This window comes from Mesorhizobium sp. M4B.F.Ca.ET.203.01.1.1, from assembly GCF_004791025.1.
GTDB lineage: Bacteria > Pseudomonadota > Alphaproteobacteria > Rhizobiales > Rhizobiaceae > Mesorhizobium > Mesorhizobium abyssinicae.
Window position 1 is genome coordinate 55,359 of the sequence record NZ_SRUO01000004.1, and the last position, 54,232, is coordinate 109,590.

General features: G+C 65.1%; 57 protein-coding genes and 1 pseudogene (2 of these 58 only partly in view). 26 read left to right on the forward strand and 32 right to left on the reverse strand.

Annotated elements, in window-relative coordinates; translation table 11 throughout:
- From EN846_RS09995 to EN846_RS10010, 4 genes are all read right to left on the reverse strand, one after another.
- Positions 1-915: the 5' portion of a substrate-binding domain-containing protein gene (locus EN846_RS09995; RefSeq protein ID WP_127286341.1), read on the reverse strand. Its footprint begins 33 nt before the window's first position; only the first 915 of its 948 coding nucleotides appear in the window; it begins with the start codon at positions 913-915; its stop codon lies beyond the left edge, outside the window.
- A gap of 78 nt (positions 916-993) precedes the next feature.
- Positions 994-2,001 (reverse strand): sterol desaturase family protein, encoded by a 1,008-nt coding sequence (locus EN846_RS10000; protein ID WP_127391390.1) that lies wholly within the window; start codon positions 1,999-2,001, stop codon positions 994-996.
- Between the two features lie 24 nt (positions 2,002-2,025).
- Positions 2,026-2,817: a 3-methyl-2-oxobutanoate hydroxymethyltransferase gene (locus EN846_RS10005; protein ID WP_127391391.1), complete on the reverse strand. Its 792-nt coding sequence runs from the start codon at positions 2,815-2,817 to the stop codon at positions 2,026-2,028.
- A 283-nt stretch (positions 2,818-3,100) separates the two neighbouring features.
- Positions 3,101-4,105, reverse strand: a complete 1,005-nt coding sequence (locus tag EN846_RS10010; protein WP_127391395.1) for a LacI family DNA-binding transcriptional regulator — start codon at positions 4,103-4,105, stop codon at positions 3,101-3,103.
- Between the two features lie 180 nt (positions 4,106-4,285).
- Between EN846_RS10010 and EN846_RS10015 the strand changes: the two genes are divergently transcribed.
- Both EN846_RS10015 and EN846_RS10020 read left to right on the forward strand, forming a co-directional pair.
- Entirely contained in the window at positions 4,286-4,558 is a 273-nt protein-coding gene (locus EN846_RS10015) for a hypothetical protein (protein WP_127286337.1), read from the forward strand.
- 164 nt (positions 4,559-4,722) lie between these two features.
- The gene (locus tag EN846_RS10020; RefSeq protein WP_127393828.1) at positions 4,723-5,535 is read left to right on the forward strand and encodes a methyltransferase domain-containing protein; all 813 of its coding nucleotides are present in this window, start codon (positions 4,723-4,725) and stop codon (positions 5,533-5,535) included.
- 89 nt (positions 5,536-5,624) lie between these two features.
- Here EN846_RS10020 and EN846_RS10025 read toward each other — a convergent pair whose 3' ends face one another.
- On the reverse strand, positions 5,625-6,455 hold the full coding sequence (locus tag EN846_RS10025) for an aldo/keto reductase (RefSeq protein ID WP_127393829.1): 831 nt from the start codon (positions 6,453-6,455) through the stop codon (positions 5,625-5,627).
- A gap of 147 nt (positions 6,456-6,602) precedes the next feature.
- Between EN846_RS10025 and EN846_RS10030 the strand changes: the two genes are divergently transcribed.
- The gene (locus tag EN846_RS10030; protein WP_320254358.1) at positions 6,603-6,899 is read left to right on the forward strand and encodes a hypothetical protein; all 297 of its coding nucleotides are present in this window, start codon (positions 6,603-6,605) and stop codon (positions 6,897-6,899) included.
- 20 nt (positions 6,900-6,919) lie between these two features.
- On the opposite strand, the gene EN846_RS10035 is transcribed toward EN846_RS10030, so the two are convergent.
- Positions 6,920-7,552 carry a TetR/AcrR family transcriptional regulator gene (locus EN846_RS10035; protein ID WP_127393830.1) on the reverse strand — a complete coding sequence of 211 codons (633 nt, stop codon included), beginning with the start codon at positions 7,550-7,552 and terminating at the stop codon, positions 6,920-6,922.
- 436 nt (positions 7,553-7,988) lie between these two features.
- Here EN846_RS10035 and EN846_RS10040 point away from each other — a divergent pair, with 436 nt between their 5' ends.
- Genes EN846_RS10040 through EN846_RS10050 form a run of 3 tightly spaced genes read left to right on the forward strand, consistent with a single transcriptional unit; the run spans position 7,989 to position 11,760 of the window.
- Positions 7,989-8,489: a (2Fe-2S)-binding protein gene (locus EN846_RS10040; RefSeq protein ID WP_187331172.1), complete on the forward strand. Its 501-nt coding sequence runs from the start codon at positions 7,989-7,991 to the stop codon at positions 8,487-8,489.
- Positions 8,486-9,469: a xanthine dehydrogenase family protein subunit M gene (locus tag EN846_RS10045; RefSeq protein ID WP_128346373.1), complete on the forward strand. Its 984-nt coding sequence runs from the start codon at positions 8,486-8,488 to the stop codon at positions 9,467-9,469. The genes EN846_RS10040 and EN846_RS10045 overlap by 4 nt, the downstream gene beginning before the upstream one ends.
- Positions 9,466-11,760 (forward strand): xanthine dehydrogenase family protein molybdopterin-binding subunit, encoded by a 2,295-nt coding sequence (locus EN846_RS10050; protein WP_128346374.1) that lies wholly within the window; start codon positions 9,466-9,468, stop codon positions 11,758-11,760. The genes EN846_RS10045 and EN846_RS10050 overlap by 4 nt, the downstream gene beginning before the upstream one ends.
- A 209-nt stretch (positions 11,761-11,969) precedes the next feature.
- Here EN846_RS10050 and EN846_RS35810 read toward each other — a convergent pair whose 3' ends face one another.
- The 4 genes from EN846_RS35810 to EN846_RS10075 all read right to left on the reverse strand — a co-directional run bounded on the left by EN846_RS35810 (position 11,970) and on the right by EN846_RS10075 (position 15,352).
- A complete protein-coding gene (locus tag EN846_RS35810; RefSeq protein WP_245493453.1) occupies positions 11,970-12,179 on the reverse strand; it encodes a DUF4440 domain-containing protein in 210 nt (69 codons plus the stop codon).
- Between the two features lie 385 nt (positions 12,180-12,564).
- Entirely contained in the window at positions 12,565-13,242 is a 678-nt protein-coding gene (locus tag EN846_RS10065; protein WP_127287073.1) for an outer membrane protein, read from the reverse strand.
- A gap of 74 nt (positions 13,243-13,316) precedes the next feature.
- Positions 13,317-14,012, reverse strand: a complete 696-nt coding sequence (locus tag EN846_RS10070; RefSeq protein WP_127287074.1) for an outer membrane protein — start codon at positions 14,010-14,012, stop codon at positions 13,317-13,319.
- A gap of 191 nt (positions 14,013-14,203) precedes the next feature.
- Positions 14,204-15,352, reverse strand: coding sequence for a helix-turn-helix transcriptional regulator (locus tag EN846_RS10075; RefSeq protein ID WP_127392313.1), 1,149 nt, complete (start codon positions 15,350-15,352; stop codon positions 14,204-14,206).
- A gap of 270 nt (positions 15,353-15,622) precedes the next feature.
- Between EN846_RS10075 and EN846_RS10080 the strand changes: the two genes are divergently transcribed.
- Complete coding sequence (locus EN846_RS10080) at positions 15,623-16,648, forward strand: AraC family transcriptional regulator (protein WP_127284424.1); 1,026 nt, start codon at positions 15,623-15,625, stop codon at positions 16,646-16,648.
- Between the two features lie 28 nt (positions 16,649-16,676).
- On the opposite strand, the gene EN846_RS10085 is transcribed toward EN846_RS10080, so the two are convergent.
- Together EN846_RS10085 and EN846_RS10090 are read right to left on the reverse strand one after the other, a co-directional pair.
- Complete coding sequence (locus EN846_RS10085; protein ID WP_127284425.1) at positions 16,677-17,435, reverse strand: slipin family protein; 759 nt, start codon at positions 17,433-17,435, stop codon at positions 16,677-16,679.
- Complete coding sequence (locus tag EN846_RS10090; protein ID WP_128346659.1) at positions 17,432-18,802, reverse strand: nodulation protein NfeD; 1,371 nt, start codon at positions 18,800-18,802, stop codon at positions 17,432-17,434. The genes EN846_RS10085 and EN846_RS10090 overlap by 4 nt, the downstream gene beginning before the upstream one ends.
- A 166-nt stretch (positions 18,803-18,968) precedes the next feature.
- Here EN846_RS10090 and EN846_RS10095 point away from each other — a divergent pair, with 166 nt between their 5' ends.
- Positions 18,969-19,454, forward strand: coding sequence for a hypothetical protein (locus EN846_RS10095; protein WP_245493452.1), 486 nt, complete (start codon positions 18,969-18,971; stop codon positions 19,452-19,454).
- A gap of 253 nt (positions 19,455-19,707) precedes the next feature.
- Positions 19,708-20,004: a hypothetical protein gene (locus EN846_RS10100; protein WP_127392315.1), complete on the forward strand. Its 297-nt coding sequence runs from the start codon at positions 19,708-19,710 to the stop codon at positions 20,002-20,004.
- A gap of 35 nt (positions 20,005-20,039) precedes the next feature.
- Here EN846_RS10100 and EN846_RS10105 read toward each other — a convergent pair whose 3' ends face one another.
- Positions 20,040-21,578 carry a winged helix-turn-helix domain-containing protein gene (locus tag EN846_RS10105; RefSeq protein ID WP_127392316.1) on the reverse strand — a complete coding sequence of 513 codons (1,539 nt, stop codon included), beginning with the start codon at positions 21,576-21,578 and terminating at the stop codon, positions 20,040-20,042.
- A 100-nt stretch (positions 21,579-21,678) separates the two neighbouring features.
- Entirely contained in the window at positions 21,679-22,416 is a 738-nt protein-coding gene (locus tag EN846_RS10110) for a class I SAM-dependent methyltransferase (RefSeq protein ID WP_187331173.1), read from the reverse strand.
- A gap of 825 nt (positions 22,417-23,241) precedes the next feature.
- On the opposite strand from EN846_RS10110, the gene EN846_RS10115 reads away from it, so the two are divergent.
- From EN846_RS10115 to EN846_RS10140, 6 genes are all read left to right on the forward strand, one after another.
- A complete protein-coding gene (locus EN846_RS10115) occupies positions 23,242-23,847 on the forward strand; it encodes a CDP-alcohol phosphatidyltransferase family protein (protein ID WP_127393355.1) in 606 nt (201 codons plus the stop codon).
- A gap of 20 nt (positions 23,848-23,867) precedes the next feature.
- Positions 23,868-25,655 carry a bifunctional alpha/beta hydrolase/class I SAM-dependent methyltransferase gene (locus EN846_RS10120; RefSeq protein WP_135858204.1) on the forward strand — a complete coding sequence of 596 codons (1,788 nt, stop codon included), beginning with the start codon at positions 23,868-23,870 and terminating at the stop codon, positions 25,653-25,655.
- Between the two features lie 37 nt (positions 25,656-25,692).
- Entirely contained in the window at positions 25,693-26,997 is a 1,305-nt protein-coding gene (locus EN846_RS10125; protein WP_127393358.1) for a phosphatase PAP2/dual specificity phosphatase family protein, read from the forward strand.
- Complete coding sequence (locus tag EN846_RS10130) at positions 26,994-27,428, forward strand: hypothetical protein (protein WP_127284432.1); 435 nt, start codon at positions 26,994-26,996, stop codon at positions 27,426-27,428. The genes EN846_RS10125 and EN846_RS10130 overlap by 4 nt, the downstream gene beginning before the upstream one ends.
- 7 nt (positions 27,429-27,435) lie before the next feature.
- A complete protein-coding gene (locus tag EN846_RS10135) occupies positions 27,436-28,104 on the forward strand; it encodes a lysophospholipid acyltransferase family protein (RefSeq protein ID WP_127284433.1) in 669 nt (222 codons plus the stop codon).
- Between the two features lie 80 nt (positions 28,105-28,184).
- Positions 28,185-29,132, forward strand: coding sequence for a phosphatidate cytidylyltransferase (locus EN846_RS10140; RefSeq protein WP_127393356.1), 948 nt, complete (start codon positions 28,185-28,187; stop codon positions 29,130-29,132).
- A gap of 253 nt (positions 29,133-29,385) precedes the next feature.
- Here the strand turns inward: EN846_RS10140 and EN846_RS10145 are convergent, their stop codons facing one another.
- On the reverse strand, positions 29,386-30,315 hold the full coding sequence (locus tag EN846_RS10145; RefSeq protein WP_127284435.1) for a hypothetical protein: 930 nt from the start codon (positions 30,313-30,315) through the stop codon (positions 29,386-29,388).
- A gap of 318 nt (positions 30,316-30,633) precedes the next feature.
- On the opposite strand from EN846_RS10145, the gene EN846_RS10150 reads away from it, so the two are divergent.
- Positions 30,634-30,861, forward strand: coding sequence for a hypothetical protein (locus tag EN846_RS10150; RefSeq protein WP_127284436.1), 228 nt, complete (start codon positions 30,634-30,636; stop codon positions 30,859-30,861).
- 102 nt (positions 30,862-30,963) lie between these two features.
- Here EN846_RS10150 and EN846_RS10155 read toward each other — a convergent pair whose 3' ends face one another.
- The 3 genes from EN846_RS10155 to EN846_RS10165 form a co-directional block, all read right to left on the reverse strand.
- Positions 30,964-32,988, reverse strand: a complete 2,025-nt coding sequence (locus tag EN846_RS10155) for an AI-2E family transporter (RefSeq protein ID WP_245493317.1) — start codon at positions 32,986-32,988, stop codon at positions 30,964-30,966.
- A 276-nt stretch (positions 32,989-33,264) separates the two neighbouring features.
- A complete protein-coding gene (locus tag EN846_RS10160) occupies positions 33,265-33,807 on the reverse strand; it encodes a hypothetical protein (protein WP_127285050.1) in 543 nt (180 codons plus the stop codon).
- A gap of 203 nt (positions 33,808-34,010) precedes the next feature.
- On the reverse strand, positions 34,011-34,364 hold the full coding sequence (locus tag EN846_RS10165; protein ID WP_127285049.1) for a cupin domain-containing protein: 354 nt from the start codon (positions 34,362-34,364) through the stop codon (positions 34,011-34,013).
- A 254-nt stretch (positions 34,365-34,618) separates the two neighbouring features.
- On the opposite strand from EN846_RS10165, the gene EN846_RS10170 reads away from it, so the two are divergent.
- Complete coding sequence (locus EN846_RS10170; RefSeq protein WP_127393004.1) at positions 34,619-36,595, forward strand: acyltransferase family protein; 1,977 nt, start codon at positions 34,619-34,621, stop codon at positions 36,593-36,595.
- Between the two features lie 868 nt (positions 36,596-37,463).
- Here the strand turns inward: EN846_RS10170 and EN846_RS10180 are convergent.
- From EN846_RS10180 to EN846_RS10195, 4 genes are all read right to left on the reverse strand, one after another.
- Positions 37,464-38,852 (reverse strand): polysaccharide biosynthesis/export family protein, encoded by a 1,389-nt coding sequence (locus EN846_RS10180; RefSeq protein ID WP_127393113.1) that lies wholly within the window; start codon positions 38,850-38,852, stop codon positions 37,464-37,466.
- Between the two features lie 355 nt (positions 38,853-39,207).
- Complete coding sequence (locus EN846_RS10185; RefSeq protein WP_127393112.1) at positions 39,208-39,882, reverse strand: protein-L-isoaspartate(D-aspartate) O-methyltransferase; 675 nt, start codon at positions 39,880-39,882, stop codon at positions 39,208-39,210.
- 286 nt (positions 39,883-40,168) lie between these two features.
- Positions 40,169-41,059 (reverse strand): transglutaminase family protein, encoded by an 891-nt coding sequence (locus EN846_RS10190; protein WP_127393111.1) that lies wholly within the window; start codon positions 41,057-41,059, stop codon positions 40,169-40,171.
- A 133-nt stretch (positions 41,060-41,192) separates the two neighbouring features.
- Complete coding sequence (locus EN846_RS10195) at positions 41,193-42,290, reverse strand: flavodoxin family protein (RefSeq protein ID WP_127311146.1); 1,098 nt, start codon at positions 42,288-42,290, stop codon at positions 41,193-41,195.
- Positions 42,291-42,623: 333 nt separating this feature from the next.
- Between EN846_RS10195 and EN846_RS10200 the strand changes: the two genes are divergently transcribed.
- The 3 genes and pseudogenes from EN846_RS10200 (at position 42,624) to EN846_RS10210 (ending at position 43,672) form a co-directional block, all read left to right on the forward strand.
- Complete coding sequence (locus EN846_RS10200) at positions 42,624-42,932, forward strand: hypothetical protein (RefSeq protein ID WP_127311145.1); 309 nt, start codon at positions 42,624-42,626, stop codon at positions 42,930-42,932.
- Between the two features lie 76 nt (positions 42,933-43,008).
- Positions 43,009-43,216: pseudogene (locus tag EN846_RS35820) on the forward strand (DUF763 domain-containing protein); the annotation flags it as partial.
- A 99-nt stretch (positions 43,217-43,315) separates the two neighbouring features.
- A complete protein-coding gene (locus tag EN846_RS10210; RefSeq protein ID WP_127285041.1) occupies positions 43,316-43,672 on the forward strand; it encodes a hypothetical protein in 357 nt (118 codons plus the stop codon).
- 286 nt (positions 43,673-43,958) lie between these two features.
- Here EN846_RS10210 and EN846_RS10215 read toward each other — a convergent pair whose 3' ends face one another.
- The 4 genes from EN846_RS10215 to EN846_RS35025 all read right to left on the reverse strand — a co-directional run bounded on the left by EN846_RS10215 (position 43,959) and on the right by EN846_RS35025 (position 45,985).
- Positions 43,959-44,555 carry a DUF6456 domain-containing protein gene (locus tag EN846_RS10215; RefSeq protein WP_127393110.1) on the reverse strand — a complete coding sequence of 199 codons (597 nt, stop codon included), beginning with the start codon at positions 44,553-44,555 and terminating at the stop codon, positions 43,959-43,961.
- 104 nt (positions 44,556-44,659) lie between these two features.
- Positions 44,660-45,451 (reverse strand): GcrA cell cycle regulator, encoded by a 792-nt coding sequence (locus EN846_RS10220; RefSeq protein ID WP_245493319.1) that lies wholly within the window; start codon positions 45,449-45,451, stop codon positions 44,660-44,662.
- 85 nt (positions 45,452-45,536) lie between these two features.
- A complete protein-coding gene (locus EN846_RS36380; protein ID WP_281015713.1) occupies positions 45,537-45,662 on the reverse strand; it encodes a hypothetical protein in 126 nt (41 codons plus the stop codon).
- Positions 45,663-45,847: 185 nt separating this feature from the next.
- The gene (locus tag EN846_RS35025; RefSeq protein WP_187331174.1) at positions 45,848-45,985 is read right to left on the reverse strand and encodes a hypothetical protein; all 138 of its coding nucleotides are present in this window, start codon (positions 45,983-45,985) and stop codon (positions 45,848-45,850) included.
- Between the two features lie 80 nt (positions 45,986-46,065).
- Here EN846_RS35025 and EN846_RS10225 point away from each other — a divergent pair, with 80 nt between their 5' ends.
- The 3 genes from EN846_RS10225 (at position 46,066) to EN846_RS10235 (ending at position 48,326) form a co-directional block, all read left to right on the forward strand.
- Positions 46,066-46,698, forward strand: a complete 633-nt coding sequence (locus EN846_RS10225) for a S24 family peptidase (RefSeq protein ID WP_127311141.1) — start codon at positions 46,066-46,068, stop codon at positions 46,696-46,698.
- A gap of 79 nt (positions 46,699-46,777) precedes the next feature.
- Entirely contained in the window at positions 46,778-47,869 is a 1,092-nt protein-coding gene (locus EN846_RS10230) for a tetratricopeptide repeat protein (protein WP_135913834.1), read from the forward strand.
- 106 nt (positions 47,870-47,975) lie between these two features.
- Positions 47,976-48,326, forward strand: a complete 351-nt coding sequence (locus EN846_RS10235) for a hypothetical protein (protein WP_127287006.1) — start codon at positions 47,976-47,978, stop codon at positions 48,324-48,326.
- A gap of 62 nt (positions 48,327-48,388) precedes the next feature.
- On the opposite strand, the gene EN846_RS10240 is transcribed toward EN846_RS10235, so the two are convergent.
- The 4 genes from EN846_RS10240 to EN846_RS35030 all read right to left on the reverse strand — a co-directional run bounded on the left by EN846_RS10240 (position 48,389) and on the right by EN846_RS35030 (position 50,904).
- Positions 48,389-48,892, reverse strand: a complete 504-nt coding sequence (locus EN846_RS10240) for a porin (protein WP_127391656.1) — start codon at positions 48,890-48,892, stop codon at positions 48,389-48,391.
- A 14-nt stretch (positions 48,893-48,906) separates the two neighbouring features.
- Positions 48,907-49,407, reverse strand: a complete 501-nt coding sequence (locus EN846_RS35825) for a porin (RefSeq protein WP_245478420.1) — start codon at positions 49,405-49,407, stop codon at positions 48,907-48,909.
- Between the two features lie 298 nt (positions 49,408-49,705).
- Positions 49,706-50,386, reverse strand: a complete 681-nt coding sequence (locus EN846_RS10250; protein WP_210235132.1) for a hypothetical protein — start codon at positions 50,384-50,386, stop codon at positions 49,706-49,708.
- A gap of 215 nt (positions 50,387-50,601) precedes the next feature.
- Positions 50,602-50,904, reverse strand: a complete 303-nt coding sequence (locus EN846_RS35030; RefSeq protein WP_127287008.1) for a dynamin — start codon at positions 50,902-50,904, stop codon at positions 50,602-50,604.
- Positions 50,905-51,522: 618 nt separating this feature from the next.
- Here EN846_RS35030 and EN846_RS10260 point away from each other — a divergent pair.
- Both EN846_RS10260 and EN846_RS10265 read left to right on the forward strand, forming a co-directional pair.
- The gene (locus EN846_RS10260) at positions 51,523-51,732 is read left to right on the forward strand and encodes a hypothetical protein (RefSeq protein WP_127391655.1); all 210 of its coding nucleotides are present in this window, start codon (positions 51,523-51,525) and stop codon (positions 51,730-51,732) included.
- Between the two features lie 440 nt (positions 51,733-52,172).
- The gene (locus EN846_RS10265) at positions 52,173-52,376 is read left to right on the forward strand and encodes a hypothetical protein (protein ID WP_127284208.1); all 204 of its coding nucleotides are present in this window, start codon (positions 52,173-52,175) and stop codon (positions 52,374-52,376) included.
- Positions 52,377-53,343: 967 nt separating this feature from the next.
- Here EN846_RS10265 and EN846_RS10270 read toward each other — a convergent pair.
- Positions 53,344-53,544 carry a CsbD family protein gene (locus EN846_RS10270; RefSeq protein WP_127284206.1) on the reverse strand — a complete coding sequence of 67 codons (201 nt, stop codon included), beginning with the start codon at positions 53,542-53,544 and terminating at the stop codon, positions 53,344-53,346.
- Between the two features lie 176 nt (positions 53,545-53,720).
- Here EN846_RS10270 and EN846_RS10275 point away from each other — a divergent pair, with 176 nt between their 5' ends.
- Entirely contained in the window at positions 53,721-53,933 is a 213-nt protein-coding gene (locus EN846_RS10275) for a hypothetical protein (RefSeq protein WP_127311524.1), read from the forward strand.
- A gap of 130 nt (positions 53,934-54,063) precedes the next feature.
- Here the strand turns inward: EN846_RS10275 and EN846_RS10280 are convergent, their stop codons facing one another.
- On the reverse strand, positions 54,064-54,232 hold the 3' portion of the coding sequence (locus EN846_RS10280) for a DUF2934 domain-containing protein (protein WP_127311525.1). 98 nt of this gene lie beyond the right edge of the window; the window shows 169 of its 267 coding nt (coding positions 99-267); its start codon lies off the right edge, out of view — the gene reads right to left on this strand; it ends in the stop codon at positions 54,064-54,066.

Consider the following 54,232-nt stretch of genomic DNA (forward strand, 5'->3'; position numbering starts at 1 on the left):
CGGGGTGACCAGCTCGAACGGCACGTAGACGACGCGGTCGACCTTCTCGCCCTTGGCGAGCGCGAGCGCGGCATCGACACCGCCGCCGCCCTGCCCGTTGGCGTTCTGGAACACCGTCACCGCAAGGTCGCCCGCCTTCATCGCCTGGAGGCCGTCCTGCGTGGCGTCGATGCCGCCGACGACGACGTTCTTCATGTCGATGCCGTTGGCCTTCAGCGCCAGGATGGCGCCGATGGCGGATTCGTCATTGTTGGCGATGACGGCATCCGGCGCCTGGCCGGCGGTCAGCCAGTTGGTCATCAGGTTCTGCGCATTGTCGCGCGACCACTCGGAGGACTGCTTGTCGGTCACCTTGATGAAATTGCACATGTCGGTCGAAAAGACCTGCTCGACATCCTTGGTGCGCTGCAGCGCTGCCTGGTGCACCAGGCTGCCCATGACGATGTAGGCGGTGGCGCCCGATGACTTGCCCTTGGCGCGCAGCATCTTGCAGACTTCGAAGGCCTCCAGCGTGCCGGACTCGACCTCGTTCGAGCCGACATAGACCTGCTTCTCCGGGAGGTTCGCCATGTCGGTCGGTTCGAGGTTGACGAAGACCAGCGGAATGCCGGCCTTGGCGGCCTCCTCGCTCAGCGACTTCGAGGCGTTGGTGTCGACCAGGGTGACGATGATGGCGTCGACGCCGCTGGCGATGAAGTTCTTCACCTGATCGAGCTGCTTGGCGACGTCGTTCTGCGCGTCCTCGACCTGGATGTCGGCGCCCTTTTCCTTGGCGCGGGCCTGCATGCCGTTCTTCAGCAGCGTCTGGAAGTTGTTGTCGAAATTGACGATCGAGACGCCGATCTTGGCGGCGAAGGCGGTTGCCGGCATCGCCATCAGCGCGGCAAGCGCGGTCGAGATCAGAAGTTTCTTCACGGGTTTCCTCCCTTTGCAGATGGGTGCCGGTTCACCCGCTTTGTCTCCGGCCCTTTCGGGATAGGGTTCACTGGGCTGTCATTTGGCGGCGGCGTTGGCGCGCGCCTTCTTCTTCTCGTAGCGGGCCTGCATGCGGGCCTCGCCGTCCTTGCTGCCGTCGTGGAAGGTGCCGAGCCAGCGGTCGAACGGGATCAGGCCGTCGCCGTAGTTCACCTCGAAATATTTGTGGTGCAGGTAGTGGATGTAGGCGTGGCTATCGACGCTCGCGTCCTCGGTCAGTTCCACCTTGTCGAAGCCGACATGGCCGGGAATGGCGCCGAAGCCGGCATAGTGGAGCTGGTAGAGCGCGAGCAGCGGGTTGGACGGGATGATCAAGTGCCAGAAGGCGACGCCGAGATAGCCGAGCTGCTCCACCGGGTGCATCGACAGCGACGACCAGGGCGACGGGTTGACCGAATTGTGGTGCACCGAATGCACCCATTTGTAGAGCGGCCCCCAGTGGATCGTCCGGTGCAGCAGGAAGAAATGCGTCTCGTGGATGATCGGCACCACCAGCGCCAGCAGGAACAGGTAGAGCGGGTGCTCGGCGAAGCTCAGCCACGGCACGTAGCCATTGGCGTAGGCATGGAGGATGGCGACCTCGATCGCCGTCCAGATCGGCATGCCGGTGCCGAAGGTGCGCAGCATGTTGTCGAGGTTCTGGTTCTCGAAGAAAAAGGCCTTGCTCTTCTGCTCCGACGGCCATTTGCCGTTGTATTTGAAGCGGTTGCCCTGGGCTCTCAAAATGTAGAGTCGAAGTTCGAAGACGCCGAAGAAGACGAGCAGCGCTGCGCAGTTGACGACGAACAGCCAAAGGATCCAGCCGACGGAAAACGTCTTCATCACCTCGACGTCGGGCAGCACGAAGCGCCACCACGCCACCGCCGACAGCGCGAACAGCACATTGTAGGGCAGAAAGTAACTCGGCAGCCATTTCAGCACCGCCAGCGGCCGCGGGGGGTAGGCGAAGAGCGGCGCGGTGCCGGCCGGCTCGTTCGGCGCCCAGTCGCCTCGCTTGTTGCGCGTGCCGTATTGCAAGTCGTCCATGGCTGACCTCACAGGGCCCCGGTTTCACAAAGATTGAGAGAGGGTGAGGAAGCGGTCGTAGGCGGCATCGTCCATGTCGACCTGGTGCTTCGCCTCGGGATAGGCGCCGGCCGCCACGTCGCGGCCGAAGGCGCGGAAGGCAGCAATACGCTTTTCCTGCAGCTCGGCCTCCAGCGTGACGAAGTCGGCGTAGCGCTTGGCGTGGCGCGGATAGTGGCCAGCATGGGTGCCGAGCACATCGCAGGAGAACAGATATTGCGTGTCGCAGGCCGTACCGCAGCCCATGCCCATGGTGGTCAGCGGGGTGGCGCGCGTGATGTGGTCGGCGAGCCTGACCGGCACCACCTCGACCTCGACGCAGGCCGCGCCCGCATTCTCGATGTCCTTTACCGCGCGCAGCACTTTGAAGGCTTCGTCCGCGGTGCGCCCGACAGCGCGGAAATTCGTCCAGGTGGCGCGGTTCGGCACCAGGCCGACATGGCCGGTGACCGGGATGCCCTCCGCCGCCATGGCCTCGATGAAGCGCGGCGAATGCGAGCAATAGACCGCATCGGCGCCGCGCTTCATCATGGCGAAGCCCAGCCGCACCGCCTCATCGGGCGAGGCGACCGCGCCGTGCGGCATGCCGACGGAGAGGAAGGCGAAGGGTGCCGCCTGGCGGATCAATTCCAGATTGTGGTCGGGCTCACAGGACAGGATGACGATGTCGCAGGCTACCGCGGCGGCCGCCTCGGCCGGCGTGTCGACATGCAGTTGCAGCCATTTGCGGCCGCCCTTCTGGCTTTGCAGGTCGCTGACTGTCAGCCGTCTCGTCACAAATGCATCCTCCCGTTCGCGGGCGGACGATCGCAGGTAGGAAAGAGCCCCCTCACCCGGATTGCCTGCCGATCTGTGAAGGACAGATCGTAGCCATCCGACCTCTTCCCGAAGGAAGAGGGAGATCCTCGGTGCCGCCGCCCGCCTCTTCTCCGAAACGGCAAAAGGTGCAGGTGAAGCGGCCGGATGAGGGGGCGAACTTCACATGCCATCGCCCTTCCGTTCACGGGCGAGTTAGCACCGCGACGGCGGCGAAAGCTCCCGGTTCCTTGATCAAATCAGATCAAAGGTTCTCGGCGGTGAAGGTGACGAAGCGGATCGGCGGATTGTCGACCGGCAGGTCGTGCAGGTTCAGCGCCGCGAGCACAAGGTCTATGGCGCGGCGCGCCTGAGCTTCGGGCGACTGGTCGAGCACGACGTCCATCGTGCCCTCGCGCAAGGCGCGCGTGCTGCGCTCGGTCAGTTCGTGACCGACGAAGAAGATGTCGCGGCCCCTCGAGTGGCGGCGCAGCACCTCGTTCAGCGCCGTGTTGGCGCCGCCGGCATTGTAGAGGCCGGCAAGGTCCGGCCAGCGCTTCAGTGCCTCGTGCAATTGTTCGGCGTTGCGGTCGCCATCGTCATGGCCGAACAGCGCCGCGACCGGCTCGAACTCAACGCCAGCCTCGATCAGATAGTCGAAGAAGCCGCGCACGCGGTCGCGGTGGACGCGGTAGATCTGGCTGTGGCAGATGGCGACGACCTTGCCCGGCCGGCGCTGCATGCGTGCCATCAGCAGGCCGGCCATGCGGCCGGCGGCGTAATTGTCGATGCCGACATAGGTGCTTTTGGTGCCGGATATCTGGGTGACGATCTGCACCGTCGGGATCCTTTCGCCCTCGAGCTGGCGAAGCGCGGCGCTGACCAGCGGATGGTCCGGCACGGCGAGGATCAGACCGGCGCGGCGCATCTCCGGATCGAGGATGCGCGCGGCGATCTCGGCCGGGTTGGCCTCGTCGAGGAAGGTGCGGTGGACGGCAATGGTGCGGTCGAGCGTGGCGGCGATGCGCTCGAAGGCGCGCGAGAGCCTGGCGAAGAAAGTCGCGTCCGGCCTGACCAGGATCACCTCGATGCGGATGACGCCGCGATGCGCCTCGGGCAGACGGCGCGGATAGTCGAGCGAGCGCGCCGCCGCCACCACCTTCTCGACGGTCTCAGGGCGCACCCCGCCTCTGCCGTTCAGCACGCGCTCGACGGTCGCCGTGCCGACGCCGGCACGGCGGGCGATCTCGAGGAAGGTAGGCTTTGGAATGGGCGGACTCCTGGATGTGTAACGACGGAACCTAGTCCTTCTCCCCGTGCCGGAGAAGGTGCCTCCCCATCAGCGAATGCTAATTGACAGCCAAGTGGAAACGGCGCTGATTGGTGCTCGCATAGATCGCACCAGACGGGCGATTTCGACCCGCCGGGCGCCACCTTGGGAGGGTCCGCAATGCCAACGATCATCGGCCATCACAACATCACGAAAGGCGCCAAGCACTGGCTCACGTCGCCGAAGCGCAAGGAGATTTTCGGCGCGCTCGGAATCACCAACATCCGCACCTTCGTCGATCCGCAGAACCCGAACCGGGTGGCGCTGATGATGGACGTTCCGGACATGGACAAGCTGGCGGCCCTGATGCAGAGCAAGGCAGCCGCCGATGCCATGGAATTCGACGGCGTGGTACCGGAATCGCTGGTGATCCTGGTGGAAGAAAAGGGATAGCCGGCTCGCGTCCTGGGTTCGGGCGGCTCAACCAACCAGGCTGGATAAGCGAGATAGGTCCGGCGTAGCCGCATATGGCGCCGGACGCCTTTCGGTCGAAAACGAGCCGAAACAAGCAATCATATGCTAGCCTTGCCAGCCATCAAACGGACGGGGGAATAGAAATGCTGGAAACCGACAAGGTGTTCGCCGGCTCTGTTCCGGAAAACTACGACCGCCATATGGTGCCGTTGATCTTCGAGCCCTACGCAGTGGATCTCGCGCGACGGGCGGCGGCGCTGTCGCCCGGCGCCGTCCTGGAGACCGCAGCCGGCACCGGGGTCGTCACCCGCGCGCTGGCGCCAAAACTGCCGGTCGGCGCAAGCTATGTCGTGACCGACCTCAACCAGCCGATGCTCGACTATGCCGCCGCGCGGCAAGGCCCCGACAGCCGCATCCAATGGCGCCAGGCGGATGCGCTGGCGCTGCCGTTCGAGGACGCGGCCTTCGATCTCGTCTGTTGTCAGTTCGGCGCGATGTTCTTTCCCGACCGCACGGCCGGCTATCGCGAAGCAAGGCGCGTCCTGAAGCCCGGAGGACGCTTTTTGTTCAACGTGTGGGATCGCATCGAGGAGAATGTCTTTGCGCATGACGTGACGAATGCGCTTGCCAAAATCTTTCCCAACGATCCGCCGCGCTTCCTGGCGCGCACGCCGCACGGCTACCACGACAAGGACCTGATCCGCAGAGACGTCGAGGCCGCGGGGTTCTCACATGTGGCGATCGAGACGATAGCCGAACAAAGCCGCGCATCCTCGCCGCGCGTTCCGGCCGTCGCCTATTGCCAGGGAACGCTGCTGCGCAACGAGATCGAGGCCAGAGACGCGGGAAAACTGCAAGCCGCGACCGACCATGCCGAAGCCGTGATCAAGGACAGACACGGAAGCGGCGCGGTCGCCGCCAAGATCCAGGCGCATGTGATCGTGGCGATGGCGTAGCGATAGGCCAATCGCCAACGGTGCAGAAAAGGCGCCTTCGGCGAAGCGCTAATCTCCCCACGATGGGGGAGATCAGCTGTTTCAACGCCTCAGAACAAAAACGCCGCCGTCGCCGGATCCGGCCCGGTGCGGCCGTCTTGTGAGTCCATGCCGCGGATGGTCTCAAGGTCCCTGCCATCGAGCGCGAAATCGAAGACGTCGAAATTGGCGGCGATGCGGTCCTGGTGGTTCGACTTCGGAATGACGATCAGCCCCTCCTGCAGGTGCCAGCGGATGATCACCTGCGCCACCGACTTGCCGTGCTTCTCGGCGATTGCCCCGAGCGTCGGATCGGCAAGCAGCCGGCCGCTGCCCAGCGGGCTCCAGCTCTCGATCTTGATGTCGTGCCTGGCGTGAAAATCACGCTTGTCGCGCTGCTGGAAGCGAGGGTGCAGCTCGATCTGGTTGACGGTCGGCGTAACGCCGGTCTCGCCGATGATGCGCTCCAGATGGTCCTGGTTGAAGTTCGACACGCCGACCGATTTTATCCGGCCGGCCTTCCGCAATTCGACCAGCGTCTTCCAGGCTTCGACATACTTGCCCTGGCTCGGCACTGGCCAGTGGATGAGGAAGAGATCGATCTGGTCGATGCCGAGCTTTTGCATCGTGTCGTCGAAAGCGCGCAGCGCGGCATCGCGCTGGTGCGCACCGTTGCGCAGCTTGGATGTGATGAACAACTCGGCCCTCGGCACGCCAGCCGCGCGGATCGCCTCGCCGACGCCTTCCTCGTTGCGGTAGCCCTCGGCGGTGTCGATCAGCCGGTAGCCGGCCTCGATCCCCCAGCGCACGACCTTGGCGGTGGTGCCCGGGTCGACCTGCCAGACGCCCAGACCGATTTGGGGGATGGCGGAGCCGTCGTTCAATGTCAGCCGTTCAGGCATGCGTATGTCCTTCTGCAATCATGTTTGCCCCGCGCCCTATCTAGGCTGCGCTCCCGGCAATGCGAGTCGATGACACGTTTGTGTATTTGCGGAACGGTCGGCGGCTAAGCGCACACGGCCCATTTCGACCGCACTGGAACTTTTTGCATGGCTAATGTTTTCTTAACCACGAACTCGCAGTCTCGATGGGGCGCGTTGCAATGGCCTTGCGAAAACGTCTGCGTGGGAGGCGTCATGCCAATTCGTCGAAAAGCTCAGGACGCTGGTATTTTCGATCCGTCCGAACTGGCTTTGCTGGCACGGATCTTCGAACGGCTGAAACATGAAAGCGATGCCGCCGATCGTCTCGAAGGTCTGGCGTCGCGCATCCTTGCCAATTACATGGCCGGCATCACCGACGAGGAAGAACTTCTCTCGCTGTCGAGGCAACCGCTGGGTCGATAGGCCGATCGCGGCGCGCCCGACTATCGGGGCACCTTCGACGCCTTCGTCGCCCCGAACCGCAACCCATCCATCAAGAGCTTGACCAGCCGCCCCGACCGGTCGCGCCAGTCGGGCGTGTTGGGGGCGGAGTAGATGCCGCCGAGCGCATGCAGCACGTCGGAGGCATCGACGTCGGCGCGGATCGTGCCGGCGGCGGCGGCCGCTTCGACCAACCGTTTGAGCGCCTGAGAGACGCGGCCGGAGGTGTCGGAGAACAGCGTCGAATTGGTGGTGAGCAGGATGCGCAGGCTGGTCGCCAGGCCGCGCTTGGTGGCGATGTAGTCGACGAAACGCTGCATCCAGAGCTCCAGCGCGACATCGGCCGGGTGATCGCGGGCCAGCTCTTCCGCCGCCAGGCAGAGCGCCTCCACCTCGCGGCGGTAGACGATTTCGACCAGATGCTCGCGGGTCGGGAAATGGCGGTAGAGCGTGCCGATGCCGACCTCTGCCTGGCGAGCGATCTCCTCCAGCGAAGCATCGACGCCGTCGGTCGCAAAAGCCTGCGCCGCCACCTCGACAAGCTTGTCGCGGTTGCGCTGGGCGTCAGCGCGCAGCGGTTTTGGCGCTGGCGTGGCGGGCTTCTCGTCGGCGGTAGCTAGCGGCCTTTCAGCCAATTTTGTCTCCACGGGTCGATTGGGGCTTGAACCGTGGCCGGTCAGCCCCCACGTAAATAAACGGAGGCGCCTCCGTTTTAGTGGAGCACCTTTATCATATAATCAGGGGGACCGGTATGTCACGTGTTCGAGAGGAGCAAAATTCGGTTGCCCGCTGGACGACGGAACTGCCGATCTCCCCCTCATCAGGGAGATGGCCGGCAGGCCAGAGGGGGGCGTTGTCCCGCCGACGTCGCAGCCCGCGACAAACGCGTTCGCATTTCAGGTTTCCTCTCAAGGACGTAGCCCCAATCGCCGCGTTCCTTCGCGCCCCCCTCTGCCCTGCCGGGCATCTCCCCCACAAGGTGGGAGATTAGCAGCTTCCACGCCTTGCCCCTCGCCTCCCAAGCCCCATTTCCATCCGCCTAGCGTCCAGCAATTGGAGCCCGACGCCCTCATGAATGACCAATCGACCATCAGCCCCACCACCCTCTCCATCCATCTCACCATCAACGGCCGCGACCACGCGCTCGACATCGAGCCGCGCGTCACCCTGCTCGACGCGCTGCGCGATCGTCTCCATCTCACCGGCACCAAGAAGGGGTGCGACCAGGGCCAGTGCGGCGCCTGCACCGTGCATGTCGACGGCGAGCGCGTGCTGGCCTGCCTGACGCTCGCCGCGCAAGTCGCGGGCCGTTCCGTCACCACCATCGAAGGACTGGCGGGCGAAGACGGCACGCTCAACGCCGTCCAGGCAGCCTTCCTCGAGCAGGACGCCTTCCAGTGCGGCTATTGCACGCCCGGCCAGATCATGTCGGCGGTGGCCTGCATCCGCGAAGGCCATGCCGGCTCCGACGAAGAAATCCGCGAATACATGGCCGGCAATCTCTGCCGCTGCGGCGCTTATCCGCACATCGTCGCCGCCGTTCGCCATGCAGCAGAGGGGCTCCGCTCATGAGAGACTTTTCCTACCTTCGCGCCGACAGCGTGGAAGCTGCACGCAACGCCGCCGCCCTTCCCGGCGCCATGCTGCTCGCCGGCGGCACGACGCTGGTCGACCTCGCCAAATGCGGCGTCGCCGAACCTTCCGCTGTCATCGACATCAGCCATATCAAGGGGCTCGACGCCATCGATGTCAGCGCCGGCCGCGCCGTGATCGGCGCGCTGGCGAAAATGAGCCATGTCGCCGACCATGCCGAGATCAAGGGCCGCTTCCCGGCCGTCTCGGAAGCGCTGTGGCAGGCAGCCTCGGCGCAGCTGCGCAACATGGCGAGCATCGGCGGCAATCTGATGCAGCGCACGCGCTGCCCCTATTTCCGCGATCCCGCCAACTTCCCGGCCTGCAACAAGCGCGCGCCCGGCAGCGGCTGCTCGGCGATCGGCGGGGTGACGCGCGGCCATGCCGTGCTCGGCACCAGCGAGGCCTGCATAGCCACCTATCCGGGCGATCTCGCCATCGCGCTCGTTGCCTTCGACGCCGAGGTTCATCTCGGCGAGAGGCGGCTCAAGGTCGAGGACTTCTTCCTGGCGCCGGGCGCCACGGCCGAACGTGAGCACGACATCCGCCCCGGCGAGGTGATCACGGCCATCGAGATCCCCGGCTCGGCCGCAGCCAGGCGCTCGACCTATCTCAAGGTCCGCGACCGCCAGTCCTATGAGTTCGCGGCGGCGAGTGCCGCCGTCGGGCTGGAACTCGAAGGCGACGGCCGCACCATCCGCGACATCCGCATCGCGCTCGGCGGCGTCGCCACGAAACCGTGGCGTGCGCGTGCAGTCGAAGACGCGCTCAAAGGCAAGACGTTCGACGAGGCCACAGTCCGCAAGGCCAGCGAACTCACCATGGAGGGCGCCGTCGACCATGGCGCCAACCACTACAAGATCGAGCTCGCGCCGCGCGTCGTCGCCAGAGCCATCCTCAAATTGGGAGAGACGGCATGACCGTTCATGAGATGAAACATGCCGCGTCCGACGGCGCGCGCCTCGAAGCGGTCGGCGGGCGGCTGTCGCGCGTCGACGGCCCGGCCAAGATCACCGGCGCGGCCCACTACGCCGTCGAGCAGCAACTCGAAGGGCTGGCGCATGCGGTGATGGTGGAAAGCACCGTCGCCGCCGGCACGGTCCTTTCGATCGACACGCGCGCGGCCGAGACCGCGCCCGGCGTGCTGCTAGTGCTGACGCCGGACACCATCATACCGCTAAGGACGGCGTCGGACTGGTTCGGCACGCCACCGCCCAACGTCCCCTATTGCCCGCTCGCCCGCGTGGTCACCTATTCCGGCCAGCATGTCGCTGCGGTGGTGGCCGAGACCTTCGAGCAGGCAGTCGCGGCCGCCGCCCTTGTCAAGGTGACCTATGACGAGACGCCGGCCATCGTCGACCTTAGCGACCCCAAGGCGGGCGACGGCATCCCGATCGAGGCGATGACCAAGGAGTGGGGCGACGCCCAAGCCGCCTTTGCCGCTTCGCCGGTGCGCGTCTGCGCCGCCTACAACACGCCGCGCGAGTTCCAGGCGGCGATGGAACCTCATGGGCTGATCGCGCGCTGGCAGGGCGAGGCGCTCACCATCTGGGAGCCCAGCCAGTGGCTCGACGGCATGGCGCGCACCTATGCCGAATGGTTCGCGATCCCGTTCGAGAACGTGCGGCTGGTCTCGCCCTATATTGGCGGCGGCTTCGGCTCGAAGGCGCTCGCCTTGGCGCACAGCGCGGTAGCGGCGGCCTCGGCAAAGATGTTGGGACGGCCGGTCAAGCTGATGCTGACCCGGCCGCAGAATTTTACCTCCTATGGCGGCCGCGCCGCGACAAGGCAGACCGTGGCGATCGGCGCCGATCGCGATGGCAAGATCCAGTCGATCGTGCATCGCGGCGTCAACGAGACGGCGGTCGACGGCATGTGGGTCGAGCCACTCGGCTCCGTTACCTCGATCATGTACGCCACGCCCAATTTCTCCTCGAAGCAGAATGTCGTGCGGGTCAACACCGTGGTGCCGGGCGCCAAACGGGCGCCGGGCGAAAACCCCAGTGCCTTCGGCATCGAAAGCGCGATCGACGAGCTCGCCTATGAGCTCGGTATCGATCCGCTGGAGATCCGGCTGCGCAATTACGCCGAGGAAGACCCGCACGCCAGGAAGGCATGGTCGACACGCCAGTTGCGCGAGGCCTTCGCGGCCGGCGCGGAAGCCTTCGGCTGGGCGAAGCGTTCGCCCGCGCCGCGCTCGATGCGCGACGGCCATCACCTGATCGGCTGGGGCGTCGCGGCCGGCACCTATCCGGTGCGGCGCGCCCATGGCGAGGCGGTGGTGAACATCCTCGCCGACGGTTCGGTCGAGGTCGAAAGCTCCTCCATCGACATGGGCCAGGGCACCTATACTATCCTGGCGCAGACGGCGGCCGAGACGCTAGGCGTGCCGGTGGAACAGGTGTCGGTGAAGCTGGGAGATTCCCACTTCGCTCGCGCCGGCGTTGCAGGTGGCTCCAGGCTTGCCGGTGTCATGACCGGCGCCGTCTACAAGGCGGCCAGCCAGGCGCTCGACGAGCTGATCGGGCTGGCGATCGCCGATCCGCGCTCGCCCTTCCATGCGCTGCAGGCGAACACGCTGGTGGTCAGGGACGGCCGCATCGCCTCGCCGCGCGGCGAAGGGCCGGAGCTGTCGATCGCCGAGCTATTGTCCGCCGTCGGTCGCGAGAAGATCGAGGCCAAGGGCGACACCATGCCGGCGACCACGACAGCGGAGGAGCGCTACAAGAACTACACCACCATCGCCATGTCGATCCCACACACCGAGGGCGACTATTCGCGCCATTCCTGGTGCGCGCATTTCGTCGAGGTCCGCGTCGACGAGGATTTCGGCACGGTGCGGGTGTCGCGCGTGGTGTCGGCGCTGGATTCAGGCCGGCTCTACAACCCGAAGCTGGCGGAAAGCCAGTGGAAGGGCGGCATCATCATGGGCATCGGCCAGGCGCTGCTGGAAGAAGGCTTGGTCGACCGCCGCCACGGCCGCATCGTCAACGGCAACCTCGCCGACTACATGATCCCGACCAATGCCGACATTCCGGATATCCAGACGATCTCGGTCGGCATTCCCGACCCGCATTCGTCAGCGCTCGGCGGCAAGGGCGTCGGCGAGCTCGGCATCGTCGGCGTCGCGCCGGCGATCGCCAACGCGGTGTTCCATGCGACGGGGAAGCGGGTAAGGGATTTGCCGATCACGCTGGAAAAATTGATCTGAGGCTGGCGCGAGCCCCTGCCCTGCCGGGCATCTCCCCCTCAAGGGGGGAGATTGGCGGTTTCAGCGCCGGCGCGCACCCTCGCAGCGTTCGAAATTGGCGAAGGCGGCGGAGCGAATAAACTCCCCCCTTGAGGGGGAGATGGCCGGCAGGCCAGAGGGGGGTGCTGTCCCGCCAGCGTTTCAGCAAATCACAGCTTCACATAGCGAGATCAGGCACTCGCCAGCAAGTTCGCATCCCGCGCTAGCCGCCAGCGTCCGTCGCCTTCCTTGCGCAGTAGCGTGAGCGTGTAGCCGGAGCGCCGCACCGGCTCGCCGCCCGGTGGCGGCGCCGTCATGTCGATGCGGTTGCGGATATAGGCCCAGTCGCCGAGCAGCTTGAGTTCGACGATCTCGCTCGAGCCATCGATCTTCTCGCCCATGCCTTTGAAGGCAGGCAGCGAAGGCTGCCTTGCCGAACGGTTCCTTGGCGGGAACCATGAAGATGACGTCGTCGGTCATCAGCGAGAGCACGGTCTCCAGATCGCCTTGCGGCTTGCCGCCATCCAGGTCTCGACCACCTGCCGGATCGCGCTTTCGTCGTCGGTCATTGGGTTGTCTCCCTAATGCATCCGTGAGTAGGTGGTGCACCTGTTGCCAATGGCAATGAGCGCCTGCGGGGGGTGATGGCCGCGAGGCCGGAGGGGGCGCGAAGGATCGCGGCAATATTCCAGCTTGTGTTCGTCGCCCCAGGCTGATGCCGGGGCGCTTCAAGTTCGAGCGCTCCCCCGCGGCGGAAACGCCCGGCGCGGGGGGGTGTTCGGCGGATCAGAACTTGTAGCTGAGTCCGACCCGAATATCGTGAGTCTGGAGATCGACGTGCGTTTCGGTGGTAAAGCCATTCACCGCCGAGAGAGCCTTGCTGCCGAAGTCGGAGTAGCGATATTCGACCCGAGCGATCCACCTGTCGGAGAGGGCGTGCTCAACGCCGCCTCCAACCGTCCAGCCAACATGCGTCTCTTCACGATATGGCTGGTCACCGCCGAAGCCGCCGGTGGTCACGAGCACTTGATACCTGGCCGCGGCCACGCCGGCAGTGATGTAGGGCAAGGTCCGGTCGTAGGCGTAACCAGCCCGCAGCCGCGCAGAGCCTGACCATTTGACCTCGCCCTTGACCAAGGCGCCACCGCCGCTGCCGAAGGCCGTCTGTCCATCCACGGCAGTGTACATCAGGTCGGCTTCGGCGCCGAGTACGAAGCGGCTGGCCATTTCACGATTGAGGCCGATATGGATGCCCCCTATGAAGCCGTTCGGATCGATAGGACTGTTGAGATCGCCGCCGCCGCTGGTAACCAGGTGGTCAGAGCTTCCGACTGCGTAACCGACGTCGACGCCGGCATAGGAGCCAGACCAGTCGTAGGCAGCCTGCCCCTCATTGGTGTCCGCCGCTGATGCCAGGCCGGCAGGCGCGAGGATGAAGGCTGTCGCGAGAAGAATCGGTTTCATCGTGTCTGCTGCCTCATAATGTTGCGCCCTCCGTTTCGGAAAGGCCGCAGAGGGGCTCCGTTCGGTTCTGCAGATCAGAACTTGTAGCTGAGGCCGACCCGTAAATTGTGCGTCTTGAGATCGACGTTCGAAACCGTGCCAGGACCAAAAAGCGGCACCGAGAGATCCTTTTTACCGAAGTCGGCGTAGCGATATTCGACGCTGGCGATCCACTTGTCAGTGAAGGCGTGGTCAACGCCAGCTCCAACCGTCCAGCCAAGATGGGTTTCGTCGTGGACTGGTATTGTACCGCCGGGGCCGTTGGTGATCACGCTCACTTCATACTTGGCGGCGGCCACGCCGGCAGTGATGTAGGGCAAGGTCCGATCGAAAGCATAGCCAGCCCGCAGCCGCGCCGAACCCGACCACTTGAGTTCGGTGTTGAGCAGCGCGCCGGCGCCTGCGAAGGTGCTCACCCTATCTACATTGCTGTATGCGAGGTCGGCCTCGGCGCCGAGCACGAAGCGGTTCGCCATTTCCTGGTTGACGCCGATATGGACGCCGCCAACAAAGCCGGTCGGATCGAGGGGCGCGTTGACGTCGGTGCCCCCAAGGCCAGCGCCGGCAATGAAGAGATTGGATTTTCCGGCTGCATAACCGACGTCGACGCCGGCATAGAGGCCGGACCAGTCGTAGGCGGCGGCAACGGGCGAGGTTTCATTGATGTCCGCCGCGCATGCCATGCCGACAGGCGCGAGGATGAAGGCTGCCGCGAGAAGAATGGTTTTCATTGTCAGTCTGATGCCCCAGAAATGCTACGTTCCCCGCCGCCGAAATGCTTCGCGGGGATTCAGCTGTTGTCGACGTCCCGGTGTTGCATTGTCGGGCGGCGCGCGTCTTGGGCTGGGCCGCACTGGAATTGTCCTGGAACGCACCCCGTCACTTTCCGAACCAGTGTGGCAGATCAGCCGCAGCCGGCCGGCTACGTCGATTCGGGACCTGCGAGAGGGGCGCCCATGTCCGAAATGAGTTTGACGAGATCGGCCTGGCGCCGCGTGCCGGTCTTGGCAAAGATCCGGTTGAGGTGGGTCTTCAGGGTATTCTCGCCGATGCCGAGCGCAACCGCGCTCCTGGGGGCGGACAAACCGCTGCCGATCCTGAGCAGGACCCGCGCCTCCGCTGGCGTCAGGTCGAACAGCGTGGTGAGAACGGCTTCCGGCAATGGCGAGGCGGACGTCGTCGTCGACACGAAGACGGCGGCACAGGCGGGCCGGAAAGCCGCGCGCGCGGTGCCTTCGGTCAACGGCAACACATAAGCAACGGCGGGCGGCTGTCCCGGCGCCGAAATGGGCAGGCCGATGCCGCGCGAACCAAGCGAGGCATCCGCGCGCGCGGCACTGGCGATCGCTTCCTGCAGGGCAAGAGCCACCGCCGGATTCTGCGCCTGCAGGAGGCCATTCCTCGAACGAATGGGACCTTCCACCGAAAGCATCTGCTGGGCAGCCTCATTGGCATGCAGGATTGCCCCACTGGCGCCAGTAAGCACGACAGGCACGGCCAGATGGTCGAGCGCCTGACGATAGAGACTGGCAGTCACGCGGGCCTGATCGAGCAGGTCGCCAATCAGGGACGCACGGCGCAGATGCGGCGACAGCAAGGCCATGAAACGCTGCTCCTCGACGGATATGATCCCCCTGCCGGCCCGCGTGGTGCAACCCATGAGGCCGATCCGGTCCGGTGTGTGAACGAATTTGATGATGCAGCCTTCGCGCAATCCCTGCGGCTTGGCCCAATTCTGATAAAACGGCGTCTGCTGGAGTTCGGCTTCGCTGATATGCGATAGCGTCGCGACGGGCGTGTCGATATCGCCGACGACCGCCGCCTTCAGCCCTGGAATTGCGTCAAAGTCATAATCCTCCTGCAGCACGCGCATCCGCTCGGGATCCCAGGGCGACCGAGCGGCGAAGCGACCGTGATTGTCGGCAGTGCTGGCAAGCGCGATGGTGCTGTACGCCGCATCCATGGTTTCGGTGATCCGGATCATGACCCCGGTCCAGCCGTCCGGATTCAGCACGCAATCGTAGATATCGCCGACAATCGAACCCAGAATTTCGCTGCTCAGCCTTTCCACCGTTTCTCCTGCACCCCAGCATGCCCGCCATGATGGACGGCGGGCAAAGAATGAAACCAGCAACATTTTGACGGCGGCTCGGCGCAAGGACGCCGATCCGCCTGGAGGATTTTGCTGGCGTCATACTTTCGGGTGACGCCAAGCGTAATTGGGCTCGATTAAGGGGTTCAGTCGGCTGAACGCCAAGCCATCAATGTTGCTGGTTATTCCTGGATTGGAAAGCGTCGCGTTCGATTTTTTGAGACTGCGGGTTTAGCGGGGGCGCTTCCTTTGTCACGAAAGACGGTGTTTTCATCGGCTGGTTTGCCGGAGCATCTTGGCGCCTATGAGGGATTGCACAGGATTACCTACAATTCCAGCGACCTGATCGGCGGCGAACAAATCCAGAAGGAGCAATGGATCTCATCGCTGACATCCGGTTACGCCCGTCTGCGTGCCGATCCGGCCATCGGCAGATCGTTCGAAGGGGAGCTCAGGATTGTTCGAGCTAGCGACGTTTCGGTGGGCACGATCCACGGCACTGTCAAATCGATATCGAGAACCACTGAAGACATTGCTGCTCAGAGCACCAACAATGTCGTGTTGCTTCTCAATGCCGGACACTCCCCGCTCAGCGTCGACCAGGCGGGAAGGAGCGTCGATCTGAGTCCAGGCGCGTCCGTTCTTGTCGAGCAGAGCGCTCCCTCAATCATCCGAGTGAGCGACGGGCAATGCGGCCTGATCGCCGTGCAGACCGATCGCGAACGCGTGCGTCAGCGATATGCAGGGTTTGAGGATCGCCTGATGACCGTCGTGTCGAGCTCCATGATGATCAACGCCCTTCTTCGTGCCTATGTCGGCGTTCTGGCCGATGAGAAAGAAGCCGAGTCTCAACTGACCATGCAGTTCGTGGCCGATCATATTGCCGACCTGATCGCCGCCACCGCTTCCATTGCCACACCGGTGACGGCGCACGACAACGCGGACGCGCGAGGTCTACGTGCGGTACGGACGCAAGCGATTCTGACTAAAATTCGCGGTGGCTTCACCGATCCGGAAATCTCCGCGCAAGGTATCGCAAAAGAGCTCGGCCTGTCGGCGCGCTATGTCCAGGATCTGCTCCAGGAAACAGGCATCAGCTTCTCCGAGCGTGTTCTCGAACTACGCCTGCAGAGAGCGCACAAGATGCTCTCGCAACGGCACAACGACGCCATGCGCGTCAGCGAAATCGCGCTGATAAATGGCTTCAGCGATGTGTCCTACTTCAATCGCTGTTTCCGCCGCCGCTTCGGCTACACGCCATCGAGCGCGAGATAGATCCGGACATCGGCCGGCACGGCCCCCCTCACTTCCCCTGCCCCTTCAAAAATTGCCCGAGCAGATCAACCGGCAGCGGGAAGACCACCGTCGACGAGCGCTCGCCGGCGATGTCGTGCAGGGCCTCGAAATAGCGCAGCTGCATGGCTTGCGGCTCGGCCGCCAGCATGCGGCCGGCTTCGACCAGTTTCGCCGCCGCCTGCTGCTCGCCGTCGGCGTTGATCACCTTGGCGCGGCGCAGGCGTTCGGCTTCGGCTTGCTTGGCGATGGCGCGGACCATGCTCTCGTTCAAATCGACATGCTTGATCTCGACATTGGAGACCTTGATGCCCCAGGCATCGGTGCGCTGGTCGAGGATCTCCTGGATGTCGTTGTTAAGCTTGTCGCGCTCGGCCAGCATCTCGTCGAGTTCGTGCTTGCCGAGCACCGAGCGCAGCGTGGTCTGCGCCAACTGGTTGGTGGCGGCCATGAAATCCTCGACCTGGATGATCGCCCGCTCGGCGTCGACGATGCGGAAATAGAGCACGGCGTTGACCTTCACCGAGACATTGTCGCGCGAGATCACGTCCTGCGGCGGCACGTCCTGCACCACAACGCGCAGGTCTACCCGCACCATTTGCTGGATGAAGGGGACGAGGATGATGAGGCCGGGACCCTTGACCGCCGTGAAGCGGCCGAGCGTAAAGACCACGCCGCGCTCATATTCCCTCAGGATGCGGATGGCGGCCGCAAGGAACATGATCACGGCCACCGCAACGACCAGATAGGCCACGTAACCGACCATCATCTTATTGCTCCGTTGTTGTTCGCGTCGCGGCGGCGCACCGTCAGCACGAGGTCGCCGACATCAGTCACCTCGACGCTGTCGCCGGGCGCGACGGGCTCGTCGGCCCTCGCCCGCCAGCGCTCGCCTAAGGCCAACACATGGCCCTCGCCGCCCTGCCAGTCGAGGATCTCGACGGGCAGGCCGCGCATGGCCTCGCCGCCGACGCGCGGCGGACTTTTGCGCGCCGCCCAGACATAGGTTCCGGTGAGCAGCGCCAACCCCAGCGTCAGCGCGGCAGCGGGGCCGATGACGGCCCACGACATGGCAAAGCCCGGACCCTCGACCTTGAGCAGCAGGGCGGAGCCCAGCAGGAAGGCGGCGACGCCGCCCAGCCCGAGCACCACGGTGGGATTGAACGCCTCGATGGCAAGGAACGCGATGCCGAGCAGCATCAGCGCCAGGCCCGCATAGTTGATCGGCAACAGGTTGAGCGCATAGAGGCCGAGCACCAGGCAGATGGTGCCGATGACGCCGGGGGCTACCGCGCCCGGGCTGGTGAACTCGAAGATGATGCCATAGACGCCGACCAGCATCAGGATCACGGCGACGTTCGGATCGGTGATGACGGCGAGCAGCCGGATGAACCAGCCCGGCTCCAACGTCTCGACCGGCAGGCCGTCGGTCGCCAGCACCTGCTTTTTACCGGCCACGTCGACGGTGCGCCCATCGGCAAGCTTTAACAGCTCGGCGGTGTCGCGGGCGATGAAGTCGATGACATGTTCCTGCAGCGCGGCGCTGGCCGAAAGGCTCGCCGCCTCGCGCACCGCCTTCTCGCCCCAGTCGCCATTGCGGCCGCGCAGTTCGGCCAGCGAGCGGATCAGCGCAACCGCGTCATTGGTCACCTTGGCCATCATCGCGTCGCCCGGAGGTCGCCCGGTGGCGTCCTTCTGGTCCTTGTCCTTCTCGCCGCCCGGAAGCGACGGCAGCCCGCCGAGTTCGACCGGCGTCGCTGCGCCGAGATTGGTGCCGGGCGCCATCGCCGCGACATGGGTGGCGTAGAGGATGTAGGTGCCGGCGCTGGCCGCGTGGCCGCCGGCCGGCGCGACATAGCCGATGACCGGCACCGGCGAGGCCAGGATGTCGGCGATCATCTCGCGCATCGAGGTGACCAGCCCCCCCGGCGTGTTCAGTTGCAGGATGAGGACCGCTGCGTCGCGCTTGGCGGCGGTGTCGAGCGCCTCCTCGAGCTGCCTGGTGCTGGCCGGCCCGATGGCGCCGTCTATGGCGACGCTCAGCGCCACCTTCCCGCTCCCGGTCGAGGAGAAGGGAGAAACGACAGCCGCGGCCAAAAGAGCAGCGGCAAGAAGGGCCACCCGCGCGAAGATCACGCTCAAAGCTCCATGGTGAAGATATGGGTTGTATCTTGGTGAAGTCCAATGAGGGCATGTGGCGGGGGAGATCGGCTGTCACTGCCCTTAGCCAATCTCGGTGCTGCCACTCCATCAATTGCCCTGTATGATCCTGCCGCTACGAGTGTCTCGATGGGGGGAAATCATGCGAAGCGTATTGGCGGCATTCATCGTCTTGGGCGCACTGCAAGCCACGCAGCCGGCCAATGCCGCATCCTGCGGCTGGAGCGCGAAGATGGAGGAGGACGAAGGCGGCAGCGTGCTGACGGCCTCGGTGTGCGGCGGGCCGAATGGCGGCGCGCATCTGATGCTGACCTGTTTCGGCAAGCCGACGCTGAGCTACGATCTCGGCGAGGCCGGTCCGCAGCTCGAGCCCGGCATAAAGGCCTCGTTCGCGTTCAAGGCCGGCGGCAAGACGGTGACGAAGACGCTCGTGCTCGAGGCGATGTACAATTACTTCACAGCGCAATTCGGCAGCGCCGACCCGCTGCTCGCATTGCTGCGCGGCAAGGGCGAGGTCATTGTCACGTCCGACAAATATGGCGAGAACAGTTTTTCGCTTAACGGATCGAGCGCGGCGATCGGCAAGGTGCTGGCCGAATGCGGCAAGGCTTCCGGGGACGCGGACTGAAGGCGGCGAGAGGCCGAGAACAAGCCTCAGGCCGCGCGGCAGCGAAGCTGCCATCTCCCCGTCGAGGCCCGTGAGGGGGGATTGCGCCAAGGAGCGCGGACGCAACCGATCGACGCTCGCCGCACCCCGAACCGACTTGCGGTTTTCGTCGCAATTTCCCTGAAGTTTCGCCGGGGCATCACGATCTCCAGTCTGGCGCCAACTATCCTCGGCCTTGCTGTCACAGTGACAGTTCGAGACGGAGATCAAGGCCATGACCACGATCGTTTCCTTCTTCATCGGCGCCACCGCCGACAACCGGCGCCAGGCCTCCCCTTCCCGGCTCTACCGGCTCGCTTGCGCCGCGACATCGGCGCTGTTGTGGCTGCCGCGTTTCTGGAAGACGCGCGGCGAGCTGGCAGTGCTCGCCGCCATGAGCGAATGCGAACGCCGCGATATCGGCCTCACAGCCTTCGACGTCGAGAACGCGCTGACACTGCCGGTCGACCGCGACCCGACCGAGGTGCTTGCGAAGGTCGTGGAGGACCGCCGCCAACGCCGCGAATTCTGAGCGCGATGCTTTAGGGCCGGGCGCCGGCGATCCGATCACTCTGGCAGGCCGGCCTCGCGCAGGCCGGCGGCGATGCGTTCAGTCGTGCCCGCGTCGAAGGGCGAAGCGTCGCCAACCCTGGCAATGGTGAGGCCCGGGCAGGTTTCCATGAGCCTGCGGCAAGCGTGCCGTGCCTCGTCCTTGCGACCGGCATGAACCAGCGCGGTGACCAGCAGGCGCAGTCCCCACCAGGTGCCCGGCTGCTGGCTAAGGCCGCGCTGCGTCAGCGCCACCGCCTCGTCATAGCGCGCGGCGACGAAATGCGCGGCGCCGATGCCGATCTCGGCCATGTAACCCATCGGGTCGCGCGGGCTCAGCCGTTCGAAATGCTCGAACTTCTCGATCGCCGCCTCGGGCCGTTCGCGATAGACGTCCAGCCAGGCGCTGCGCAGCCAGGCCCAGGCGGAATTCGGATCGAGCGCACGCGCCCGCGCCAGATGCATGTCGGCGACATCGTAGTCGCGGGCAAAGGAATGCGCCGCCCCGAGCACGGCAAGGACCATCGGATCGTCGCCGGAGAGCGCCGCCCCCTTCTGCGCCAGGCGCAGGCCCTCTTCCCGAGAAGCGGCGGGCGTTTCGGTCCAGCGGTAGCCGGCGCGCTGCAGATGGCACCAGGCAAGCAGCGAAAGCGCCAGCGGATAGTCCGGCTCGATCGCGATCGCACGTTCAAGCAGCGTGCCGGCCCCCTCGTTCTGCGCGCGCTCGAGCGACCAGGTGAGCGGAAAGGCGCGCAACACGTAGTCGTAGGCGGCGAGGCTTTCCGGCCGCTTGCGCCGCGAACGCTCGATCTCGGCCGACAGGATGGAGGGCTGGATGGCGCCGACGACACTCTCCGCAAGCCGGTCCTGCAGGTCGAACACATCGGCCATGGTGCCGTCGTAGCGGTCGGCCCAGATCGTCTTGCCGGAACCGGAGTCGATGAGTTGTCCGGTGAGGCGGATATGATCGCCGGCCTTGCGGACGCTGCCAGTCAGGACGTAGCGCACGCCGAGTTCGGCTCCGGCCCGTTTCACGCCGTCGGCCTCGCCCTTGTAGGCGAAGCTCGAATTGCGGGCGATGACGAACAGCCAGCGCATGCGCGACAGCGCCGTGGTGATCTCGTCGACCATGCCGTCGGCAAAATAGTCTTGCGCCGGGTCGCCGCTGAGGTTCTCGAAGGGCAGCACCGCGATCGACGGCCTGTCGTCGGCGGTCCCCTCCCCGGTCGCGGTGGCGACCCGATCCTCGAGGCGGCGCACGCGCTCTTCGTCGATCACATAGCCGCGCCGCAGCACGGTGCGGATCAAGCCATCGGCCTCGGCGCCGAGCGCCTTGCGGATGTCCTTCATGCATTGGGTGAGCGAATCGTCGGAAACGGCGACGTTCGGCCAGACCGCATTGACCAGCTCGTCCTTGCCGATGACGCGGCCGGCATTTTCCAGCAGGCAGGTAAGCAGCGAAAGCGACTTGGCGCGCAGGTCGACGTCGAGCCCGCCCCTCTGCAGCCTGCCCCTGTGCAGATCGAGCCTGTGGCCGGAGAATTCGAACGTCGTCATGTCGCCCCTCGAGGAGACGTCAACCAATTCGATCCGCGCGACGGCTAGCGATCGATCAAAGCCCTCGCATGCTCGAAGACATCATGCCTGTCCCCCGACATCAAGGCTTTCGCCCACTGAAGATGGCGTGGCCGGCGAAGAGCCAGGCGCAGTCGACTTCGGTGAAGCCCGCTTGCGCAAGCCAGGAAAGCTGCTCGGCCAGCGAGGACGGTTTGTCGATCGGCTCGCCGTCCGGGTTACGGAAATAGTTCCAGCCCAGGCGATTGAATTCGGCGAAGGCGGCGAGATCGCCGTCGATCGCCAGCGCCCGCGTGCGCACCGCCTCGTCCCATTGCCGTGCGGCGATGTCGAGCCCGCTTGCGGTTGGCGGGCGCACGATGTCGGCCACCACCAGCACGCCGCCGGGCTTGAGCGCCGCCGCCAGATCGGCAAACAGCTCCTGCTTCTGCCGGCCGTCGAGATGATGGATTGCGAGCGAGGAGACGACCGCATGCGGGGGCTCGGCAAAGCGCCGCCAGTCGCGCTGCGCCAGCTCGAACGCGGCGGTGGTCAGGCGCCCGGCTTGGTCGCGGCAGGTGGCCCGCGTCTGCTCCAGCATTTGCGCCGAGCCATCGAGCGCCAGAACATGGCAGTCGGGAAAGCGCTCCAGCAGCGCGCGGCTGAGCAGCCCCTCGCCTGGGCACAGCTCGACCAGCAGGTTGCCCGGTGCGGGTTGCGGAATGAGGTCCGCGATGATCCCGATCTGGCGTTCGCGTTCCGGCACGAAATAACGCCCGTTGTCCAAAAAGCCGCGAGAATGGTTCTCGTCCCAATGTGCCGTGCCTTGCGCCTGCGCCATGTTGCACCCTTTCCTCTTCGACCCAGTCTGCACGGCACCCGCCCGGCCGTCGTGATGGCAGGCTGAAATTCGGCTGAGATTGGCGGGACGGAAGCTGCATGGCGGCCGAAGCGCGACGGCGGCGATACGCAATACCCAAGGCGAGGCGGCAAGCGATGCAAGCCGCCCGGCCATCGCGCCCCCGGGCTTCGGTTGCGTTGCTGTGCATCGTCTTGCCCTGGCGCGCCATGACGCAATTCACACAGGCGAACCGGCAAAATCGCCGCCCGCCCAAATACACCCAAAAAAAGTCAGGTTGATAATGCTGGGCGGAAAAAGTCCAGCCGGCGAAAGGCAAGCCGATTCAAGCGCATAGGCGGGGGCTGCCGCATCGGCAACAGGGGCGGTCGAAAAGCCCGAAAAACCGGCTTTTGCTGGCCTTCAAGGACAGCAAGGACGCGATCGCGCGGGTCTGCGGCAACGGTCCGCCAGGGTCAAAAACCGGCGTTCGGGCGCCCGGCTGGCGGCGTTGACAGGCGACGCCGCCGCTGGATATGCCGAAGCCACTGGTCACGCCATAACCGGGGGCTGTTGGGGACGGACGGGGTTTCAACAGCTTGGCGGGGGCGCCGGACGGGCTGGTACACGCATGGTGTACCGCCCGCTCCTGGCCGGTCTTCCAAAACGCAGATTTTAACCGCGTCGCAAGCGCGCGCACTCCGCCCTTGCGTCTTGGCCGCCGATTGACCATCCTCATTGCGTGCAGCGTCTCCAGCCGGAGGCGTGGCAGGGTGTTTGGCGCATGGGGGTCATGCGTGGGGTTATGACGCGGTTGGGGGATCGCATATGCCAACGCTTTACGCGTTGAAGCCGGCCTTCCAGGCGAGGTTGCGGCCGCTGGCCGACCGGCTCGCCGGAGCCGGCGTCACCGCCAACCAGATCACGCTTCTCGCCGCCGGCATTTCGGTCGCGACCGGGGTGGTGACGGCCGTCTTCGCCGCCCATCCCGTCGTGTTCCTGCTGATGCCGCTGGTGCTGTTCGCGCGCATGGCGCTCAATGCCATCGACGGCATGCTGGCACGGGAGCATGGGCAAGCATCAAAACTCGGCATGTATCTCAACGAACTCTGCGACGTCGTCTCTGACCTGGCGCTGATCCTCGCCTTCGCCGCCCTCTTCCCGGCTTCGGGCGTGATCGCCTTCGGGATCGTGGCGGTCATCGTCGAATTCACTGGTGTGCTCGGCATCGCCGCGGGGGCGGCGCGCGACTATGCCGGGCCTTTCGGCAAGAGCGACCGGGCGCTGGCGCTCGGGGTCATCGGTTTCCTCGTCGCCTTCGGCCTGTGGCCGGCGGCGCTCACGCCTTTCATGTTTCCGGCGTTCGCAACACTGTCGCTGGCGACCGCCATCAACCGGATACGCAGCGGCCTTAGAGGAGCAGTCGAGCATTGACCGACCTCGGGGGCAACACCATGATCCATCAGCAGAATATCGCCGCGGCAGCACCCACGAGCGTCGAACGGGTGGTCGAGGAGCGGACCTTCAGGACCCATGACGGCACCGAGATCTTCTATCGCTACTGGCCGGCGGTGGGTGACAAGCCCAAGGGCGCCGTCCTTCTCTTCCATCGCGGCCACGAGCATGGCGGCCGCATGGCGCATCTGGTCGACGAGCTCGCCATGCCGGGCTACGCCTTCTATGCCTGGGACGCGCGCGGCAACGGGCGCTCGGCAGGCGAGCGCGGCTACGCGCCGTCCTTCGCCGCCCTTGTGCGCGACATCGACTGCTTCGTGCGCGAGATCGCGCGTGACGGTTTCGGCCAGCGCGATCTGGCACTCATCGCGCAGTCCTTCGGGGCGGTGCTCGCCGCTGCCTGGGTGCATGACTACGCGCCCGACATCCGCGCGCTGGTGCTCGCCTCGCCGGCCTTCTCGGTCAAGCTCTACGTGCCCTTCGCCAAGGAGGGCATCGCGCTCTGGCAGAAGCTCAAAGGCCGCTTCTTCGTCAATTCCTACGTCAAGGCGAAATTCCTCACCCATGATCCGGAGCGCATCGCCTCCTTCGACGCCGATCCGCTGATCACCCGCCCGATCGCCTCCAACATACTGGTCGAGCTCTACGCGCATGCCGCCCGCATCGTTGCGGACGCGCGCGCGATCACCGTGCCGACACAGCTGCTGATCTCGGGCGCCGACTGGGTGGTGCGGCACGGCCCGCAGCACGAATTCTTCGTCAATCTGGCGAGCCCGGCCAAGGAGCGGCACGTGCTGCCCGGGTTCTTCCACGACACGCTCGGCGAACGCGAGCGCAAATACGCACTCGACCTGATCCGGCCATTCCTCGAGAAACAGTACACGACGCCCGAGAAGCCCGCCGATCTGACTGTCGCCGACCGCGCCGGCTACACGCGCGACGAGGCCGACAAGCTTGCCTCGCCGCTGCCGCTGTTGTCGCCCAGGGGCCTCTACTGGGCGATGAGCCGCGCCTTCATCCGCATGGGCTCCTGGTTCTCGACCGGGCTCAAGACCGGGATTGCCACCGGCTTCGATTCCGGCTCCACGCTCGACTATGTCTATGAAAACGAGGCGCGCGGCGTCAGCCATGTCGGCCGCATGGTCGACCGCACCTTCCTCGATGCCATCGGCTGGCGCGGCATCCGCCAGCGCAAGCTTCATCTGGAAGAGCTGATCGCCAGCGCCACGGAGCAGCTGAATGCTGCCGGCCGGCCCGTGCACATCCTCGACATCGCCGCCGGCCATGGTCGCTACGTGCTCGATGCCGTCGCCAAATGCGCCGTGCCCCCGGCAAGTGTCAGGCTGCAGGACTATTCCCAGCTGAATGTCGGGCTCGGCACCAGGCTGATCGCCGAGCGGAACCTGCCGACCAGCGTCACGTTCCGCCAGGCCGACGCCTTCGATACCGGAATGCTGGCCGGGCTGAAGCCGGCGCCGGACCTCGCCATCGTCTCCGGGCTCTATGAGCTGTTCGCGGACAATGCACTGATTTCCCGCTCGCTCGGCGGATTGGCCGGCGCCATGCAGCCCGGCGCGCTGCTGATCTACACCAACCAACCCTGGCACCCGCAGCTGGAGATGATCGCGCGCAGCCTGACCTCGCATCGCGGCGGCCAGGCCTGGGTGATGCGGCGGCGCACGCAAAGAGAGATGGACCAGCTGGTGAAGGCCGCCGGCTTCGAGAAGATCGACCAGCGCATCGACCAGTGGGGCATCTTCACCGTCTCGGTCGCCCGGCGCGTCTGAGGAAGCCGTGCCCGCCGCCGACCCTGCCCCAGTCCCCATCGCGACCGAGCGGCCGAAGGATAAATTCGGCGCCATCCTGCTGCGCGCGGCGCTCTGGCTGGCGCTGCTCGCGCCGCTGTTCTACTCGACCTACGGCTTCGCCAACTGGCTGGCGTCGCGCCGCGACGACGTCGGCAGCATCGTCTTTGGCTGGGAACGCGACATTCCGTTCATGGCCTGGACGATCGTGCCCTACTGGTCGATCAACCTGTTCTACGGACTGTCGCTGCTCCTCAACGACAGCAAGCGCGGCGTCGACCGCCTTGCCGGCCGCTATCTGACGGCGCAGGCCGTCGCGGTGATCTGCTTCATCCTGTTCCCGCTCAAGGCCACCTTCGTGCGGCCGGAGACATCGGGCCTGCCGGGATTCCTGTTCGCGGTGCTCGGCGGTTTCGACAAACCGTTCAACCAGGCGCCGTCGCTGCACATAGCGCTGCTGGTGATAATCTGGGATCACTGGCGGCACAGGCTGACCGGAATCGCGGGAATTATCTGGCATGTCTGGTGCTTGCTGATCGGAGCCTCGGTGTTGACGACATGGCAGCACCACTTCATCGACATTCCGACCGGCGCGCTTCTCGGCCTGTTCGCTGTGTGGCTCTTCCCGCGCGAGGGCGAGCTGCCGTTCGCCGGCTTCCGGCTGACCGCCGACAGGAGAGCGCGGCGGCTGGCGCTCTTCTATGGGCTGGGGGCGGCGCTGCTGCTCGCCAGCGCGGCCGGCGGCGCACTTGTGTCGCCGATAGCCCTCGTGCTGCTGTGGCCGGCGCTGGCGCTTGCCATCGTCGCCTTTGCCTATGCCGGGGCCGGGGTGAAAGTGTTCCAGAAATCGGCCGACGGCAGTGTGCCGCTCGCCAGCCGCCTGCTGCTCTGGCCCTACCGTGTCGGCGCGAAAATCAATCTCTGGGCCTGGACGCGCACGCTGCCGCCCCGCGTGCCGGTCGCCGACGGCGTCTTCCTCGGCCGCTTCCCGACGACGGCCGAAGCTAATGGCTTCGGCACGGTGGTCGACCTTGCCGCCGAGTTGGAGCGGCCGGCTCGCGCGTCATGCCGATGGATCAGCCTTGCCGTACTCGACCTGATGCCGCCAGCCGAGAAGGAACTCTCCGAAGCGGTGCAGGCGATCGAGGCGGCGCGCCGGCAGGGCACGGTGCTGATCTGCTGCGCGCTCGGCTTCCAACGCAGCGCTACCGTCGCCGCCGCATGGCTGGTCGGCACCGGCCGCTCGCACACTGCAGCGCAGGCGCGCAAACTGCTCGCCGCCTCCGGCCGACCGGTGCACATTCAGGCCGGGGAAGCTGCATGAGCAGCAACCCCTATCAGGACAAAGCCGGCGCGTTCGCCGCCGGACTTATACTGCAGGCGGCATGGCCACTGCTGGCGGTCGCTGCTTGCCTGCTCGCCGCGCCGGTGATCGGGCTGGCGGCCGCGCCGCAGGTGACACCGCTATCGGCGGCGGCGTGGCTGGTGGCTGCGGCGGCGGCTCTAGCTACCCTCGCCTTCATCGCGCTTATCCTGTTCGATGCGCTGTTGTTCCGGCTGATGGCGAGCCATGACAGCGAGGTTTCGGGCGGCGGCGCGGTCGACGATTTGCTCGCCCGCATGCGGCTGAAGCCGACGCCGGCCCAGACGCGATCGCTCGACCAGCGCATAGCGGGCACGCGCCGGCTGCTGACAAAACAGCGCATAGCCTTTGCGGTGTTCGCGGCAGCGTCACTGATGGCGGCATTGCTTTGAGACTTCGATGACAAAACTCCACATCCGCGCCAACACCTTCACCCTCCTGCAGACCATCACCTCGGTCGGCCTGTCGGCGATGGCCTGGGTGGTGACTGGGGTCAGGCCGATCTGGAACGGCAGCCAGCCGTCGGAGCGGCAGCGCATCTATTTCGCCAACCATGCCAGCCATGGCGACTTCATCCTGCTCTCGGCCTGCCTCAGCGAGAAGGTGCGCGCCCGCACCCATGCGGTTGCCGCGGCCGAATATTGGGGCAAGTCGCGGCTGCGCCGCTACATCGCCGAGGACATGCTGTCCTCCGTATTGATCCATCGCCAGTGGACCGACGAGGCCGAGAACCCGATCAACATCATGCTGTCGGTGCTTGACCAGGGTCATTCGCTGATCCTGTTCCCCGAGGGCACCCGCAACACCACCGACGAGCCGCTGCTGCCGTTCCGCTCCGGCCTCTACAATCTCTCGATGGCGCGGCCGGAAGTCGAGCTCATCCCGTGCTGGATCGAGAACATGTCTCGGGTTCTGCCCAAGGGCCAGTTCCTGCCGGTGCCGCTTTTGTGCCGCGTCGTCTTCGGCCCGGCTGTCACCATCGCGCCCGGCGAAGAGCGCCGCGCCTTCCTCGAACGCGCCCGCCAGACGCTGCTGGCCCTCGACCCCCGTCCGGACCGGGACGACTAGACCATGATCCCAAAAAGTGGCTCCCGGTTTTTGGAAAAGACTATGGTCAAACAAAAAGACAGGGCCGGAGGCCCGAAATAATGCCGCTGCCGCCGATACATGAAACCATGATCCTGATCGCCGGCCTGGTCGCCGTGCTGTCGACGGCCAGCGTCACCGCCGGCATATTGTCGTGGCGGGCGCCGAAGCCGCTGTCGCCGACGCTCACCAACCTCACCCAGCGCATCAACGCCTGGTGGGTGATGGTGGTGGCGATCACGGTCGCCTTCTTCTTCGGCCATGCCGGCATGACCATCCTGTTCGCGCTGATCTCGTTCGCGGCACTGCGCGAATTCGTGACGCTGACGCACAGCCGGCGCAGCGACCACTGGGTGCTGCTCGGCATGTTCGCCATCATCATTCCGTTCCAGTACTGGCTGGTGTGGACGGCCTGGTACGGGCTCTTCACCATCTTCATCCCTGTCTACTGCTTCCTGCTGATGCCGGCCATGACCGCGCTCAACGGCGACACCGAGCGCTTCCTGGAGCGCGTCTCGGCGCAGCAATGGGCGATCATGATCTCGGTCTACTTCGTCAGCCACGTGCCGGCGCTGCTGACGCTGAACGTGCCCGGCTTCGAGGGCCGCAACCTGCTGCTCATCGCCTTCCTGATCATCACCGTGCAGGGCAGCGACGTGCTGCAATACATCTTCGGCAAGCTGTTCGGAAAACATCTGCTGTCGCCGAAGGTGTCGCCTTCGAAAACCTGGGAAGGGCTGGTCGGCGGGCTTGCGGCGTCGAGCCTGCTCGGCGCGCTCTTGTCCTTCCTGACGCCGTTCTCGCCGCTGCAGGCCGCCGTCGTCGCCCTCGTCGCCTGCCTGATGGGCTTCCTCGGCGGCCTGGTCGCCTCGGCCATCAAGCGCGACCAGGGCGTGAAGGACTGGGGCCATCTGATCGAGGGCCATGGCGGCATGATGGACCGCGCCGACAGCCTGGTCTTCGCCGCCCCGGTGTTCTTCCACACGGTGCGGTATTTCTGGTCGGTGTGAGGAGCCGCAAAGCCCGGCCGATACGCGCCCGCGCCCCTAGGCTAGCCGGGGCGCGGGCCGATCGGGTGTCCCCGATTACAGCACCGTAGAGGCCGGTGCTGCTGTGCGACCAGGCAATAGACGGACCGCCGGGTCTATTAAATAAGTTATAGTTCGGAGAGATCGTTCATCGGGCAGCGACGCGATGGCCCCCATCCCCCCAGGATTGGCAGGGTCGGCACCGGCCTTCACCCGCCGCCGCCGGCGAGGAGCCCTATCCCGAATGCCTTAGCCAATGCCGGTCGAAGATATCGAGGATGGCACGGAACTCGGCCGGCGGGACCTGGTTGGCAACGTCACTGTCGCCGATCAGGAATTGCGCGAGCTGCCGGTCGACGAGCCCGGGCTGATCGATCGACATGCCGAGCGCGGCCAGATCCTCCGCGATCGACTGGTCCGGCAGGAGGTAGCCGCCCCAGGCCGCTGCGTCGGGCGCCGGGTCGCGCAGGCGGATGATGAGGATCCTGGTGATCGAGGGCTGCGGCTCCGGGCCGATGATCGAGCTGCCGCACATGTAACCGCCGAGCACGCTGCCCGGCTGCGACTGCGGGAACAGGCAGAGGAAGAACTGGGCATCGCCGCCGCTTTCCTTCAGATGCGCATAGAGGCCGCGCTTTGCCGGCGTGACCGGCCCGCCAAGCAAGAGCTGGCCCGTCGGCAAGGATTCGCGATAGGCAGCGCTCAGGCTGTGCGCGCCAGGCCCCGGCTCGATCGACAGGTTGCCCCTGATCAGCTGGCCGCGATAGTAGGGCGAGAGCGCGCGCGAATAGCATGCATAGGTTCCGGCGAGCGCCAGGCCGACGCTTTTCTCGTCATGCGCGGTGGCCTCGAACTGTGCGGCGGCGCGGCGTTCGAGCTCGGCTCTGTCGACGCCGTGGCGGGAGGCGATGGCAGCGGCGAACTGCGGCAGGTCGCTGTCGGCGATCCAGGCCCCCGGCTGCTCCAGGCGAAGCAGCTTCGCCCAGTCGTCATAGACGGCGTACTCGCGCGGCTGGGCGCGGCCCTGCAGCCATTTGTCGGCGCGGCCGAGATCGAACGCGGTCTTCGGATTGACGGCCCGGAACGCCGCCGCCAGCTCCTTGCGGGTGACGGTGCCGAGCAGGGCCGAGGTCAGCCGGAGTTTTTGCGCGATATGCTGTGCCATGCGGCCGCCGTCCCTGGGCCTGTTCCATCCCGGTCGACCGGAATGGCTCGCCCCTTTTCGAGCACGGCCCCGGTCCGGGATCGTGCTCCCATGCCAGCTGCTAGCCATAGCATGCGCCGGCACGTCCTCCCATTGTACTTTTCCACAAGCTAATATTCCAGGAATTCCAAAGAATTCCACGGCGTTCCGCACGCGATCCCTTTCCGGTCCGGCGCCTGGCGCTAAGCTCGCCGGCGCTAGGGGAAGGCCACGAGGAAAAGCGGAATTGGCTCGGGCAGACCGCCCAACGCCTCCGCATTCAGGCAGGGAGGAACCGACATGAAGCTCGTTCTGTCAGCGCTGCTCGTCGTGCTTGCGCTGGCGCAGGCCGCGGAAGCCAAGAAGAAAGTCCCGGTGGCGAAGGACGACGCGAAGGTCGAGGCGACCCGGCCGCCGCTGGACAACACGGCCACAGGCGGGATCACGCCTGCCGGCGCCAAGCCGGCGACGACCAACCAGGATGGCTACAATTCGATCTATCCGCCAGCAATCTACCTGCATTTCTAGCCCTTGGCGGGGCGGCAGTGGCGCGGGGATCAACGATCCTCGCGCCACTGCGGACGCAAACTCCCGAGGGCTCGCTTTCGCCGACCCGAGGCAACCGCGCCCTCAGCCGGCGACCGCGGCCGACGCCTTCTTGCGCGCCGGCTGACGGCGGGGCGGGCGGCGCTTGGCGGCGAGCTTGAGGACCACCGGCGGTTCGCCGGACAGCGCGCCGTTGACGGCATCGACCATGCCATAGGCGACGAAGTCGGCATTGAGGTCACGGGCCTCGGCGCTGGCGGCCTGCCGGTCGCCATTGCCGGTTTCCGACCAGAAGACGATGCCAACCCTGAGCTTTGGCCGGCGGCGCTTCAGCCGCCGCACCAGGAAGCGGGCATGCTTGACGGAATCACGGTCGAGGAAGCCGATGACGACCGCGTCGAGCGCATCGAGCTCGAGGCGGCGCACGCCGCCGGGCTCGAGATCGGCGAAGCCCGCCTTCGTCGCCTCGGCGCCCTGCACTTCTAGCACCTGCGCCAGCATGGCGGCGGCGGCATCATCGAGCTCGCCGCGGCCGCCGGCGCACAGAACCGCAATGCCGGTTCCATCCGGGAGATTGACCTCTTCGGCCTCGTCGACCTCCTTGTCCTCGCCAGGCTTGCGCTCCGACGCCTTGCGTTCGCCGGCCTTGTCATCGCCTGAGGCGGCGGCTTCCGGCTCGTCCTCTTCCTCCTCGGCTTCCTGCTGGGCACTGTCGTCGAGGTTCGCCACCAGGGTCTCGGCGCTGCCGGCCAGCAGCCGCCGCTGCTCGTCGTCGAGAACGCCGCGCATGCGGTCATGCTCGCCGAGCAGCAAAGCGGGGATCGCGACCTTGTCGTAGAACTCGAACAGATATTTGTCCTCCAGGAACTCCTCGGCATGGTCGGTCGCCTCGTCCGGATCGCCGGCCAGCAGCCGCTGGTAGAGCCGGGCGTGCGGCTCCAGCACCGGCTCGTTGCCGAACAGCACGTCGAGGAATTCGAATTGCGGCACATGGCGGCCGAGCACGACCAGGCAGACGGTGAGCGGGGTGGACAGCACCAGGCCGAGCGGACCCCAGAGCCATGTCCAGAAGATCGCGGCGACGATGATGGCGAGCGGCGACAGCCCGGTGCGCGAGCCGTAGAGCCAAGGTTCGATCACGTTGCCGGTTATCAGTTCCATGACGATGAACAGGGCCGCCGTCCACAAGAGCAGAGCCCAGCCGGGCGCCACGGCCAGCGCCAGGAACAGCGGCAAGAGCGCGCCGATGATCGGGCCGATATAGGGCACGAAGCGCAGCGCCAGCGCCAGCATGCCCCACAAAAGCGCATTGGGGATGCCCAGCACCCAGAGCCCGATGGTGATCGGCACGGCGTAGACGATATTGACCACCAGCTGCATCAAAAGATACTGGCCGACACGCTTGCCGGCATCCTGCAGCGCCTGCGTGGTGCGGTGCAGGTCGCCATAGCCGACGAGACGGATGAAGCGGTCGCGCAGATCCTCGCGCTCCATCAGCATGAAGATGACCACGACGATGACCAGGCCGGCCGAGGCGAGCGGGCTGAGCAGCGGCGCTACCAGGTTCTGCAGCACCTCGAGCGGCTTTTCGTGCGCGACGATCTCGACCGGGATCGGATCGCGTTTGGGCGTCTCGGTCGCCGAGGGCAGTTGCGGCTCCTGGCGCTCGATCTCCTGGCCGACGCGCTCGATCACTCCGCTCAGCCTGGCGATGATGCCGCCGCCGAGGCCGGTTTCCTTCAGCGCGCGGATCTTGGTCAGGATGTTGATCTGGTAGACGGGAATGTTCTGGGCGAGATCGCTGACCTGCGTGGCGACGACAAAGGAGAACATGGCAAGCGCCGCGAAGGCGCCGAGCACGCTGGCGATGACGGCCGGAAGGCGCGGAATGCCAACGCGCTTCAGCGCGGAGACCAGGGGCGCCAGGGCGAAGGTCAAAAGCAGGGCGACGGCGATCGGCAGGAACACCTCGCGGCCGAAGTAGAGCGCCGCCACTGTCGTGACCACCGTCGCGACCGTGGGCAGCGCTGTGCGCGGATGCGCCCTCGACGCAGCCAGAAGACCAACCAGCCCGGATCCCGACGGGCGCGTGCCGTTTTGCCGATTCACCTGATGCCTCCGCCCAACGAGGAGCATGATCAGCGATATTTCGCCGGCGTGCAACGCACGGCGCGGCCACCCTGATGACTGCCTCTCTGTGGATTAGCAAACGCGCAGATTGCGCTTATGTTGCAGGGCGTTGTCGCAATAGCCGTAGGCGGCGCCGAAGTTGCGGCGGCGGCCGAGATGCCAACGCTCACGGCCTCTACAGTTGGCGGTTCGGATGGCGGGCGGAGATACCCGCCATTGTTGTGAGGACGGAGCGCCCGTGCGCTCTCGTTCCAGCTACTTAACCGGGATCATGAGATGGGCGTAGGGTGTGCCCGGCCACATGACATAGGGCTTGGACGTGTCGGGCTTTGCGTCCGTCGGATAGCCCGCCATCATGTCCATGGCGTTGACGATCATCACATGCGGACCGGTCTCTACCCAGTTGTTGCCTTCCGTGGGCGCTGTCGCATAGGGATCGGTGTTGCTGCCGTCGGTGCCGCCGGACAGCATGTACATGAAGCCGACCTTGCCCTTGGGCGGATCCTTCTTTTGCAGCCAGGCCATCGCCCATTCCATCGAGTTGGCGTCGCCGCACATCGGGTCCGGGCCAGGCGAGGCCGGGTTGTCCGGCATGCACCAGAAGCCGCCTTTGCCCTCGCGCAGGGTACGCATGTTGCCCTTCTCGTCCATGGCGTAGACCGCGGCGCCGCTGGCCACTGCAGCCGGCGCGGCTGACTCGGCGCTCTTGATCAGCGCAGCGTCATCGGCGGCTGCGCCTTGCATCTCAATCAAACTGGCTGCTGCCAAAAGCGCAGCGACCGTCAGAAGCCGTTTCATGGCCGTTCTCCGGTTCGAGTTGATCTGTTGTGCATGATGTCGGACGCACGGCACTTCGGGGCCGTTTGTCGGTGGTCAAATGCTAGCAGATCGCACGTTTCCGGACAACGTTACTTAGCGCAGCCTAACGTACAGAGCGCTGTGCGCCGGCTCGACGCTGGCCGACCCGCCGCCACTCTCGCATGACTGGCGACGCGCCCGCATCAGCCGACCCGAACGACGAAATGCTTGGTCACCGGCTCGATGATCTTCCAGGTTCCCTTGAAGTCGGCCTCGACGACGAAGGCATCGCCCGGCCCGACCTCCACAGGTGCGCCGCCGTCGGGAGTGATGATGATGCGGCCGGCGATCATGTGCACGAATTCATAGTCGGTGTAGGTGGCATGGTAGGTGCCTGGCGAGGCGCGCCAGGTGCCCGAGATCACCTTGCCGTCGGCGGTGGTGTGCTGCACGGCGGTCTGCATGGTCGGCCTGCCCTCGACGACGACCCAGCCCGGCAGGTCGCCGGCCTCGGCATGCTCGATGGCGCCGAATTTGAGGATGGTTTGGTCGGTCATGATGGGCTCCGTTCCAGCCGGCATTGGCTGAGGGTGCATAGACGATGCGCGAAGCATGGGCAACGCGCAGGCCGACCGCGCGTGTCGGATTTGGCGAAGGTCCAGGTGAGAGCGTCCTTCTCCCCGTGAGCGGGAGAAGGACGCTGATCTCCACTTATGTTGCACCGCGTTAAATATGTTGCATTGCGATATCCGCGCTCAGGGTCGAGTCTCGCCCGTGGGTGGGCTGCCAACGACCAGCACGAGGCGTCGTCTTGACAGCACAATTCCCGGGCTCGGCATCGTTCCGGCCCGACATCGAGGGCTTGCGCGCGCTGGCAGTGGCCGGCGTCATCGCTTATCATTTCGGGCTCACCGCGCTCCCCGGCGGCTTCACCGGTGTCGACATCTTCTTCGTCATTTCGGGCTACCTGATCACGCGTCATCTCGTCACCGAGATCAACGAGACCGGGCGGCTCGACCTCTGGCGCTTCTACGCCCGGCGCGCGCGCAGGCTGCTGCCGGCTTCGCTGTTCGTCATCCTCGCGACGCTGGTGGCCGGCGCCTTCATCCTGTCGCCGGAGGAGCAGTCGCTCTATTCCAAGGGCGCCATGTTCGCGTCGGCCTACATGATCAATCTGTGGCTGATCCGCTGGTCGTTCGACTATTTCGCGTCCGACGCCGCCAACAACCCGTTCATCCATTTCTGGTCGCTGTCGGTCGAGGAGCAGTTCTATCTGGCCTGGCCGGCGCTGCTGGTGCTTGCCGCGTGGCTGAAGCCCGGCAAGCGGGCGGTGATCCTGGTGATCGGGTTTGCCGGTCTGGTGTCGTTTGCTGTCTGCGCCTGGCTGACCACGGTCGCCCAGCCCTGGGCCTTCTATTTCTCGCCGCTCAGGGCCTGGGAGTTCGCCGCCGGCGGGCTGGCCACGCTAGCCCCGGCGACATTGTGGCGCGAGCGCCGCGGCCTGAGCGCCACCATGGCCTGGCTCGGGCTGGCGCTGATTGCGATCTCCTATCTTTCTTTCAGCGAGGATGCCCCCTTCCCCGGTCTGCTGGCTTTGGTGCCGGTGACCGGCGCCGTCCTCATGCTGCTGGCGGGAGCGGCCGGCGCGAGCAATGGCCCCAGCGCCGTGCTCGCGCTGCCGCCCTTGCAGTGGGGCGGCAAGCTTTCCTATTCGCTCTATCTCTGGCACTGGCCGGTCATCGTCTATGCCGGCATGCTCACCGCGGAACTTTCTACCGTGCAGCGCCTTGTCTGCCTGGCGCTGACGCTGGTGCTGTCGGCCTTCACCTATCACGTCATCGAGAACCCTATACGCCGCAATGGCTGGCTTATGGCCAATGCGGCGCGCGCGCTGGTGCCGGCCGTCCTCCTGACCGGCACCGGCGTTGCGGCGGCCTACGCCAATGCGCGGCTGGCCGTGCATGATCTCGACCCCGAACAGCGCGTCATCGCCGAAAGCGCGGCGCGCCCTTCGACCGCGCGCGCCAAGGGCGGCTGCGTGCTCGATTTCGAGACCGTCAAGCCCAAGCCCTGCGTGTTCGGTGCCAAGGATGCCGAGGGTTCGGTCGTGCTGTTCGGCGACTCGCATGCCGACCATTGGTCGACGCCGCTGATCGAGGCGGCAAGCAAGAACAACTACCGCGTCGTCACCTATCTCAAATCCTCCTGCCGAGCCTCACGGGTCACGACCTGGAACTGGCGGCTGAAGCGCGACTACACCGAATGCGACCGGTGGCGGGAGCAATCGGTCAAGGACATCATCGCGCTGCATCCGCGCATGGTGGTGATCTCGGAATTCTCGATCGGCAACGTGATGAAGGAATCGCCCGAGGAACTGAGGCACGCCGATTGGAACGAGGAATGGAGGGCCGGCCTGCACTGGACGCTCGCGGCATTCAGCCGGGCCGGGATCAAGGTCGCGGTGATCAGGGACGTGCCCTATAATGGAAACTATGTCGACAAATGCGTGGCACGGGCCTTGTGGCGCGGGCAGGCACCTGAGGTCTGCGATACGCCTAGGAACATGGCGGCGAACGACGACATCGCCGCGGCGGAGCGCGATGTCGTGCGCAGCGTGCCCGGCGCCACCTATGTCGACCTGACCAGCCAGTTCTGCGACAGCACCACCTGTCACGTCTTCATCAACGGCAAGCTCGCCTACCGCGATCGCCATCACCTGGCGACGCCGTTCGCGGAATCGCTGGAACCGGTGATGGAGAAGACGGTGCTACGGGTGATCGGGAGCTAGGACGGGTGGCGAAGGTCATCCAATGACCCAGGCAGGACCAGGGGCGCTCCAGACGTCCGTTTCATCGAGACTTGGCACACCCGCCAAATCCAACAAGCCTATTTCACCGCGACGACCCTGCCCGCCGGGTCGAGGCGGCATCCTACCCGCGCTTGCCGGACCTCGATGCCACCTTGTCTTGCATAGTCTATGCGCACCTCAATCGGTGCGGTGAGCGCGCCGAGACGATGCCGGCGCAAGGGACCTGCGCTGGCTGCGTGCACGCGCACGGCACCAAGCGGCACCGCAGCCGATTTGATCGCCTGGCGGCAGACGCGAACCACGGCCGGCGGGGTGCCGGGTATCACCTTCAGCGGCGCCAGAGGCTGCAGTACGGGATAGCCTTTTTTGCTTTGCCCGAGCGTGTCGCGACCACCTCTGGAGGGCCAAAGGCTGTGTGGCAGGACGATTGCGTATCGCGCGCCCCTGGGCACGACAATGGCAGCCTTCTTCTTGCCGGCAACGGCACCCGCCGTCCCTGTGGTACTCCCCAAAGCAGTGCTCGCTCCGGCGGTGCCCGCTGGGCCATCAACTGATTGGTCTCCCGCGTCGACGCCAGCCGAAACGCCGCCGCTTACGCCGCCGAGGCTGGCGCCCGCCCCAACGTCGGCGCCGAGCGATCCGTTGCTTGTGCCGAGCGACCCTCCAACATCTGCTCCTCCCAGCCCGTCGACGCTGGTGCCAACTCCAACGGAGGCGCCGTCCGAGCCAGCGCCCACACCAACACCGACCCCGATACCGCCGACCGTGCCTCCAACGCCCACGTCAACAGCCGAAGCAGGCCCGATCGCAACTGCGATCGCCAATGCGGTAGCCAGATACCGGCGCATCACCATAATCCTGACGCCGAGCGCAACGGCGCCCGCGTCGGCAGCAACGCGGCGGGAAGCGGAATCGTCGCCACCGGAACCGGTTGCCGTGACTTGCGGGCGGCCACTTTTCGGATCTCGTGCTCGTCGGGCGCACGGACTGAACGAGCCCGCTTCCCTGCAAGGCGTGGACCAGCTCCATCAGCGTCGCGTGCTTTGGGAGCGGGCTCGACGCGCTGGGCGCGAGGCGCATCGGGAGCTTTCAGGACGTCGATCTTGTTGCGCGCCGCGGTGAGGTTGCGGGCCAGGCCAACGGCCCTTTCGCGTTGTTGCTCCAACGCCGCGGAAAGCCGGGCCACTTCCTCCTTTGCCGCATCGCGATCCTGATTTGCAGCGCTGAGATCGAGGGCGAGGGCATCTGCTCTTTCGCGTTCCAGTGCGAGCGCTTGCTCGGTTCGCTTTGCAGCGGCCTCGGCAACTTGCCGGCCCTGGATGTCGACGGCTTGCGCAGCCGCCGCCAGTTTTCCCCTTGCCGTCACAGCATCGAGAGATTGATGCGCCGCGGCGAGATCGCCTTCCAACCGCTCGACCTTCTGCCGCTCCTCGTCAAGCGCGCGCCTGGCTGCTGCCAGCGAGGCTTCCGCAGCCTGCTGCGCTCCGAGTGCGGCGGCTCTTTCGCGGTTCGCGAGAACGGCTTTCTCCTGCAGGCTTTCTACTTCGCTCTGCGCCAGTTCCAGATCCCCCGCCAGCCGTTCGGCTCGTTTCTGCTGCTCTTCAAAGGCCCGCCCTTGAAGAACCGGGGCGTCTGCGACCACACGCGCCGGCAAGCCGGTGTCAGCACGTGCGACCAACGCATGCTGCTCGCCAGCAAAGGCTTGCGCCGCTTGACCGGTTCGCGCGGGTGCATTGGTTTCCTGAAGCGATCGATTCTTCGCCGCTTCGAGATCGACCGGCGCCGCTGCTCGCGATCGTCGGCGCTGGACGGTCGTGACGGGACGCACGTCGAAGCCACTTCTGGCCTGCAGCCGATCGTCAATCAGTTTTGCCAGGTCATTCTCACGCAGACCCGCAGCCACTACCTGCCCAATGACCGGAAGATGCAGCGTCCCGGCCGCATCGATCGTAAAGGCACCGTTGAGCTCCGCGCCCGCGACGCCCGCGCGGAAGACGCCCCACCCCGCAACATTCACCTCAACAGTGTCTTGAGGGCCGAGCCTGTCGTCAGTCCCTGACTGACCTCTTGCCGGGGCGCTGCATAGCAGGATGAGACAGAGGGGGATGAGGCTCATCGCGGCGCCGCGCGACCTTTTGCGGGAGCCATGAGACGAGGTCGCCATGGTTGAGACTTGTCGGTCACCCTCGGGAAATGCTGGACCGTGGTCCGCTTTGGGCCTCTGGATAGGATCCATGGCTGGATCTCCATGCCTCACTGGCCGCGCGCGACCCGCGCACCGCGCTTACGGATACCGCAACCACCACGTGAGCCTAACAAAGTCGATCCAGCATGGTGAGTACCAAATAGAGCGTAGTCAGCCCCACTCAATTGAGTAAATTGGCGTCATGTCTACTGATCGATATTGACGCGACAGCCTCATAGGAAACGGACTTGTGCCACCTGTACTTTTCCCACCTGCCGGGTGAGAACCGGACATTGGCGAACGGCGGTTTCTGACCCGAAGCGCATCTTGGCGACGACCGGTGCGCGGCTGTCCTTCTTCCAGATCAGTTCAGCCGGTGTGTGCTGGCCGCGCCAATTGTGAGACCTCAGACGGTTTCGAGCCGGCTGAACCGAACCGGGATGAGTTTCCGGGTCTTGATCTGCCCTGCCGCGTCCTTGTCGATGACGGTCAGAAACTGTCCTTCCTCTGACTCCAAAGGCAGGACCAGACGACCCGCCGGCGTGAGCTGGCTCAGCAAAGCCGGCGGCGCCCGCTCAGCCGCCACGCTAACCAGGATCTTGTCGAATGGGGCGTGCTCGGGCCAGCCGCGAGACCCGTCTCCGACACGAATGGCGACATTGGAGAAGCCAAGGTCCTGCAGCAGAGCCTCGGCATGGCTTGCGAATTCCTCGATGATTTCAACACTCCAAACTTGTCCGGCGAGTTCAGCGAGGATTGCGGTCTGATAGCCAAGGCCGGTTCCGATCTCGAGCACTGACTCGTGCGGCTCGGGAGCGAGCAGATCGGTCATCAGCGCGACCATGAAGGGCTGCGAGACGGTCTTGCCGAATCCGATCGGCAGCGGCATGTCCTGATAGGCATAGGGCGCGACCGATGATGGCACGAAGAGATGTCGCGGCACCTGCCCCATCGATGCCAAGACCCGCTCGTCGAGCGTTGCTTTGCCGAGTTCTTCGCTTGTCAGGTCGGCATGGATCGCAATCATCTCGATCATGTGCCTGCGCAGAACCGCAAGATGCTCTTCGGTCATCGGTTTCATAGGGGTGGGCCTTCCTCGACCAGCCTGATAGCTATCCCGTTCCTCTTGGCACAGCGACGCTCGCCATCATTCCGGTGGGGCGAAACGGTCATTCGCAAACGTCCACCGCGCTCGGCATAGCTGGCTGACGCGCGTTTCGTTCGGGCCAGCAACGCCGGAACAGATCGAGCGGTTCCGGGAAAATGGCGTGTGCATACCGCCAGGCGGCAAGGCGGGGCTCAACGTGGACCGCGGTGTCGTCGTTGCTGCGCTTCAAGCGCGGACCGGTCGCGCCGCAAAGACGCAACTAATTCCTGTCGCCGCCGGTTTCCTTCGCCACCTTCACCTCAACGGTCATGTCGAGGAAACTCGAAGCGCTGCCGGAATAGCTTCCCGAAAGAGGGATGGCTTGCCGGGGGTGCCTGGCCACGGCAACCCTGATCAGATCCCGGTTGCCGACTATTCCGTTGGTCGGATCGAACTCGATCCAGCCGGCCCCGGGCAGGTAGACCTGGCACCAGGCATGCGTCGAGCCGCCGCCGCGCACCTCGGCGCTGTCGCGGCCCGGCACATAGACGTAGCCGGTCACGAAGCGGGCGGCAAAGCCGAGCGAGCGAACCGCTTCCATCATGAACAGCGCAAAGTCCCGGCATGTGCCCTTGCGCAGGTGCAGCGTCATCAGCGGCGGTTGCGTCCCGGTTTCGAAGCGACGGGAGTACACGAAGCTCTCGTGGATGGCGTAGCAGAGCGTCATCAACAGCTTACCGGTTTCGGTGTGGCCAGCGGCGCCGACGAACTGGCGGGCCCATTTGCCGACCTCGTCACCTTCGTCGGGATGATGGCGCTCAATCGTCTGCGCGAGGTCGGCCGCCTCGTCGGAATCGTAAGAGAACGGATAATTCAGCGCGGCTTCATCGATGCGGAAATCTGGCGCGTGCTGGGGCGTGTGATCGAGCCGAATGTCCGTCGAGAAATGGAGTTCATTGGCCGAACCCGTGAATTCGATCACCGCAACGCAGTTGCCAAAAACGTCATGGATCCAGCGTACCTCCTTCGGCTCGGGGTCGACCGACAAAGAGTGGTCGAGAAGCCGCTGATCGAAACTGTCGCGCGGCCTGAACATCAGCCGGTGCTCGCCAAAACTCACCGGCTGGCTATAGCGATAGACGGTCGTGTGCTTGACTGAAAAGATCGGCATCGGCGTCCGCGGCAAATTCACCCTGCGGCGCAATCATATAGCGTTTTGCGCATACATCCGATGGTCCCCGCTCGAAGCCTGCCCGGAACGCTGGAGCCGTCGGCGGGAAGATGGTGCCGCGGGAGGTAAGGAGTTACTTCGGACGCGGATCGACGAGGTCCGTCCCGATCGACGGCAGGAGACCCGTTCGCCGTTTCGCGACGGCCTCCGCCAGCGCGAGCGCGGCGGCGCGCACCTCGCTCTGCACGGCACGGTCGGCATCAAGATCACGGTGGCTGGTCGCATAGGGCTGCCAGTAGCCGATATAGCGGTCGAGCTCTGCCTTCTCGCCAGCCGGCTCCAGCTTCATCGAGCGCAACCAGTCGGCAAGTCCGCGGCGGGCGTTTTCGGCACCTTCGGTGTCGCCGTGGACGACGACCGAGAACAGACGCCCGGCCAGATGGCGCGGATAGTCCCACCCGGCGAGCTCGGCACGTTTCGCCAAAGCGGCGTCCTTGCCCTGCGTCAGCGAGGGATCGGGATTGCCGCCATCGGCGCAGACGAGGCGATCCATCATCAGCTTCACCGGCGACGACGTCTGGTACCAGTTGACCGGGGTGACGATCATGATGCCGTGGGCCTCGACCCAAAGCGGATAGATGTCGTTCATCCAGTCGTGAATCTGGCCGAGCGAGTGGTTCGGATAGCAGGAGCACGGCCAATGGCAAAGTGCCGCCGCGGTCGAGAAGCATGCCTTGCAGGGGTGGATCGCACGGCCAAATTCCGAGGCGATGCGCGAGAGGTCGAGAACGCCGACCGAGAAGCCGGGCTTTCCCTCTATGGCCCGGCGCGCGATCTCGACAAGGCGAAAACTCTTGGACATCTCGCCCGGACACGTATGCTCGCTGCGCGAGGAGCCGTTGATGAGCAGGATGCGCGCCGGCGACGACGCGTCCTCGTATCGCTGCTGCGCCGCCTTCAAGGCCTCGCTGGCGGCGATCCACTCCACCGACAGCTCATAGTCCGGATCGTGAAAGCCTTTGCCGGCCTTGCGGGTGATCGGGCTCTTGCGCTCGTCCTTGTAGGCCTGCCAGGCGATCTCGCACAGGGTATCGACCGCTTGCGCCGCCGAAGCGAATGCGGGGTCATAAAACTGTCCGCGATAGCGATTCTTGAATTCGGCCTTGCTCAGGCGCGGGCTGGGCATCCCTTTGCGTGGAACGGCGGTGTCGGGATTTGCGCGCTTCGCCATCGATTGCCCTTTGCCCGGAGCGGGCCGGGTGGGACAAGAGCTCGACTGCCATTTCGTTGGCCAGGGTAAGAAGCCGGAGAAACCACCCTGTTCTCTCTGCCACCAGGTCCGGCTGACGCGGCCCGCTGAGAAGGAACCCGGGCTGAGCGCGATGGTTCCGGAAAGCGCCCCTCATGAGGTGCACGCCTTGCCGCCATGAAGCGGTGCTCGCGGGTTTTGCGGCCCGGCGGGAGGGTGGCCCCTTTGCGGCCTGGCGTCAGGCCAACCGATTTTTATCGGAACAGCACCGCGCCTCAGGGGTTTTGTTAGATCAACCTGGAAAAGGAGGTAGTCATGAAAAAGCTCCTGCTCGCCTCCGTCATCGCGATTGCGTCGGCGGCGGCCATGATCGGTCCGGCCAGTGCCGACAGCCTGCGGCTGGGTATTGGCATCGGCCCAACTTATGACGACTATTACGGCGACTATGGCCCCTACTACGGCGATCCTTACGTCTATCGCCCTCACTACCGGTATGACGTCTACGACAATGGCTACAGGCCGCGCTACGCAATGCGCCACAACCGCCATTGCTGGACCGAGTACCGCAAGCACTGGCGCCACCACCACCGCGTGATCGAGAAGATCCGTATCTGCGAACGGTGACAGGGACATTCAGCCCGGCTTCTCCTTCTCCCTTGTGGGAGAGGGAGAAGCGGGTTTGCAATGGCTGAGCGAGCGCATGACGCAGCCGGCCGCGTTGTTGTGCAAGCCATCATCCACCCTACGGCCGCGAGTTGCTCAGGCGGCTTGCGCTGTCTTCCGGTTCCTCGGCGCCGTGGGGTTGCACTGGCATTCCTCTGGCATCACCACCTCGATCATCGGCGCGCTGAAGCGGCCTGAACCCGCTCTCGGGCGAGTTCGGCATCCATGTCTGCGGCGGGCGCGGAATCTCCTCCTCAGATCGACACCGGCGAACATTAGCGATCGGGAACATAGCCCGCCGGCGGTGCGTTTAGTTGATGATCAGCCTTCAGGAGGAGGTTGCCATGAAAAAACTGCTACTTGCTTCAGTGATCGCCGTTGCCTCCGCGGCAGCCTCGGTCGCGCCGTCGGATGCGCGCGGATTGGGATTTTTCGGTCCGTTCGGCCTCAGCCCGTTCTACGGCGGCCCGTTCGGTGGACCTTTCTATGGTGGACCGTTCTATGGCGGCGGACCGTTCTACGACTATGGCGGCCGCTATTACGGCCCGCGCTATTACCGTGACTACTATCCCGGCTACGTGGTCCGCTATCCGCACCGCTATCACTACCGGCACCATTACCGCCATTGCCACGTGAAGTGGGTGAGGCACTGGCATCATCACCGCCGGGTGCTGGAACGCGTGCGGATTTGCCGTTACTGACCTTCGTCATCCGCGGGCTGACCAGAGGATCGATGCCGTGATGCTCGTCGTTCATGCGGCGGATCAGAATTTCCGCATCGCCGCAACGCGCGAAAGTCACGGCATGGGACCCTGGAGGCGGCGCAGCTCCCAAATCCCACCCGTGCCATCTGCGGGGCGCGGCGCGCATTCGTGAAGACGGGCGAGCTGATCACGATCAAAGATGCCAGAGCCGGCATCGTTCGTTTGCTGCTATTCCAAACGAAGCCCTGCTTGCAGGCCGCCTATATCCATTGGCAAGTCCCCCTCACCCTGCTTTCCTCCCCATCATCCCATAGTGCACCGCCAGCAGGTCGAGCCCCACCTTCAGCAGTTTCACCACCACGTCACGGCCGTCGCCGGTGCGTTCGGCGATGGCCTTCACCGACTGGCCTTCGAGGCAGACCTTGCGTACCACATCGGCCACCTCCCAGTGGCCGAGCGCGGTGACGGCATGAGCATGAGCGCGGCCGGCCGAGAGCACGCGGTCGGGGATGCCGGCATTCACCCTGGTACCGTCGACGCGCTCGTTCCAGGACTGCGGCTGCAGGCCCTCGCGCTGGGTGCGCTCGAAATCGTCGCGAAGGCGCCCTCCTGCCTCGCGCTGCTGGCGTGAGAGCGAGGTGATGCCGACCAGCGGGTCGACATTGCGCAGGCGTACGATGCCGCCGGTGGAGGTGAAGCCGCCATTCGACACCTCGTAGACGCGGCGTGCTTCGGCCGTGCCATTGCTCAGCCGCTGGCGGCCGAAGGCGTCCTGGCGCAGCGCGAAATCATGGCCGATCTCGCGGCGGATGCGCACCTGACCGGCCTCGCCCTTCGGCAGTTTTGGCGGCTGCGGTTTCCTGGCGGTCTTGCGGGGCATGGGCGTTCCTCGGGCTTGGGATGGGTTCTGGATAAGATCGGCGCTCTGCGGCGCCACCATCGCATCGTCGATTTCTATGAGAGCGGCCTTCTGCGGCGCGCCCCTCACATCCCGCTGCCGCGATGGCCATGAAACCTTGCGTGATGGTGGCTGCAATAGCTTTGCGTCGGCCGCGTGCGCAGGCCGCAGCAGAGCATCTCCGGGCCGGGACGAGCGCCTGGAGCATCCTTCTCCGGCTCCTCCTGCAGCGCGAGGTCGAGCGGCGCGCGGCAGCGGCCGAACAGGCAGTCGATGAAGCGCATGGCGGCGACATGCGGCTGGCGGCCCGGGTTTACCGGCGGCGGTGGCGCAGGCAGCTTGTACAGCTGCGCCTCAGACTTTTCGCGCTGGCCCGGTGCCAGCCAAGCCGGCGGCAGCACGCGGGCGGGCTTTCGCGGCTTGGGTTTCTTGGGCCTGGGCGGGGTGCGGACGGCGGAGACGCGATCTGCTTGCGAGGCGACGTCAAAACTGGAGACGTCGGCGGGACAGCGCCCCCCTCTGCCCTGCCGGGCATCTCCCCCACTTGGGGGGAGATTGGCAGCTTCGGCGTCGGCGCTCTCGACTTGCCTGGCAAGCGCCGACGGTTCGGAAAGCGCGATGCTTCCGGCCGCCACCCTGCTCCGCCAGTCCGGTCGAGCATGCTTCCTCGGCCGGCCGCCGGAACGGCCGCCCTTGGGATTGGCGAAGCCGATGGCGCGCAGGCCGGTGTCGCGATGCACGATGCCGATGATGGCGTTGCGCGAGACCGGACTTCCGCGCAGCGTGCTGAAGCGGACGGCGATATGGGAGGCCGAAAGCCCCTCCTTGAGCCAGATCGCGATTTCAGTGAGTTCCTTCTCGGTATAGGCGGCAGGCATATCGGGGTCCATCGGTTGCGGCGCGCGGGCGAGCGCCAGGGTTCGGCCCGAGGGCCGTCGCTGAAATCGTTCGGGAATGGGCGGATCAGGCGGGGCCGCGGCCCTCCAGGCGCAGAAGCGCGGCCTCCGCCGCCTGCCTGGTCAGGCCGGACACCGCCCGGCCGGTTGCGCGATCAAAGAGGATGACGGTGCCATCCTCGGTGCGGATCACGGAGGCGGCACCGGCCGCGGGCGGACGAAGGAAGGTGGCCGGAGCCGGGGGAGGAGCGACTCCGGCCGTTCCGGCCGAGGGGGCGGCCGGACCCGGGGCGAAGACCCCGGTGTTCGTCCGGACCGGGGAGGAGGACAGCCCGGACGATAGGAATTCAGCAGACGAACGGAAATCAGGATGCAAGGTCATGCCGCCTCCCCTTGCGGCGCTATCGCGTCGGAGCTGATGCCGACGGCGGCGACCGCGCCGATGCCGTGCCAACGGTCGATCAGCGCCGAAATGTTCGTGGGCAATGCGGAAATGCTTGCGGGATGCTCGATCATGCGCTAATCGTACGATGTGTACGAAAGAGTCGCAAGCGAAATCGTACGTATTGGACGATATTTTTCAGGCGTTTTGTACGATGATGGACCCACGGCACAGATTGCAGCAGGCGCGGACCGCGGCGGGCTATGCCACGCCGAGCGATGCGGCGCGGGCCTTGCGCGACATCAACAAGAACACGCTGATCAGCCACGAGAACGGCAACCGGCCGCTGTCGCGCAAGGCGGCGGAGAAATATGGCCGGCTGTTTAACGTCGACCCCGGCTGGCTGTTGTTCAATGCCGATGGCGCAGAGGCCGGACCGGCAAGCTTTGCCGCCTCGCCGCTCACCGTCGACGTGCCGATCGTGTCATGGATCAGCGCCGGCGAGCTCGGCGGCCAGGAGGGCGTGGTCAACCTCTCCGACTACCCGACCATTCCCACCGCCGACCTCGAGGAAGGCGAATGGATCGCGCTGCGCGTCGATGGCCCGTCGATGAACAAGATCTCGCCGCCGGATTCGATCATCTTCGTCAATCTGCGCGACAAGCGGCTGGTGACCAATGGCTGCTACGTGATCGCCGACGAAACCGGCCGCGCCACCTACAAGCGCTACCGCCCGAACGACACCCCGCCCTTCCAGCCGGCGTCGTATCTGGACATCCCGCCACCGGAGCTGGAGGGCGCGATCACCATCATCGGGCGGGTGAGACGGTCGATAATCGATATGTGAGCAATCTCGCTCTCGCCGTCGGCCTCTGACTGCTCTTTCATGACACCGCAATTTCTGCTTGCATGGCAAGCAGCCGTCGGTGTCGGCCGAGATCAATGGTTTTCGAGGGAGAACCGGCGAAATGGTGAACCAGGAAGGCGTGGGCGAAAGCCGGCTGATATGGCTGGTACGAAAATGGCGCCCACCGCTGTTGCTGCTGCTGACCGGCCTCGTCGCGCTGGACGTCCGCGGCGCGATGGGGATCGCCGCCAATCTCACCTATGCGGCGTGCATCGGCAATGCGGCCGACGCCAGCCGGCGGATCGAAGCCTGCACGCAAATCATCGATAACCAGGCCAGCGCCCCTGACAAGCTCGCGACAGCCTACTTCAAGCGCGCCTACGCCTGGTCCATGGAAGGCGATTTCGACCGCGCCATCGCCGACAGCGACCAGGCGATAGGGCTCTATCCTGAATATGCATCCGCTTATTACAACAGAGGCTACGACTGGGCCGCGAAGGGCAATTACGACCGGGCCATTGCCGACTACGGTCAGGCGATCGCCTTCGACCCGAAAAGCAGCGCTGCTTACAACAACCGAGGCCTTGCCTGGTCGTACAAGGGCGACAATGACCGGGCCATCGCGGATTACAATTTGGCGATCATCGCTGATTCCAAGAACGCATCCGCATACCTCAACCGGGGCGGCGCATGGGCGGCGGAGGGCGCCTTCGATCACGCCATCGCCGACTACAACCAGGCCATTGCCTTCGATCCGACACTCATCGGGGTTTATGAAAATCGTGGCCTGAGCTGGGGCGGCAAAGGTGACTACAACCGCGCCATCGCCGATTTCAACGTGGCTATCGGCCTCAATCCGAAACGCGCCTACGCCTATTACGGCCGGGGTCTAGCCTGGTCCAACAAGGGCGACGACGACCGCGCCATCGCCGACTACGACAAGGCCGTGGACCTCGACCCCAAGTTGGCCGATGCCTACCACGCGCTGGGCCTCGCCTGGGCGCACAAGGGCGACCACGACCAGGCCATCGTCGACTACGACCAGGCAATCGCGCTCAATCAGAAATCCGCCGATTTCTACAGCGCCCGAAGCGCCTCCTGGAAGGCGAAGGGGAACCGCGAACGCGCCGAGGCCGACCAGAAGACGGCGGCTAGCCTTGGCGGGACGTAGGTTGCACCGCATTCTTATGACCGTCCCTCGTTCAATTTGTACGAAATCGGCTTGACCGGTATTCGTACGTAAAGTACGATATTTCCCTTCTTTCGAGGGGATATCCTTGAACACCGCAAACCACGCCGCCTTCGCCGACCTCTCTCGCCCGCTGCTGTCACCGCTGCCGCTCGAGCAGCGCGAACGCCTCGCCGGCGCCTGGCGAATGGCCAGCCAGGACATCGCCGAGGACATCCGCTTCATCCGCCAGTATCTGAAGGTGATCGCCGAGAAGGACGAGCGCCTGTCGACCGGCACGCTCGTCCACAGCCGCGCCTATGTCGAGGCCTGCGCCGGCTGGCTGCCTCAAACCGTGGCGCGCTATCTGCGCAACCTGCGCGCAGTCACCGAATGCGAGCTCGCCATGACCGCGGCCGGTATCCGCTTCGCTCTGTCCAGCGACGCGTGGGAGGCTTGAAGGGCGAGCGCTTCCCCTTCTCATCCCACAAGGTCCCACAAGGGAAGGAGGTCAGATGCCTCCTACCAGCTGAACTGCAGCCCCGCATTGCCGCCGACGGTGCCGCTGGAGAAGGCGATGCCCATCGTCCCGGTCAGCCGGCCGCCATGGACAAAGGCTTCGCTGAGCACCGCAGCACCGGTGAAGCCGAAGGCGTCGGCGCCGCCGGCATTGCCCCAGTTGACGCGCAGGCCGAAATGCTCGCCCTGGACGAGATCCGGCGCGGCAAGGGCAGCCGAGATCGAGGCGTTCTCGAAGGCGCGGGTGACGCGGTTGTCGATGTCGTCGGCATGGCTGGCCAGAGCGGTCTTGCCGGGGACGGTGGTGGTGCCGCCATTGCCGTCATCGATCTCCTTCCTGGTGTCGCCGGTCTGGGCGTTGATGCAGGTGTCGGTGCCGGGGCTGTAATAGTAGTTGGCACCGTAGGCATAGCACAGCTTGACGTATTCGACCGGCTTCGCCAGCGCCGGCGCCGACAGGCCGCAGAGCGCGCCGAGCATCGCCGGCGCAAGAAGATATCTGAGCATGATTGCCCCCGGCCTTACCAGGTGAGCTGCAGGCCGGCATTGCCGCCGACGGTCTTGCCCGAGAAGGCGACGCCCGCCGCGCCGGTCAGCCGGCCCGTGCCGCCTGGCAGGAAGCCCTCGCCCAGCACGGCCGCGCCGGTGACGCCCATGGCATTGGACTGGCCGGCATTGCCCCAGTTGACGCGCACGCCAAAATGCTCGCCTTGGACGAAATCCGGGCTGATCAGCGCCGAGGCCACCGAGGCGCTTTCGAAGGCGCGGGCGACGCGGCCGTCAATGTCGTCGACCTTGCTTGCCAGCGCAGTTTTTCCGACGACGACGCCGTCTTCGGTGACGCGGCGCGTCTCGCCGGTATCGGCGTTGATGCAGGTATCCGTGCCGGGGCTGTAGTAGTATCGCGCGCCATAGAGCGAGCACACACGGACATACTCCACCGGCGCCGCCAAGGCCGGCACCGACAGACCACCCGCCGCGGCCACAAACGCAAATGAAATGAAACGGTTGATGCCTTGCATTGCCCCTACCCCGAAGCTCGTTGCCGAAAAAACCCTGGCGCGAAAAGGCGCATGCAGGCGCGTGCAGTGTCAACGGCGCGATCGGGTCAATACCTGACTTTTACTGGTGTATTTTTGTTTGCACCGCGAATGTTGCGGCGATGCCGCGCGGATGTCTCGCTACACTGGCAAATCCCGCGCGCGCCCAATCAAGCCAATCGCATACATTCTAATATTCTTAAATTTGCCTTCAGATGACGCCGAAAGCTCGGCGCCGCCTGATCAATCCTATCTCTGCCCTACAAGCCCAAGACGGTGTTCACCCGTTGAACTTGTCCGGAAACTGTTTGGCGATGCCATCCGTCAGCATGTCGGCGAACTTCAGCATGTGGTCATGGCCTTCATCGTAGGACTTGATGTCTGCCGCCCAGTCCTTGTTCAGCCGGCCGACCACTTCGCCGGTCGTCAGTTCCAAATGCTTGTGCAGCATGTGGCGGAGATCCTTCTCGGGCCAGTTCGGATTGGCCTTGCCAAGGAACACGGCAATGTCGTCGGCATTGGCCGACCATTTATCCTGAGCGGCCGAGAGCTTGTCCTTGCTGCCTGATTTGGCCGCCTCGACCACTTCCGTTGCGATCTTGATATGGTCTTTGAGCAGCGCCGCCAGTTTCTTGCCGGCGGCATCACCGTAATAGGGCTTTACCGCGTCGCCTATTTCATCCTGGTTCTGGAGCAGGCGCTTCGCGACTTCGTCCGTGTCCTGGAGGCCCGCGAGGGCGCTGATGATGTAGTTCCGCGTATAGGTGATGTGGTCTTCCCAGAGTTTCCGCATTGCCGCTCGAACGTTCGCCGATTGCGGTTCGCCGGCGCGAGCAGGCAGGAGCGACAACGGTCCGGCAACCGCAAGAGACACCGCAGTGAGAGAGGAAAGCAGTACTAGACGCCTGTTCATGCCCCGATCTCCGAATGTGCCAACACTCGCGCGACAGATGGGCAGCAAAGCTGGGTCGATCGGCCGTTTCCGCTCCGATCGTCGGCACCCGAAGGCGAATGTCCGCTATCGGAAGATGAACATTAGCAACGACTAAAAAGTTCCGTTGCGGCGACAAAAAAGCGACTTTTGGAGATGGCGATCCTTACGAGGCTGTGGTTGGCGGATAGTGGAAAGAAAAGGCTCCGGCGCACCACGCCGGAGCCCCGTCCTTTTTCGATGCATCAGCCGCCACTGGGAGCCGGCGCCGGGGCCGGAGCCGCGGGCGCAGGTGCTGATGGCGCGGGGGCCGCAGGCGCCGGTTCGGATGGCGCTGGCGCGGCAGGCGCAGGCGCGGACGGCGCGGATGCCGCCGGCGCCTCGACATTGGGCGCATCGACCTTGACGTTGACGTCTTTGCTGCCGCCGCCGTTGAGGTTGATGACACCTGTGAAGAAGAGCAGAACCACGATCGCGAGTATCGCGAGAACGACCGCGACAACCGTACCACCTCCACCCGAGTTCACAACCGTTGGACCGTCAGCCATTTGCTTTTCTCCTCTCGATTGCACTGTCGAGAAAACGGGCGCGTTACGGCAACGTTCCGCACAGGGGACCTCAGTCCCGGCAGCCATGAGACTGAAGTCTCATTGCCGGGCGCAGAGGGCCGGGCCGGTTGTTTCAAGGCAACCGTGGCCCTGCCAACTCATTGGTAAGGGGACCACCGGGTACGTCCCTTCATCGGCGGTCTCCGGGTGCCCGCCATCATCGTTCCCGTGTCGGCGGGCACCCGCCCCAGGGGGAGCCGCCATGCGCTTAGGAAACATGATAGCGGATGCGTTCGCCTTCCTGCTGTTGGCGTGTCTTGTCGGCGGCATTTTCCTGGCGTTCGGAAAGCCCTTCTGGCGTGAGCATCAGGGCCAGATGGCCGTGCCTCCCCGGGTTGGCGCATTCACGACGGCCTCGGTCGGCAAGCCCCCGAGACCTGACCTGCCGCAAACCTTCGACCTTGGCCTGGCCCCCTCAAAGCCGGGACACTCGCCCGGTCCGAGGACTGGGGTGGAATGACGTCTGCCCGGCTCTGCCGCTGAAGGAACGGAACCTCTTCACCCGCGTATGTTAGTCGGGCCGTTGGCCCATCCGGCAATCTGGCCAGGTTTCCCGCAATGACCAAAGCATCGCTACATCTGCTGAAAGGCGCCGGTTACCTGGTCTCGACGGCGAGCGCGATCCTGCTCGCCATCGTAAGCTGGAAGAGCGCCGCGCAAAGCCCGCTGCTGGTCGCCTGCCTGCTTGGCGGTGCTGCCGCATCGATTTTCGGCATGCTCTGCCGCTGGCTTTCCTACGAAATCGAAAAGCGCCAGGAAGAAAAATAGCACGTGGCCCAGCGGAGTACCGTCGCGGCGGCCCGCTAAGAGCCCGCGCCACGGAGGGACCGATGACGCGGGCCGGCCGATGTTTGCCCACCAGCCTGCGTGGGACGCCAAGCAGCGACGCCACACACAGGACCTCAACCATTCGAAACGGCTAATGTTCCCGGCTGCTGAGATCCTCGGCCAGACCACCGGGCTTGAAATGAGCAGGTGCTTCGAGAAAGGCGTATCTGGCGCCCGCCCAGGCCCCGCCCAGGCCGATGCGGCGCGCGGTCTTCCTGGCGCTGCCGGCTAGGCTTCTATTCCTGCAACCACCAAGTCAGGACACCAGGGATGGAACGTTTCACGGCAATTCATGATTGGTGGACTCGCGCGCCCCGTCGAGCGTTTAATTCGTGACGGGCGAAGGAAGGGCAAATTCACGAAGGGAGGAATGTGGATCGATGAATTATGAATTCGAGACCAACCTATCCGACGACCAGCAGCCTTATGAAGTCACCGCTTTTGCCAAGAAGCACGGCCTGACAGTTCCGGCCGCGGATGCCGTTCTCTTCGCCAAGGGGCCATCCAGGGCGGCGTGCGACGCGGGCGCATTGGCATTCCTGTGCGCTGTCGCGCAATACGCCAGCAGACGATCTCCGCATTAGGCTCCGGATGAGCGTGGCGACAACCTCGCCACGCATGCCGGCGCAGGCCTATAGAGTCGCGCAGAGCTATCTCAAACCGAGAAAGCTAAGTATCGCGATGACGATGACCACGGCTCCGACCAGCCAGATGATGTTGTTCATGACGCGCTCCTTCGCCCGAAATGGGTGCTGGAGTGACAACATCAGCGACAGCTAAAGGTTCCGACCGCAAACGTGCCGCACCCATCGAGGATCAGGCGGTGGACTGGCGGGTCTTTGCAACAAAACGGCTTGGTGATCGTTTCTCATGCGCCAGAAATTCCTGGCTACTCCAGCCCTGCCGCCGGCAGAGCCGGCGGGTTCTTTTTGCTGCCTTCGCCTGGGAATGCCATGCCGCTGCGTTCCATGCTCTGACGTTGCAACTTCAGTCGCAAACAGCTTCGGACCATGGCCCTAAACGCGGAACGAACCCATCCAAGCGCCGTTGGTCAACACCGGCAGCTCCCGCTGGCAGCGGTTGAGCGCGGGCAAGGCTCCAGCGCACGGCGGGAGGTGCGTGGCGCTGGAGCCTTTTGAAGTCAGAGATAGGGCGCGCGTGCAATGGAGGATCGTCACGACAGCGCTATGGAAGCTCGGTGGCTTCTTGCCGTGCCTGCCGGTCTCTGGCTTACGTGACTGGCGATACACAGCGGCCCGACAGCCTGTTGGGGTAACTTCGACTGACCGCCGGGCCTGACCGGCTTGGGGGCTTCGGGGGCGGGCAAGCCGGCTAGGACGACACTAGTATTAGCCAGCTCGCAACATAATCCGATTGTCACTCTTTCCCCCGCTTTTGCTCCGCACGTGCCGAAGTTGGCTGCACCGACGTAGCGTGAAATCCCCGCCACATCGGGCCGGCCTTGATCGGCCTGACCAAGTCCGAGCCAGCCTGTTGCGGCCGCCTTCCAGCCCGCCAGCTCTCGATAGAGATCGCCGCGGGGCGCCGCGCTCAGTCGAGCCTTCTCGACCAGTCGTCGAGCTGCCGCTGCGCCTCTTCCTTGGCGATGCCGTAGCGCTCCTGGATCCGCCCCACGAACTGATCGCGATTGCCTTCGATGCGGTCGAGGTCATCGTCGGTCAAGTCGCCCCACTGCTCCTTGGCCTTGCCTTTGACCTGCATCCACTTTCCCTTGATCTGATCCCAGTTCATGCCTTGTCTCCTTTGTTGTCAAAGGAGAATGGACCCGGCGCGACAATGTTCCGAACGATCCGCCCCACGCATGCGGGCCTTCCTCGGCAACGCCATCAAATGTGATTGAAGGCAGCGCCGCGTTTGGCAATCCTGCCGGCAGCAAAGCGGAGGCGACATGCAAAGGAGGATCGGCAATGCCTCATCTTCACATGAAGGCGGTCGACGTGGTTGTCGATCTCCTTGACGCGGCCGAGTACGTCGACAAGCTCAGCGAGCAGGAACTGAGGGAACTCCTGCTCGAGGCCGCCACCGTGCTCGCCGAACTCTTGAAGCGGAATGTTCCGGCCAGCCTCGATGAGCTGGACGCAGTGGAAGGCGCTGAAGCGCCAGCCTTGGCGAGGGGCTGATCAGCCTTGCGACCACGCATGGCGGCCTGCCCTACCCTGGCAGGAAGCTGCAAAATTTGCCGGAAATCTGCCACGGCCGGCGCGCGTCCCGGCCCGGCCCATCTCTCCGACGGCGGGGCCGATCCGCCTTTCAGGCCTTGCCGGCTTTCGACTTGCTCGCCGCGGGCTTTGCGGCCTTGGTCGCGCTCTTGGTGGCAACAGTCTTGGTGGCAGCGGTCTTGGCGGGCTTCGCTGCGGCAGGCTTCTTCGGTGCAGCTTTCTTCTTCGGCTTGGCCTCGCCATCGATCTCGGCCGTCGCC

Excerpts from the sequence above, each read along its gene's own strand:
- EN846_RS10270 (WP_127284206.1), bottom strand. The coding sequence starts at position 53,544 with ATGAACTGGGATCAGATCAAGGGAAAGTGGATGCAGGTCAAAGGCAAG.
- EN846_RS10150 (WP_127284436.1), top strand. The coding sequence starts at position 30,634 with ATGAAGCTCGTTCTGTCAGCGCTGCTCGTCGTGCTTGCGCTGGCGCAG.
- EN846_RS10105 (WP_127392316.1), bottom strand. The coding sequence starts at position 21,578 with ATGACGACGTTCGAATTCTCCGGCCACAGGCTCGATCTGCACAGGGGC.
- EN846_RS10025 (WP_127393829.1), bottom strand. The coding sequence starts at position 6,455 with ATGCCTGAACGGCTGACATTGAACGACGGCTCCGCCATCCCCCAAATC.
- EN846_RS10190 (WP_127393111.1), bottom strand. The coding sequence starts at position 41,059 with ATGCCGATCTTTTCAGTCAAGCACACGACCGTCTATCGCTATAGCCAG.
- EN846_RS10200 (WP_127311145.1), top strand. The coding sequence starts at position 42,624 with ATGAAAAAGCTCCTGCTCGCCTCCGTCATCGCGATTGCGTCGGCGGCG.
- EN846_RS10120 (WP_135858204.1), top strand. The coding sequence starts at position 23,868 with ATGATCCATCAGCAGAATATCGCCGCGGCAGCACCCACGAGCGTCGAA.
- EN846_RS35825 (WP_245478420.1), bottom strand. The coding sequence starts at position 49,407 with ATGCAAGGCATCAACCGTTTCATTTCATTTGCGTTTGTGGCCGCGGCG.
- EN846_RS10095 (WP_245493452.1), top strand. The coding sequence starts at position 18,969 with ATGCGAAGCGTATTGGCGGCATTCATCGTCTTGGGCGCACTGCAAGCC.
- EN846_RS10020 (WP_127393828.1), top strand. The coding sequence starts at position 4,723 with ATGCTGGAAACCGACAAGGTGTTCGCCGGCTCTGTTCCGGAAAACTAC.
- EN846_RS35030 (WP_127287008.1), bottom strand. The coding sequence starts at position 50,904 with ATGGCTGACGGTCCAACGGTTGTGAACTCGGGTGGAGGTGGTACGGTT.
- EN846_RS10140 (WP_127393356.1), top strand. The coding sequence starts at position 28,185 with ATGCCGCTGCCGCCGATACATGAAACCATGATCCTGATCGCCGGCCTG.
- EN846_RS35025 (WP_187331174.1), bottom strand. The coding sequence starts at position 45,985 with ATGATCGAGCATCCCGCAAGCATTTCCGCATTGCCCACGAACATTTCG.
- EN846_RS10195 (WP_127311146.1), bottom strand. The coding sequence starts at position 42,290 with ATGGCGAAGCGCGCAAATCCCGACACCGCCGTTCCACGCAAAGGGATG.
- EN846_RS10240 (WP_127391656.1), bottom strand. The coding sequence starts at position 48,892 with ATGCTCAGATATCTTCTTGCGCCGGCGATGCTCGGCGCGCTCTGCGGC.
- EN846_RS10040 (WP_187331172.1), top strand. The coding sequence starts at position 7,989 with ATGAATGACCAATCGACCATCAGCCCCACCACCCTCTCCATCCATCTC.
- EN846_RS10130 (WP_127284432.1), top strand. The coding sequence starts at position 26,994 with ATGAGCAGCAACCCCTATCAGGACAAAGCCGGCGCGTTCGCCGCCGGA.
- EN846_RS10015 (WP_127286337.1), top strand. The coding sequence starts at position 4,286 with ATGCCAACGATCATCGGCCATCACAACATCACGAAAGGCGCCAAGCAC.
- EN846_RS10275 (WP_127311524.1), top strand. The coding sequence starts at position 53,721 with ATGCCTCATCTTCACATGAAGGCGGTCGACGTGGTTGTCGATCTCCTT.
- EN846_RS10135 (WP_127284433.1), top strand. The coding sequence starts at position 27,436 with ATGACAAAACTCCACATCCGCGCCAACACCTTCACCCTCCTGCAGACC.
- EN846_RS10070 (WP_127287074.1), bottom strand. The coding sequence starts at position 14,012 with ATGAAAACCATTCTTCTCGCGGCAGCCTTCATCCTCGCGCCTGTCGGC.
- EN846_RS10045 (WP_128346373.1), top strand. The coding sequence starts at position 8,486 with ATGAGAGACTTTTCCTACCTTCGCGCCGACAGCGTGGAAGCTGCACGC.
- EN846_RS10260 (WP_127391655.1), top strand. The coding sequence starts at position 51,523 with ATGACCAAAGCATCGCTACATCTGCTGAAAGGCGCCGGTTACCTGGTC.
- EN846_RS10215 (WP_127393110.1), bottom strand. The coding sequence starts at position 44,555 with ATGCCCCGCAAGACCGCCAGGAAACCGCAGCCGCCAAAACTGCCGAAG.
- EN846_RS10115 (WP_127393355.1), top strand. The coding sequence starts at position 23,242 with ATGCCAACGCTTTACGCGTTGAAGCCGGCCTTCCAGGCGAGGTTGCGG.
- EN846_RS10160 (WP_127285050.1), bottom strand. The coding sequence starts at position 33,807 with ATGAAACGGCTTCTGACGGTCGCTGCGCTTTTGGCAGCAGCCAGTTTG.
- EN846_RS10110 (WP_187331173.1), bottom strand. The coding sequence starts at position 22,416 with ATGGCGCAGGCGCAAGGCACGGCACATTGGGACGAGAACCATTCTCGC.
- EN846_RS10210 (WP_127285041.1), top strand. The coding sequence starts at position 43,316 with ATGAAAAAACTGCTACTTGCTTCAGTGATCGCCGTTGCCTCCGCGGCA.
- EN846_RS10000 (WP_127391390.1), bottom strand. The coding sequence starts at position 2,001 with ATGGACGACTTGCAATACGGCACGCGCAACAAGCGAGGCGACTGGGCG.
- EN846_RS10180 (WP_127393113.1), bottom strand. The coding sequence starts at position 38,852 with ATGGATCCTATCCAGAGGCCCAAAGCGGACCACGGTCCAGCATTTCCC.
- EN846_RS10225 (WP_127311141.1), top strand. The coding sequence starts at position 46,066 with ATGATGGACCCACGGCACAGATTGCAGCAGGCGCGGACCGCGGCGGGC.
- EN846_RS10265 (WP_127284208.1), top strand. The coding sequence starts at position 52,173 with ATGAATTATGAATTCGAGACCAACCTATCCGACGACCAGCAGCCTTAT.
- EN846_RS10065 (WP_127287073.1), bottom strand. The coding sequence starts at position 13,242 with ATGAAACCGATTCTTCTCGCGACAGCCTTCATCCTCGCGCCTGCCGGC.
- EN846_RS10185 (WP_127393112.1), bottom strand. The coding sequence starts at position 39,882 with ATGAAACCGATGACCGAAGAGCATCTTGCGGTTCTGCGCAGGCACATG.
- EN846_RS10165 (WP_127285049.1), bottom strand. The coding sequence starts at position 34,364 with ATGACCGACCAAACCATCCTCAAATTCGGCGCCATCGAGCATGCCGAG.
- EN846_RS10220 (WP_245493319.1), bottom strand. The coding sequence starts at position 45,451 with ATGCCTGCCGCCTATACCGAGAAGGAACTCACTGAAATCGCGATCTGG.
- EN846_RS10030 (WP_320254358.1), top strand. The coding sequence starts at position 6,603 with ATGGCTAATGTTTTCTTAACCACGAACTCGCAGTCTCGATGGGGCGCG.
- EN846_RS10100 (WP_127392315.1), top strand. The coding sequence starts at position 19,708 with ATGACCACGATCGTTTCCTTCTTCATCGGCGCCACCGCCGACAACCGG.
- EN846_RS35810 (WP_245493453.1), bottom strand. The coding sequence starts at position 12,179 with ATGGGCGAGAAGATCGATGGCTCGAGCGAGATCGTCGAACTCAAGCTG.
- EN846_RS10085 (WP_127284425.1), bottom strand. The coding sequence starts at position 17,435 with ATGATGGTCGGTTACGTGGCCTATCTGGTCGTTGCGGTGGCCGTGATC.
- EN846_RS10050 (WP_128346374.1), top strand. The coding sequence starts at position 9,466 with ATGACCGTTCATGAGATGAAACATGCCGCGTCCGACGGCGCGCGCCTC.
- EN846_RS10145 (WP_127284435.1), bottom strand. The coding sequence starts at position 30,315 with ATGGCACAGCATATCGCGCAAAAACTCCGGCTGACCTCGGCCCTGCTC.